We start from the raw sequence: 57,671 nt of genomic DNA on the forward strand, positions 1-57,671 counted from the left end.
GCTCTTTTCATGAAAAGCTGGACCAGGAACATATTCTAGTGAAGTTCTATTTTTAGAAATCCCTTGATCTTCTCTTGGACGTTCATCTTCCGTTAACATTGTAGCAATTTCTACTTCCTCAGGAAGTTCTAGAACCGGAATTTCATAATTCATCAATGCTTCGATACCCTTTTTAGCTTCTTGCTCTTTTTCGGTTGAAAATAACATTGTTTTTCCAGCTTTCTCAGCACGTCCAGTTCTACCAATTCTGTGCATATAATTTTCAGGGAAATCTGGCGTGTCAAAATTGATAACATGAGAAACTTTATCAAAGTCTAAACCACGCGCCATAACATCTGTAGCTAACAAAATTCGATTCTTTCCTTCATCGAATTGTCGTATCGAACGAATTCTGTAATTCTGAGTTTTATTCGAATGTATTACGCACATTTCGTCATTAAAAACTTCTTCTAAATGTTTAAATAACAAATCTGCAGTTCTTTTAAAACCAACAAAAATTAAAACTTTATTGAACGTTTCTTGGTCCCTTAAAAGGTGGTTTAACAAATTTACTTTCGTAAAAAAGTTAGGAATATTATAAGAAACTTGTTCAATATTGTCCAGTGGAGTTCCGCTAACTGCCACCGAAATTTTTTCCGGATTTTTAAAAAAATCATAAATTAATTTATCAACATCTTCAGTCATGGTTGCGGAAAACAAAACATTTTGTCTTCTTTCTGGAATGACATCAAAAATATTCATCAACTGAAATCGGAATCCTAAATCTAACATTACATCTACCTCATCTATTACCAATTTCTGAATAGACTTCATCTTTAAAGAATTGCTTAAAACCAAATCATACAAACGCCCTGGAGTTGCTACAATAATATCCTGACCCTGCAGAATAGCTTGTCTTTGGGTGTTGATATTTGTACCACCATAAACACCTAAAACACGTGTATTGATATATTTTGATAATTGCTCAATCTGTTCAACAACCTGTAAAACCAATTCACGAGTTGGCACCAAAACTAAAATACGAGGATGTTGTTGTTTAGAAAATTTTAAATCTCTAAGAATTGGTAACATATAGGCAAACGTTTTCCCTGTTCCAGTTTGTGCTATTCCAACTATATCTTTACCCGATCTAACTACAGAAAATGCTTGCTCTTGAATTGGAGTTGGATTCTCAAAACCCAAATCATCAATTGCGTATTGCAGCTGATTTGATAAATCTAATTCTTTAAAAGTCATGTCTTTTAATTTTTGGCAAAGGTACATTTTATAAAACGAGAAGCAATAACAGTTTACAGAAGGAATATTTAGTAATTTTGTGTTTGAAATTTTTACATCAAATGATTACAGATACACATACACACCTTTATTCCGAGCAGTTTAATGAAGATAGAGAAGCCATGATTCAAAGAGCAAAAGATGCTGGGGTTTCACGATTTTTTATACCTGCTATTGATTCTTCTTACACAAAAAGCATGTTAGACCTGGAAAAGGAAAACCCAAATGATGTATTTTTAATGATGGGTTTACACCCAACTTCTGTCAAAGAAAATTATTTAGAAGAATTAGCACATGTTAAAAACTGGATTGATAAAAGAAATTTTTACGCAATCGGTGAAATTGGTATTGACTTATTTTGGGATAAGAGTTTTTTAGCACAACAACAAGAGACTTTTAAAACTCAAATTCGCTGGGCCAAAGAAAAAAAATTACCAATTGTTATTCATTGCAGAAATGCTTTTGATGAAATTTTTGAAATATTAGAAACTGAAAAAAGTGATGATTTAAGAGGCGTTTTTCATTGTTTTACGGGTACTTTAGAACAAGCTAAACAAGCTATTTCTTACAATATGAAATTAGGAATTGGTGGTGTTGCAACTTTTAAAAATGGTAAGATTGATACTTTTTTAAATGAAATAGGTTTACAGCACATTGTTTTAGAAACAGATGCTCCCTACCTAGCTCCTGTACCTTACAGAGGAAAAAGAAATGAAAGTTCATATATTACGAATGTTATTGATAAATTAGTAGATATTTATGGCGTTTCGTTTGAAGAAATCGCAAAAATTACCACTCAAAACTCGAAAGATATTTTTAGAATATAATGTACTCAACCGAAACTACATATTACAAAACACCCATAGGAACTGCCAAAATTGTTGGAGATAAAAACGGAATACAAGCTGTTTCTATCTTGGATGATGATCTAGAAACATCCTCAAAAACTCCATATTGCCTGCAAGATTGTGTAGTACAATTAGAAGAATACTTTCAGGGAAAAAGGGAAAGCTTTAACCTAACTGTAAATCCAAAAGGAACACCATTTCAAATAAAAGTATGGAAAAAATTACTTAAAATTCCATATGGTAAAACAAGAACTTATTTAGAACAAAGCAAGGCTTTAGGCGATGTAAAAGCAATAAGAGCTGTTGCTTCAGCGAATGGGAAAAACCCACTTTGGATTATTATTCCTTGTCACAGAGTAATTGGTTCTGACGGCTCTTTAACGGGCTATGCAGGCGGAATATGGCGTAAAAAATGGTTATTGGCTCATGAAAACCCTTTAAAACAGCAATCTCTCTTCTAGTATTATAATAAAGTATATTAAAAAAACAATTTTAGCGTTCTTTACATATCGTACATATGCATAAAAATACCCTTTTTTTAATATTGCTTTTCGTTGGATATTCAATCCAATCTCAAATAATATCTAAAGATTTTAGGTCAAAAATTATTGAAGTAAAAAAAGATACCATTCAATTAGATTCTGTTGCTATTAATTCACAAGAATTTAAAATTTTTGATATTTCAAAAAAACGTATTTCTTCAACCGAATTTAAAGTAGACTTTAGCAAAGCAGTGCTAATAATCGATTCTAATAAATATAAAAATATTACCATTGAATATTTTAGATTTCCCGATTTTATAACCAAAATATATACCCCTTTTAATGAAAATCTCATTATAAATAACAACACAAACAATGGCGTTTTATACAGTTTAACCACCAACAAAAAAGCATCGGATGTCAAACTTTTTGAAGGGTTGCAAACACGCGGTTTTATTAGCAGAGGAATTACCACTGGAAACAATCAAAATGCAGTTACCAATTCTGCTTTGGATTTAGAAATTTCAGGAAAATTATCTAAAGATGTTACATTAAGAGCTAATATTTTTGATACCAATATTCCGATTCAAGAAAATGGATATTCTCAAAATATAACAGATTTTGATAGAATATTTATTGAAATGTTTAGTGATAATTGGCGTGTAAAAGCAGGCGATATTTCATTAAAAAACAACAAAAGCTACTTTTTAACTTTTACAAAACAAGTTGCTGGTTTAGAGGCAGCAGCAACTATAAATGACAATTTAAAAGTCGCTGCCTCTGGGGCTGTTGTTAGAGGTAAATTTAATACGTTTAATTTTACAGCCTCCGAAGGAAATCAAGGACCTTACAAAATTTATGGTGCTAATAATGAAGCCGCTATTTTAATGATTGAAGGCAGTGAGAGTGTTTACGTGAATGGAGTTCAAATTAACCGTGGAGAAAATGCAGATTATACCATTAACTATAATTTAAGTGAAATTTCATTTAATACTACTTTCCCGATTACAAATGATATGAGAATCTGGATTGAGTTTCAATATTCAGATAGAAATTACACACGATTTATATCGTATAACGAAGTATCTTATGACAGTGAAAAAATGAATATTGCTGCTTATTTCTATTCTGAAAACGATGCAAAAAACCAACCTCTACAACAAATTTTATCTACTGAACAAAAACAAATCCTTGCAAATGCAGGCAATAATTCTGCTGCCATGATTGCAGAAAGTGCTTTTTTAGATACATTTAATGAGAACAAAATACTCTATAAAAAAGTTACAAATGGGGCGGTAGAAACTTTTGAGTATTCTACCGCTAAAACAGATGAATTGTACAATGTAACATTTACAAATCGTGGTGCAAATAATGGCGATTATATTTTAGATAGAACCATTGCTATTGGAAATATATTTGTCTTTGTAGGCATTAATCAAGGAGATTATCAGCCCGTTATAAATTTAATTCCGCCTACAAAAAGTCAAATTTTTGTAGTTCAATCTGATTATAATCCTACCAAAAAAACAGAGATTAATTCAGAAATTGCTATTAGTAATAATGATGCAAATTTGTTTTCAAATTTAGATGATAATCAAAATAAAGCAGTAGCCGCAAAAGTTAGCTGGCAACAAATTTTAATTGATAAAAAATGGCAATTAAAAAGTAATATTAATCATGAGTTTGTGCAACAAAACTTTCAATCAGAGCAAGGTTGGGAACCTGTAGAGTTTAACCGAGATTGGAATTTATTAACCAATAACGCTACGAAAAACTTTTTTCAATCCGAATTAAGTTTACAAAATAAAACAGATGATTTTGTTTTGTACCGATTCAACAGCTTAAATTATACTGATATATTTAAAGGAATAAAACACGAACTTCAATCTAAATTGAATATTAAAAATACTTCATTTTTTATGAATGGAAGTTTGCTTGAAAACACATCAATCTTAGAAAATAATTCTTTTTTTAAGGCGAAAGTAAAAGCAGAACATAGTCTTAAAAAAGTTTGGCTTGGAGCCTTCATTAACTTTGAAACGAATAACCGAAAAGATATAAATACTAAACAATTCGTCAATACAAGTCATCGTTTTAAAGAATACGAAGGCTATGTTGGTATTGGAGATTCTACAAAAATATTTGCAAAAATCGGATTTAATTACAGAAATAATGACAGCATAAAATTAAATCAATTTACTGAAATTAATAACCGAAAAACACTTTATATTCAAAGTAAACTAGTAAAAAATAAAAACACGAATTTAAATGTGTTTGCCAATTACAGAATCACAACAAATAATTTTTATGAGGATGAAAAAGCACTAAATTCTAGAATTGTTTTCAATCAGAAAATATTTAACAATTTCATTAATTTAAGCACTATCTACGAAACTTCTTCCGGCAACGTTGCGCGACAAGATTATATTTATGTAAAAACAGAACCGGGCTTTGGGTTTTATACTTGGATTGATTACAATAATGATGGCGTTAAAGATTTTAACGAATTTGAAATTGCACAATTTAAAGACCAAGCAAACTATTTAAGAGTGCCAAAACCAAACTTAAGTTATCTTTCTACACAAAGAGCGAAGTGGCAGCAAAACCTGACTTTAAACCCAAGAAATTGGTCTTCTAAAACTGGTTATAAAAAACTAATTTCTCACTTTTACAATCAGAGTTTTTTATCTGTTGAAAACGAACAGGAAAGAACAGGAAATTCGTTTCAATTAAATCCTTTTGACCTTAATAAAAGCTCTTTAATTGGCTTAAATTTAAACTTTAGAAACAGTTTCTATTTCAATAAAGATTTACAAAAAAACAGCATCACTTTTACGTATGGAGATTCTAAAATTAAACAACAATATTTTATTGGAAATCAGGAAAATAAAATCAAAATTCATCAAATAGATTATGCTCATAAATTCAGAACTTTTTGGCTGATTGATTTAATGGGAAAAACATCCAACAATACCTTAGAAACAGACAATTTTATCAGTAGAAATTATAAAATTAATGCTGCAGAAGTTGAACCAAAAATTAGTTTTTTATATAATGATAACAATCGTTTTTCTGTTTTCTATCATTACAAAAACAAGAAAAATAGGTTAGAGAATTTTGAAACTTTACAGCAACAAAAAATAGGTGTTGACTATTATTATATCAGCAAAACTAAAAATCAGATTTCTGCAAATATAAATATGTTTATAAATGATTTTACTGGAGATACGAATACACCTGTTGCCTATCAAATGTTAGAAGGTTTGCAGGCAGGGAAAAATTTCACTTGGAGCTTGCTGTTTAACAAAAAGTTGAATTCTTATTTAAACCTAAACCTAAATTACTTAGGCAGAAAAAGCGAGAACTCAAAAACTATTCATACCGGGAATGTGCAATTAAAAGCTATTTTTTAATATTCTTGGTACACTTTTTAGTTATTTTTGTTGCATTAAAGAAGACTCCAATGAAAAAAATTATTTTCCTTATTCTATTATTTGTGTCGACAATATCTCTTTCTCAAGAGAATAAAGACAGATTTCCGCAAGACAATAATAAACACCATGAATTAAAGTTGAATGCATTTAGCTTAATTGCACTCTCCTCTTTTAATGTTAGTTATGAATACTTAATTAATAATGATTCTTCTTTTGGGGTAGACTTATTTTTAACTGTTAACATGAATGAAAATTCAGAGTTTCCTAAAAAATTTTCTTTAACACCTTATTATAGATGGTTTTTTTCTGAAAAGTTTGCCGCTAGAGGTTTTTTTGTGGAAGCTTTCGGTATGTTAAATACCAGAAAGAATCGAGATAATGATGGTTACTATGATTCAAACGGAACTTACGTTTACAACTCAAACAATACGAATGTAACTGATTTCGCTCTTGGTATTTCTGTTGGCGGCAAATTTATTACCAGAAAAAACTTTGTTGCAGAAGTGTATTTAGGAATTGGAAGAAACCTTCTTAATGAGAAAACTAACATTTTTGAAACAAATATTATTTCAAGGGGTGGAATCTCTTTAGGATATCGGTTTTAATCTATTTAAATTACACTAATAAAAAATAAAAATCCATGAAAAAATTAGTTTTACTTTTTACATTATTTATAGGTTCTTTAAGTTACGCTCAGCAAGAAATTAAATTAGACATTGCTGATGCGTTAGTAATTAGAAGCTTAGAGTTCTCTTATGAAAGTTATTTAACCGATGAATCTTCTTTTGGAATTTCTGCTCTATTTAATTTAGCAAAACAATCTACAAATTTTAGATACAATGAAAATATGATGATTACTCCTTTTTATCGTCATTATTTTACAACAGATAAACAATGGAATTTTTTTGGTGAAGGTTTTTTGGGTATCAATTCAGGAAAAAAGGAAACTGTTGAAGATTCTGGAAATTATGATGAAAAATATACAGATGGCGCTTTAGGTGTTGCCGTAGGCACAAAATATGTTGCAAGTGGTGGTTTAGTAATTGATTTATATGGTGGAGTCGGACGGAATTTATTTGGTTCTAATTCTCCTGTTTTAGTTCCTAGAGTTGGCTTCAATATTGGTTGGCGGTTTTAAAACTTAAAGCTTTTAACTTTTTAAAATACTTAAGAATGTCTTTCTATCAATTTCTCTAGCCCCTAAACTGGCTAAATGAGCATTATAAACTTGGCAATCTATAAGTTCGTAGTTATTACTTTTAACCAAATGAATAAAGGCTAATTTTGAGGCATTAGAGACTTTACTAAACATACTTTCTCCACAAAAAATATTATGAGCCTCTACTCCATATAAACCACCTACTAATTCATTATTCAACCAAATCTCTATAGATTTCGCTATTCCTCTTTTGTATAAATTAATGTACGCTTGTTCCATATCATCTGTAATCCAAGTTCCAAAACCATCACCCCTATCAATGTTTTTACAATTATAAATCACTTCCTTAAAAGCTTTGTTTTCCGTAATTACAAACTTATTTTTATGGATGATTTTTTGCATCGATTTTGACACTTTTATTTCATTGGGAAACAAAACCATTCTTTCATGAGGACAATACCAAACAATGGGATCTCCCTCTGAAAACCAAGGAAAAATGCCATTTTTGTATGCGTAAATTAATCTTTCTTCAGACAAATCGCCACCTAAAGCTATAATACCATCTTTAGTTGTAAATTTATAATCAGGAAAAACGATTATATCTGTGAGCCACATCATTATTAACTAATTCATTTTAGCGAATTTAGTCAATTCTTAAAAAAAATGTTAATATTAATTAAACTGAAATTTATAAAGATTTTGTCACTATTTTTGTAAGCCGTTTTAATTTTATTAAAACCCGAAAAATGCCAAAGCTAAAAAGAAAAAAAACTAAAAAAGAAACAGCCAAGTTAGTGCATCACTATTATGCAAGAACTGGATTTTATCTATTTGTTTGGAAAAATTTAAAGAAAGCAATCCTACCAATTACTGGTGTTATTTTAGCTATTTTTCTATTTAATAAATATCTATATAATATCAATGATGGTTTGCATCATTTTACAGAAACCTTTTCAAGATTTGCTATTTTAATCACTTTCTTTATTTCTGAAACCTTTTTAGGATTAATTCCTCCTGAAATTTTTATTGCCTGGTCTAAAAAAACAAATGAACCAATATTAAATTTAGCAATTTTAGCAACACTGTCTTACTGTGGTGGTTTGATATCTTATTTTCTAGGAAAAACAACTTTAAAAATAAAATCTTTAAAAGAGTATTTAGAAGTTAAAATGCGGGAAAATTTAAAAAACACGCGTAAATGGGGAGGTATTTTAATTTTAGTTGGAGCTTTATTGCCGTTGCCATTTTCTATTGCTTGCATCGCTGCAGGTATGATTAAATACCCTTTTAAAAATGTTGTATTTTTTGGATTATTTAGATTTGTAAGATTTGCAATTTATGCATGGGCAATTTTTAAAGTAGTAAATTAATTCACTTACCTTTGCATTATGGGATTATCGAATAACGACATTTTAAAAAAACTACGTGTAGCTCATAAACTGCGCGATACAGATATTGTAGAAATTTGCGCTTTAGTAGATTTTAAAGTAAGTAAAGGAGAACTAGGTGCTTTATTTAGAAATGAAGAACATCCAAAGTATGTAGAATGTGGAGATCAAATTTTACGTAATTTTTTAAATGGATTGGTAATTCATCTGCGAGGACCAATGCCTAAAAAAGAAGAAAAGAAAAAATAGGTTATCGGATTTGTTAATTATTTTAATCCAGATACAAAAAAAGAGTGCTAATTAAAATTAGCACTCTTTTTTTGTATCTCTAAAGATTTAAATTTCTAATAGTTTTAGAAAGGTAAATCATCTGGCTCTTCGTTAGAAACATTAGATGCAGGTTGAAACTGATCTACTGGAGGCAAATTACTTGGTGCAGCTTGAGATAAACTCTCTATTCTCCATCCTTGAATAGAGTTGAAATATTTAGCTTCTCCTTGCGGATTAATCCACTCTCTACCTCTTAAGTTAATAGATACCTTTACATCTTGCCCAACTTTATAGTTGTTTAACAAATCACATTTGTCCTGTACAAACTCGATCATTATCATTTGAGGATATTGATCATCCGTTGTAACTACTAATTCTCTTTTTTGAAATCCGTTAGCACCAAAAGTCTGAACGTCTCCAATGATTTTTACTTTACCAATAACTTCCATAATTTCTATTTTAATAAAAGTACTTTCCAAGCACTTTCCACATCGTTTTTACTTAAATACTCTTGAGCAAATGTATGTTTTTTTACCATTTCCAACCCAATAAGTTTGGAATGTTCTTTTCCAAAGTTATTAACAGTATCTTCTGTTGGGAGTTGCTCTACATTACCTAACATCCCTAAATTATTCCCTGTTAAAATTGGACTGTTTCTAATTTCTAATGGAATTGCGTCTACTCCAATTCCTAAAGTAGCAATTGGTTTCGGAATTTCGAAAAAACCATCTCTTGCTCTTGTATAATAACTACCTCCTGCTCTCGCTACCAAATCAATTTTATGTTGATCAATGCTTCCATCATCTGCTAAAACATCTTCTGAAATATGAATTTTTACAACTTCACACACTATTAAATTACCTGCACCTCCTTCGTTACCAGTAAAAATAACATCTTTTACCTTGCATTCAAATTGCACAGGAGATTCTGCTACTCTAAAAGGCTTAATTTCGTCAGAAGGCAACATAGTAAATCCTGCTTTTTCAAATTCATTTACACCTTCTGGATATTCTGTACTGCTTAAAGACATTTGCTGCACAATATCATAATTTACGATATTTATAACAACTTCTTTTGTGGCTAAAGAATTTTCTAAAGTATGTTTTGTTGTATTATCTCTAACTCTTCTTGCTGGTGAAAATATTAAAACAGGTGGATTAGAACCGAACACATTAAAAAAACTAAAAGGTGATAAATTAGGATTCCCATCAGCATCAATAGTACTTGCAAACGCAATTGGCCTTGGTGCAATTGCGCCTAATAAATAACCATGTAATTTGCCAGTAGAAATTTCTTTTGGGTTGATAGATAACATTTTCAAAAATTTAGTTACGTAAAGATACTATCAAATCTTGAAATGAGTTATATACAAGAAACCTTTATATTTGTTTTAATGAAAATTTTATCAAACACTTTCTTGTTTAAACGAATCACCATTCTTGTATCATTTGTAATAGTAACTTTAATTCTTTGGAATACCTTTACTATTTTTCAAAAATTTAAATACGAGGAAAGAATAAGGATGGAAATTCTTGGGGAAGCTCAAAAGGAATTATCGAATGCAAATTTAAACTCAAACATTGCATTACCAGATAAAATTATTACCACAAACAAAAGTATTCCTCTAATTCTTGTAGATGATAAAGGTCAAATAATTTATGCCAATAACTTAGATTCCATTAAATCTTTAAACCCAAGGTATTTGCAAAAACAGCTGGCTATAATGAAAGTACAAAACCAGCCAATAGAAATAATTTATAATGGAAAAAACAAACAATTTATCTATTACAAAAATTCTGATTTACTAAATAAATTAACCTATTACCCTTTAGCTTTAATTTTAATTTTAATCTTGTTTTTAGGCGTAATTTATTTGTTTTTCAGTTCAAATAAAGCTGCTGAAACCAATAAACTTTGGACAGGTATGGCTAAAGAAACGGCGCATCAAATTGGCACGCCTTTATCTTCTCTTTTAGGATGGATTGCTATTTTAAAAATGGAAAAAGTTGATGAAACTTATATTCATGAAATTGAAAAAGATGTTCATCGGTTAAACACCATTGCAAATCGTTTTTCTAAGATTGGTTCAACACCAGAATTGAAAAAAGAAAATATTGTAGAAATTACAAAACAAGCTTTTGATTATTTGGAATCTAGAAGTTCTAAACAAATTGCATTTTCTTTTTATAGTTCTGATAATAATATTTATACAAAAGTAAATGAAGAACTATTTGGTTGGGTCATTGAAAACTTAATTAAAAACGCCATTGATGCAATGTTAAGAAAAGGAGAATTAATTTTAACGATTGAAAATACTCCTAAAAAAGTAAAAATTACAGTTTCTGACACCGGAAAAGGCATCCCTAAAAAACTATTTAAACAAATATTCAAGCCAGGTTTTACAACAAAAAAACGAGGTTGGGGGTTAGGATTATCACTCTCAAAAAGAATTGTAGAAGATTATCATAATGGAAAGATATTCGTAAAAAAATCTGAACTTGGAAAAGGAACTTCTTTTCAAATTTTGTTAGATAAAATATAATTACTCAAATTTACCTGAAATACTTTCAGCTAAAGAAACGAATTCATCACTCGTCAACTTTACCTTTTCTGTAAATTGCATATCCACCATAGCATTTATTGGTATTAAATGCACATGCACATGCGGCACTTCTAAACCGATAACACTCATTCCAACTCTTTTACAAGGCACTGCTTCTTCAAGGGCTTTCGCAACTCTGTAAGAAAAATTCATTAAGTCGTTGTATTCCTCTTTTGATAAATCAAAAATTTTATTTTCTTCTATTTTAGGAACGACCAAAGTATGTCCCTTTGCATTCGGATTGATGTCTAAAAAAGCTATAAAATTTTCATCTTCAGCAACTTTGTAACTTGGTATTTCTCCTGTGATTATTTTTGTGAATATGCTCATTTTTTAGTGTTTAGTTCTTAATCCGTTTAAATATAAGAATTCGAATTTTAGCATCGCTAAAACCCGAATTTATGATAAAGTCCGATAAATGTTAGTGTCAAAAAAAATATTACCTCGTGATCTCTAAAATCTCAAATTTCATGATTCCGTTTGGAACTTTAATTTCTGCAACATCCCCTACTTCCTTTCCCAATAAACCTTTCCCTATTGGTGAGTTTACAGATAATTTTCCGTTTCTAACATCTGTTTCAGAATCTGCAACTAAGGTATACGAAAACTCCATTCCATTAGTCATATTTTTAATTTTTACTATTGAATGGATCAATATTTTGGAAGTATCTAGCTGAGATTCATCAATAATTCTAGCATTTGAAACTACATTTTTTAACTTTGCAATCTTAAATTCTAAATGAGATTGCTCTTCTTTAGCTGCATGATATTCTGCATTCTCACTCAAATCTCCTTTATCTCTTGCGTCTGCAATTTCTTGGGTTACTCTTGGACGTTCAAACTGCTCTAACTGCAGCAGTTCATCCTTCAATTTCTTTAATCCTTCTTCTGAATAATAAGATATGTCACTCATAGTATTTTAAATTTAAAAATCCCATTACCTAAACAGGTATGAGATTGGCCTACAAATGTACAAAATATTTGTAACTTGTCATCGTTTTAGTTTGAAACTCAAATGCCAAATGTTTAAAAAAATATTATTTTTATTGAGCTGTTATTTGTTTGTAAATTGTTCTGACACAACCAAGTTAGCAAATTGCATACGCATATTACCAATATCAAGTGTAGTTTCTGATTTAAACAATCCAGAGATGATAAACGCACAAACTCCTGGAGGAGTTGCAGAACTTTCTGGAGGCAGAAAAGGCATTCTATTATTTAATAAAAATGGAACTGATTTTGTAGCTTTCGATAAACTTTGCCCAAATAACGACTGTACATCTGCCATGACTTTTAAAAACAGGCTTTTACACTGTAGTTGTGATGAGAGTGAGTATAGTGTAGATTTTGGTGGCGCACCGCAAACGGAAGGTTTTGAATGTCCAGCAATTGAATATAGGGTTACCAAAATCGGAACTACAATTCGAATCAGCAATTTTTAGTAGTTTACTATCAAATAGATGTTTATTTTTGCTCAAACACAACACTATTAAACGTGAAAAATTATTTTTCTTCTACTTTTAGATTAGGCATTTTAGGGGGTGGGCAATTAGGAAGAATGCTTCTTGCCGAAACACAAAAATTTGATATTTACACTTCAATTTTAGATGCTAATAAAAACGCACCATGTGCAGAAATTTGCAACCATTTTGAGGTTGGAGATTTACTGGATTTTAATGCTGTATATAACTTTGGTAAAACTGTCGATCTTCTTACAATAGAAATTGAAAATGTAAATATTGATGCTTTAGACAAATTACAAGAAGAAGGGTTAACCATTTATCCAAAACCAAAAGATTTAAGAATTATTCAAAGTAAGGCGAGGCAAAAACATTTTTATTTTGATCATCAAATACCTACGGCACCATTTTCTCATTTTGCTTTTTTAGAGGAATTAGTGCATTGTTTAGAAAATGATATCATCAAATTCCCTTTTGTTTGGAAAGCTGCACGTTTTGGGTACGACGGAAATGGCGTTAAAATTGTAAGAAATTTTGCTGATTTAGAATCGTTACCTAGCGTTGAGTGTATTACAGAACAATTGATTCCGTTTAAAAATGAATTAGCGGTCATTGTTGCAAGAAATGCTGATGGTGAAACAAAAACATATCCTGTTGTTGAAATGGAATTTCATCCAGAAGCTAACCAAGTAGAATATGTGATTTGTCCCGCAAGAATTGAAGAATCTGTCGTGAAAAAAGCACAAGAAGTTGCTTTAAATGTTGTGAACAAACTAGATTTTATTGGCTTGTTAGCCGTAGAAATGTTTCAAACAGAAACAAATGAAATTTTGGTCAATGAAGTGGCTCCAAGACCACACAATTCTGGGCATTATTCAATTGAAGCAAGCTACACCAATCAATTTGAACAACATTTAAGATCTATATTAAATCTTCCTTTAGGGAATACCGACAGTAAAGTTGCCGGAATTATGGTAAATTTAGTTGGTGAAGAAGGCTTTTCTGGTGATGTAATTTATGAGAATATAGAAGAAATTTTAAAAATTAATGGCGTAACACCGCATATTTACGGTAAAAAAGAAACACGTCCTTTTCGTAAAATGGGTCATGTAACGATTGTAAATACGGATATTGATAAAGCTAGAGAAATAGCACAAAAAGTAAAAGAAACGATTAGAGTGATAAGCAAATAATTATGGTAGGAATAATAATGGGAAGTGATTCTGATCTTCCAATCATGCAAGAAGCAATAGATATTTTAGAGAGTTTTGATATACAAATAGAAGTAGATATTGTGTCTGCCCACAGAACTCCAGAAAAATTATTTGAGTATTCTAAAAATGCTCATCTAAGAGGCGTTAAAGTAATTATTGCGGGTGCAGGAGGCGCAGCTCATTTACCTGGAATGGTAGCAAGTATGAGCCCCTTGCCTGTAATTGGTGTTCCTGTAAAAAGCAGAAATTCTATTGATGGTTGGGATTCTATTTTATCAATTTTACAAATGCCTGGAGGTGTACCTGTAGCGACCGTAGCTTTGGATGGTGCTAAAAATGCAGGGATTTTAGCTGCACAAATTATTGGCGCTTCAGATACATGTGTTTTAGATAAAATTATTACTTATAAAGAAGGATTAAAATTAAAAGTTGAACAAGCTTCTAAGCGCGTTAAAAAATAGTTTTACACACAACGAGTATTATTTTAATCAACAAATTTTAAAATCAATTCATTGAAAATATGAATCCACTTTTACAAGACTTTACTACCGCTCCTTTTTCCAAAATTTCTAATAGCCATTTTCAACCGGCTATTAAAAAAGCAATAGAAATTGCAAAAGCAGAAATTGATGAAATTATAAATAATTCTGAAAAACCAAGTTTTGAAAATACAACAGTTACTTTAGATTTTACAGGTGAAAAATTAAATAGAATTACCAGTATTTTTTTTAACCTAAACTCTGCAGAAACAAATGATGAAATTCAGAAAATTGCACAAGAAGTATCTCCTCGGTTAACAGCGTTTGGAAATGACATTACTTTAAATGAAGATTTATTTAAAAGAGTAAAAGCTGTTTTTGATCAAAAAGAAACTTTAGGTTTAACTGCAGAACAAGCAATGCTTCTGGATAAGCAATATAAAAGTTTTGCAAGAAATGGTGCTAATTTAAATGAGTTTGACAAAAATAAACTTCGTAAAATTGATGCACAACTTTCTACTTTTTCTCTAAAATTTGGAGAAAATGTATTGGCAGAAACCAATACTTTTGAAATGCATTTAACAAACGAAAAAGATCTATCTGGCCTGCCCGAAAGCGCAAAAGAAGCAGCGAAAGAAATGGCTAAATCTAAAGAAAAAGAAGGTTGGATTTTTACGCTAGACTACCCAAGCTATATTCCTTTTTTAACCTATGCAGACAATAGAGAATTACGCAAAAAAATGGCAATCGCTGCAGGTAAAAAAGCTTTTCAAAAAAATGAATTTAATAATGAAGCAATAGTTTTAGAAATTGTAAACCTTCGATATCAAAGAGCAAATTTACTGGGCTATAAAACACATGCTCATTTTGTTTTGGAAGAAAGAATGGCCGAAACACCAGAAAAAGTAATTGAGTTTTCGAACAACTTACTAGAAAAAGCGAAACCTGCAGCCCTAAAAGAGTTTAAAAATTTAGAAAATTACGCTAAAAAATTAGACGGAATTGACCAACTCCAAAAATGGGATGGCGCTTATTATTCAGAAAAATTAAAGAAAGAGTTGTTTGATTTAGATCAAGAGTTACTAAAACCTTATTTTGAATTAGAAAATGTAATTGGTGGTGTTTTCACAATTGCAAGTAAGTTGTATGACCTAAAATTTGAAGAAGTTTTTAATATAGACACCTATCATAAAGATGTAAAAACGTATAATGTAACGGATACAAATGGAAACTTTGTTGCTGTCTTTTATGCAGATTTTCATCCAAGAAAAGGGAAAAGAAACGGTGCATGGATGACATCCTATAAATCACAACAAATTAAAAACGGAATCAACGAACGCCCACAAATTTCTATTGTTTGTAATTTCACAAAACCAACGGAAACAAAACCCTCTTTGTTAACTTTTAACGAAGTCACAACCTTGTTTCATGAGTTTGGCCATGCATTGCATGGTATGTTAGCAAACACAACATACAATAGCTTATCTGGAACATCTGTCTCTTGGGATTTTGTAGAATTACCAAGTCAAATTTTAGAAAATTGGTGTTTTGAAAAAGAAGCTTTAGCATTATTTGCAAAACATTTCGAGACCGGTGAAGTTATCCCTATGAAATATGTAGCAAAAATCAAAGAATCTGCAAGCTTTCATGAAGGAATGCAAACTTTACGTCAATTAAGTTTTGGACTTTTAGACATGCAGTGGCATGGTCAAAATCCATCAGAAATAACATCAGTAAAAGAGTTTGAAAATGAAGCTTTTACAGATACAAAATTATATCCGGATGTTATAGAAAACTGCATGAGTACAGCTTTTTCTCATATTTTTCAGGGAGGTTATTCTGCCGGATATTATTCTTATAAATGGGCAGAAGTTTTAGATGCAGATGCTTTTGAATATTTTTTAGAAAAAGGAATTTTCCACAAAGAAGTCGCAACAAAATTTAAAGACAACGTACTTTCTAAAGGCGGAACAGAAAAGCCAATGGAATTATATAAACGCTTTAGAGGTAAAGAACCTAAACCTAATGCACTTTTAAAAAGAGCTGGGTTGTTGTAGTATTCAGTTTTCAGTTGCAGTTTTCAGTTATTAGCTCACCGAAGACTGCAACTGCCAAGTGAAGACTGTATTACTGAGGACTGTTTTTAGCTTCAATCCATTTACCCATATATTTTGTAGCTTGTAAAGTTTGATGTTAAAAATAAAGATGAGTTATTGGAAAAAGTAAACCAATAATTTCAATTATTAATTATTTTTATAATTTGTTTGCTGGTTTTATTAGATAATTTAATAAAATAAACGCCTTTTTGAAATTTACTAAGATCAATTTTGAAATCGGTAGTAATATATTTGAATCTCTTTATTTCTCTTCCATTAATATCAAAAATGCCACAGAGAAAGGATTCAGAATAAGAATTTAAATGTTTTACTTCAATAATTCCTCTTGTTGGATTTGGGAAAATTGTAAAAAGATTTTTAGTTTGTAATTTTAAGTTTAAAGTTCCATTATCAAGAGTATTTGGATCACAATCATTATCTATCCCATCATTTAATACCTCTGTATTTCCTGGGTATGCCAAAGGTTCATTATCGTCACAATCAGTATCAGAAAAAGCACCATCATTATCTTTATCAACATTAATAATTTCAATAATCCATTCTTCAAAAATAGATTCATCTTCAGACAGAACATTCAGAGTTTTAATTGATGAATAATCAAGAGAATTATTACCTGAAACAATCTGATTTGTATCTTCAAATAATTTAGCACCATCACTTATAACAAAATTAGAATTTAAATTTCCAATATTATCAGCGACAAAAACATTACTTTCAATAGTAATTTTATTTGTGCTAAAATCTTTGTTGATATTAGTACCTTCAAAATTGTAATCTAATATTTTTGCTTCTTTACTTAGGACAGGACTTGCTAAACTATAGGCTTGAAACACATTTCCATAATGTTGATTTATGGCAAAATTTAAAGTTTTAGGTAAATCTATAATTTCGTCTGTATTAGAATTGTAAATTTTAAAATTAACAGTTTCATTAGTTGAATTGGAAAAAATAACTAAATATGCTAAATATCGATCTGTACTAGATACATAAATTAAATTTGTTGTTCCTCTCAATTCTCCATCTACAAAGGCAGCTACTTTATCTTCTGTACTCGATAAAGTAGTGCCATTTATATTTAGAAATGCTACTGTAGTCATTGTATATTGAAACTGATTTTCATTAACCTGCCAATTTGGAGATTGGCTAAATAAATTCAATTTCAAAAGGAATAGTACTACAATAAAAAACAATTTCCTTTTCATTAATCTTTAATTATTTTTTTAATAATTGTTTCGTTATTACTTATATAATGGAGGAGGTAAACTCCATTACTAATTTCAGGGTTTACTGTTAAGGAGTTATTCCCTTTGTTTATTTTGAATTCTTTTTCAAAAACTTGTTGACCGGTAATTGAGAATAAAATAATTCTAGAAGTTTCATCTTTGTCTGCATTTACTTTAATTGAAAGTTCATTCTTAAATGGGTTAGGTGAAACACTAAAATTAAATTTGTGCTCTCTTAAATCTATTGGCTCTTTAAATGTTCCTAAAAGCGTATTTCTATTAAAACTAAACTTTTTAGTTGAAGGTTTTAAAGTATTTTCATTTTTAAGGTAAAACTCTAAATCATCTATATTTTCTCCATAAATAGTAATAAAAGATAGTAGTTTACCACCATACAGTTTTGTTTTTGACTGTCCTCTTATTTCATTTTTGGAATTTAAAACTAATAACTCATCATATTCTTTTGGTAATAAAACTATAGCATTCATAGAATTAGAATACTTTGAAAATTCCTGTGAAATATTTTCTTGAGAATTACCTTTTAAAGATGTTTTTGCATAAGAAATTGGATAATTAAAATTTTGCTCAATAGCAGATTCTAACATATAACCTTTTCCATCTTCTAAATAATGTAAAGAACCAATCCAACCATTATTCTGATCATAAATTGCAAATAAATTTTGAGATTTAATTACATCATTTGTAGTTGCCTGATAGTTAGCCAATGCATCATTTAAAAGTACATTAGATGGTAAGGTAAATGGCAGCCAATTCCAATCTTTAACAATAGGGAATGACCAATTGTTAATGTTTACTATAGATCCTTTAATTTTTAAAGATTGTTCATTCGATAAATAAATCTTATACATGTTGTCTGCACTTATACCTCCAGAATTAGAGATCGTTCCATCCCATCCAAAATTTTCTGTATAGGTCTCTGATTTAACAGGAGCAGTAGAAACCATTCTATCATTAGTAGCTAATGCCATGTTTTTCGTTAACTCGTTTAAGTTAATGAAATTATCATCATTTACATTAAAAGATACCCAAGTCCAACCCTCATTAAAAGATATTTCTTGTTCTATAGAACTAGTATTTTCAAAAAGTTTAGGGTTTACTAAATTACCCATAACATCGTTAAGCTGATAAGGTATTGTTAGAATATTATCTATAGTAGATTCTAATACTTTTCCTTGCGAAGCATCCCAAATTTTAAATGTTAAATTTTCTGTTTCACTCCCATCAGTGTCATCAACTTTCCCTGCATTACTATAAATGGTTAGGTAAACATAATACTGCTTGTAAGAATCGTCATATTGTAAATTAGCTACACCACGTACTTCATCATTATAAAATACGCCAATTCTATCATATTGGTCAGCAGAGAAAATACCATCTACTTTAATTCTACCAATAATATTACTACTAGATGTAAAATTATTAGGATTTACTGCCCAATCAGGTTCTTGTTCTAAAACTCTTAAATTTAGTGGTAACGTTTGATTATGTCCAAAATCTGTTTCTAGATATAAGATTTCATTATAAACATTAGCTCCTAACTCTTTATCTATAGTTGCAGTTATAATCCTTTTGCTATCTGGAGATATTATACCAGAGCTAACATCTAAATGTAGCCAATTAGGACTGTTTAATATAGAAAACTGTTCTGTAGTTCCTCCATTATTTACTAATGTAATTTCGAAGGTTTTATCTTCGTCTTTATATTTAATAATATCTACTACATGAATATGATCTTCTACAAACCAATCTACTTCATTTTTTTGCACATAAGCAGTCCATGTTATGGGAGATTCTTGTCTGTTATAAGCGCTATCGAACATTCTGTGAACAGTAATGTCTAAAACTTGTCCTTCTAAAACAGCCCAATCTGAAACTGCTGGTTCTATTATTAATTCATCTCCATTTATTACATGGTTAACACCAAACTTTGTTAACTTTCTTGCTGGTTTTATGGCAGGAACATCATCACTATAATTTGCATCTCCAGTATTAAATATTGAATTATTTGGGATGTTATCATTTCCAGTAGAAGTATGCCAATATCTAGGGCCATTCCCTGTAGAAGGTTTAGGTTCATTAAATCTTAAGTATAACATTAAACCTAAACTTTGGTTATCTACTTCATTAAAACGATCTCTACTAATTTGTTCTATGGTTCTAGCTGAATTCCAAAGTCTAAATTCATCTATTTTACCAGAAAAAACTCTATCTATGGTTTCTAAACCAACTGCATCTTTATGACCTCTTGCTCCTAACCAAGCTTTAGTTTCAGAAAAACCATTAATCTCATTTACAGCATTACTTGATACTTGTTCAGCATCTATAAATGTATTTAAAGCACCTTTTCTGTTTAAAACTAATGCTATATGATGCCATTTATTATCTACAATACTTTCTGAAGTTATCGGATAAGATTGTTCTTCGCTTTCAAAACTTAACAAACCATTGTTATTTATATTAATAGCCCATTTTTCTGAAAAGCCATTAGTGTTTTTTGGGTCTGTATCATTACCTCTTCCATTAGAGAAAATAGTCGCATCTTGGGATGCACCAGTTTTTAACCAAAAAGAAATGGTTGCATCCATGTTTTCTGTAAGGATAACTTTAGAGAGTTGGTCTAATTCTAAATATTGTCTATTAGAAAATTCATAAGAAGTTCCTTTTGGTTTTATATCCCAATTAGTATTTACGATACCATGTTTAAAGAAAGCCAAATCGTTTGCTAACTCTCCTCTTCCTTCATTCATTGGGTAATAGCCTAATAAATCACTTTCATTACCTATGTATTTAGTAGATAAATTTGCTATGGCATCATCTATACTTATAAATTTACTCCAAATTCTTAAGTCATGAATATTTCCAATAAAATTACTTCCACCAATTTTAAGTGTTTTGTTATTTGTAAAAGAAGTATTTGCTTCTCCGTTAATTAATTTTAAAACAGTACTATCTTCATATAGATATAATGTACCAGTTTCACTTTCATAAGAAATTGTATAATGATGAAATGAATTGTCATTATTTATTACTTCTGATATAGTATTGCTCCCAATAGTTGCAGTTAGGTTACCATTTTGTATACTAATATTTAAGCCATCTTCTTGATTAAAGATTGTTGCAGAAGAGGCAGTAGTTTGATTTAGCATCCAAAATTCTAATGAAAAATCTCCATTTACAATTCTTGGTTTTTCTATAGTAACATTATTATTGATTCCATTAAAGTATAGAGAAACACTATTATCTATAGGTTCTTGGTTGGTTACTCCTAAAATTTCAATTTTACTTATACTTGGATTATAAGTTATATTTTCATTAAAACGCACTCTTAAATCTTCTCCAACACCAAGAATACCATCTATAGGCAATGGCGTTCCAAATTTTTCAGGTGCATTTAAATCTACAGTTCCTTTAATAATTTCTGAGATTGTTTGTGTTCCATCTGGTCCTCCACCTGTACAATAACTTATGGCTCTAATTTCGTATTCTCCATTTGATAGGTTTTTATCAGCGATATTAAAAGGAAATAATAAATCACTACTATTAATGAGAGAAATTTGTGATGCGATTAATCCATTAACTATAGCTTCATCATAAAGAGTTTGCGAAGCGTAATAGGTTTGCAAAAGGTTCCAGTTTGGTGAAGTTGCCAATCTATATTGTAACTCAATTTTTTGAAAGCTATTAAAAGATGCATTAAAGCTATTTAAATTAATATTTAATGGTTTTGTTGTGCCATCAGAATTAAAAGCAGTGCTTCTATTATAAACCCAATTATCTGCTGGTAAATCTACAACTACATCTGTACATGTAGGTACAAAAGAAGCATTAACAATAACATCCGCGCTTACATCTTCTCCATCACACAAAGATTCTAAAATTACCCTAATTCCTTGATAATCATATTTGTCTGATCTTAATTTGCCAATAGTTAATAAGAAATCTACTGTTTTACCATAAGGTACATTAACAATTGTGCCATTAGCTTCTATATTTGTTGTTATCTCATTGTTAGTGGTATTATTATCTACTTTTAAAACAAAAGTGGCATCACTGCCTGATGCACTATTATTTCCTAATCTTAAAGTGTACTCTCCATTTTTATCTTCAGGTATATTAACAACATCTGCATCTAAAACTTCTAATAATGGTACCTCAACTCTTTGTGTTCCAAACGAAAGTACTGCATTATCAGTTGACTCTAAATTATCTAATGACTCAAAATTCTCTACTAGGCTTTTGTAATTGTCTTTAATTACTTTCTGAAATATTTTTATTTCTTTATCAATTAAATCTAAATTTGCTTTATCAGTATTATATTCTTCCTGGTCTGAATAAAGAGTATGATTAATTTTATAATTTATTCTTTTGAATTCAGCTTTTTTATTTTCTAAACTTGATTGAGCAGGATGTATTACTGAAAAATAATTTTTAAATTTTTGTTTTGTTAATAGTTTAGATACTTCACCACCTTCATATGGACAAGATGTCCTCCCACCTTGAGTTATAAAAATGGGACCAAAATCTCCAAATACATTTATAATATCCAAACTTAATAAGTTGGCTTTATCATTATCTTTTATAGTATAACTAAAAATTGTTGTTTTTTGTTCTTCTTCAGATAATGTAGTATTAATATCTTGTTGAAAAAATCCAGAAGTATTAGTGTTTAAACCAAATTTATTAAAACTCTTACCTATTCTTGCAGCTACACTTTCATCAATAGTAATATTGTATTCTACGTTGTTATCGAGAATAGTTGTTGTTTCTATACTTCTAGTTATTTCACCTACACCAGCATCAAAAGAAACATTTTCTTCATAATATTGATCTAATAATTCAGCAATTTTTTTTGAATTATCTAATTTACTATTAAGATTTATTTCTCCTAAAGGATCGTCACTACTATCAATTATGTCTTTAAGATCTTTATTAAATGTATTTGTTATATATTTTAAAATCTCTTTCTTTTTAGCTTTTAAACTTGGAGTAACAGCAATGAATTTATCTAATTCGTTTTTTAAAATAATTTCACGCCAAAGTCTTATTTGTTGTTTATATTCATCTACTGTTAACCAGCCATCTTCACCTTCTGTTATTTCAGAGTCTACCGCATTTATTGCAGCTATAAAAGATATATATTGAGGTATTAAATCGTTTAAAATATACCTTTGAGAATATACAAAAAAGGTATCTGAAGGGTCAGGGGACATTGCAAAATCTGATTTTAGATTTAAATACACTTTTTCTCCAAAACTATTGGTAAGTTCAACGTTGTTAGCGACATCACCGACAATTGCTTTAGTAAGTGTTAATTTGTTAAAAGAACTATAAAATAAGTTCACTGAATTACCAATATATAAATCTGCATCTGCACCTACCCAGTCTGGGTCATCACTTGTAGATATGGTTTGATTAAAGGTATACGTTTTTGTAACACTATTTCCATTAGTAGATTTATAATTAAGACTCGTACTTAAATCAAGTCCATCTTCTACTTCTATTTTATCTATTGGACCTGGAGCAACTCCTTTAGAAATATTCATTTCTACTCCAAAATCAAACTCTAAGGTTTCTGAACCTCCTTCGCTATCTGCGAATGAGGCTGAAGTATTAAAACTTATACTTTGTCCCTTTTCAATAGACGCAAAACTATTTGATCCTGGTGGGTCTCTTAAAATAATGTCAGGAATATCTGGGGCATTAGTTGTAAAAGTTTTAGTGCCATCAGAAGCTCCTCCTATAATTATACCTTTATTTTTAAAATCTCCAACTGGGTTATAAAATTCACCATCCAACTTAAACTTAAGACTTATTGGTTTTAAAAATTCTGAATTTGCAGCAAATGATGGAACCCCAGCATTAAAAGAATATTTAGAAAAACTTGAGTTTTTATCAGAAGTAAGTCTCTCAGTTCCTTCAAGTGCTAATTCATTGTTAATAACCAATTCACCATCTATAACAGGAACAATATCATCTGTTGGTATTGTATTATCATAATTTGTATATTTTTCAAATGTCTGTAAATAAATACTATAACCCTCCTTATTTTTCTGATCGTATATTGGGTATGCAAATCCATCTGTGCTAAAACTTTCTCCATTTATAGTTACATTATTTTCAGATTCTTGATTAATTACATTTAGAACAGGAGTAGCTCTATAGTTAAAAGATTGTTTGTAATGATAAGGATTACCTTCTGTTTTTTCTATGTTTTCTGACTCATATGTAGGTGTTATTTTATCCGGTATTTTTGAGAAATCTAACTCTATTGCTGAAGTTGAACCTATAGGAAGTGATGGTTGAGTAATTATAGTTATATCTTCTTTTTTATACTTGTAAATTATTGGTAAAATTGCGATTCTAAACTCCCCTGTTTCTTTATTTGTTTTAAAAGTGAATTGGGTTTCTGGTTGAACTTTATCATGGTCTGGATAATTAAATACAACTTTAGCTTGGCCAATATTATTTATAGAACTAATGATTTCATCAACTTCTTTACCTTCTGTATCAATATAGGTTTTCTTAAAAACACCCCCTATTTCATTGTTATCTTCATCTAATGTAGCATCTAATCCAAAACCAATTTCTTTTTCAGCTTGCACTGCACCTCCAACAATTCGTCCAACAACAGTTACTCTAGTTTTGTCAACAAAGGTTACAATATCTTCTCTGTTTTCAAAAAACTCTTCAAAATTATCTTTTGGGTCACTTGAGGTTTTTGGATATCTACCATCAAATTCAAATTCATGACCATTTTTTTTAACAGTAATATAATGGTTACCTATGGGTACATTTATTGTAAACTTCCCTTCAGTATCAGTTATAACAGGAAAATTATTTGAGTCTAAAACTATTTCACCATCTATGTAAATATTTGCACCTTCAATAGTAATTTTTGCATACTCCTCTAAAGTATCATCTGTTTTACTATTTAAATCTTCACCAGGATTTAACCAATGTTGTCCTTTAGCATATGGTACTCCATTAAGATCTTGGTAGGCATTATAACCATCTTCAGTTATTCCAGCACCACTTGCTACAGGGTCAGCAAAAGGTTGGAATACACCCCTAGAATCATACAGCACCTGTCCTTTAAATTGAAAAGAAGATTTATCTATAAAATTAACATCATTTACTACTGTAGAGCCTTGTCCTAAATAAACCAATTTTTGGCCCGGTTCAAATTGATGCAAACCAATAGAGGGAGTAATCTTAAAAGATTCTCCAGTACCAGAATATGGAATAGCAGAAATTTCATAATTACCATTTTCATCAGTAACACCTAAAACTCCCAGTTGGTAGGGTCCACTAACATCATTATTAATTTTAGAAGTACTAGCAGTATTGTTTACGCCTTCTAACCAAGTAATTTCGTGTTTATTATAAATTCCTATGGTACGAAATTCTGCATGGTTTTTATTGTAGTTAAATCCATCTCTAGAATTATCATATATATGTATACCAAGGCCTTCATTAATTCCTAGATAGCTGATTAATCTTTTGTCATTTCCACTGATATATCTTTTAAAATCTGTTCTTATTTCGTTTTCAGATAATTCAGAATTCCAAATTCTTATTTCATCAAAAATAGCTTTAGTTGTTCCACCAATTTTTATATCATTCCAAGAACCTTCATGAGTAGTTGACAAATCTATAATTTTATTAAAAATTTGAAAGTTAATATCTTTATAAGGGTTTATTTTTTTATCATTTTCTGTAATTTCAAGTTCTTGTATTTTTTCTATATAAGTTTGATTAATTTCTCTTCCGTTTATAAATAATTTAGGTTTTTCATTATCATTTAATACCACTGAAAAATGAGTGAAAACATCGAAAAAAGAATCTATAGGTAGCATTATATCATCTCCTCTATTATTTGTATTCCCAGTTGGAAAAAAATTTCGTAGAATAAACTGTGAGTTACCTACTTCAAAGACCAAACCACCAAAATTTGGTTGATCTACTCTTACAGTAATATCAATGTTTTTATTTGTGTCATTTAAATTAAAAAGCCTAATTGGTGCTGGGTTATTTGGTCGTTCAAAAGGTTTTACCCAAGTTTGCAAAGTAGCAACTTTATCAATGGGTTTGTTTATTCTTTTAATATCTATAAATGAGTTATAATTAATTAATAAAGAGTTTCCAGAACTTTCGTTATTAGTATTTGTAGTTGCAGAAACAGTTACATCTGGTACACCACTACCCCCATCAAAACTAACATTACCTGTTACAATTGCTGTTGGGCTTCTAAACCCAATACCTGTAATGTATTTTTGTAAATAGTCATTACCATCTAATCCATCAGCTTCAACTTTGTATTCGTAAAGTACACCTCCATCAACATATAAATCTTCATAACTGTTTTCATCTTTAGAGACATTACTTTGAAAAATCCAATTTTCAGAATTATCAATGGTATATTTTCTTCTGTAAATTTTTAACAGTTTAATGTCATCATAATTATTTTTTAGCTCCCAAGAAATCAAAACTTTATCACCAAAAAAACCTTTCGAAATATCAAAGGAAGCATTTTCTTCACTAAAAGTATCATAAATGTATAGTATATCCCAAGGGAACCTAAAAATTGCATTATAAGTTGGGGTTGTATTATTTTGATCCACAATTCCTCGTTGAAATATTACACCTACTTGTAATTGAATAGTTGCTGAATTTCCATTAATTGTAAGAACTTTAATATCTTCAGGGTCAGGAGAACGCTGGGATGTAGTTACAATTTGTGCCCCATCACTTACTTGGGCTAATAAGTTTAATGCCATAAGGCAGAAACTTATGGTTATAATTATTTTTTTCATATTATAACCTGTTATAATTTAATAATATAATTTACACCAAAACTACTTGGTCTAACTTCAGAGTTGTCAGTGTTAGTAATTCCATTAACACTACCAGACATATTATGCTTATGATTAGTATTGTCGCCTAATACAGCTTCATTAGAATGTCTTCTTGGAAACCCTTCTGGATCACCATCAGTTTCACCATTGTAATTTACAACATCTCTCCATGATGAAGACACAGGAACTTGTTTGCTCCAGTTTGATAAAGCGTGATTCCAATCTACACTCAAATCATCGGAATGTTCATGGTTCTTTGTTCTAGTAGATTGGTTTTGATATCCTTTTACACCAATAGCATCTACATTTGATTCTGAAGATGTACCTGAACCTTTTAAAAATCTACCTTTTAAATTAGGTGTATTTGTATCCCCTAATAAAGCTCTTAATTTCTCAGTGGCAGTATTAGTAGGTATGCTAGCTCCATCACATAATAACCATCCTTCAGGTACAGAGTTTTCATCACCAATAAAAGGCATAATAGCACCAGTAGGCACTCCATTATTTGCAGAAATGGCATAAGGTACATGCATTAGTTGAGATTCTTGAATAATATTGGAATCTTCTTTATTTGTAATACGTAACCAAACTTTTTGGTTGGCAAAAACAGCATTATTCTCAAAAGTTGGGTCTATTATAGTAGAAAAAACTCCAAAATTATCTGTAACTACTTGTTTAGAAACTACAGAAAAAGTTGCATTTTCTGCTCCAGCATCAGTTTTACTAAAAAATTCAAAATCTAATGTAATATTTTGATTTTTATATGAAGAATTGTTTGCATCTCTTGCAATACCCTGCACAGCAATGCCAGTTGCTGTAAAAGAGGCTTGTGCAAAAAAGTTTAATGTAATAAAAAGTAATATTAAAGAAAGGAATGCTTTTTTCATGGTTGAGTGATTAGTTTCTAATTAAAATAATATGTCAAAGGTTAAAAATTATATTGAATTTCAAAGAATAATTAGGGGTGATTTTTCTAATCCTTTTTCATAGATACTGCATTTCTAGATGTTTATGAAAATAAAATTGTTATAAACCTAAGATTCCCAGTAATTTATGCTAATATTTTAGAAAAAAAACATGAAAAAGATTCAACTAAAAGCTAGTTGTCATAGTAATTTTACACTAAAACTGTTTTTTTTAAAACCTTTTAGAAAAAGATAACTTTTGCAACAACCTCTATGATATAAAAAGATTACGATCTTAAAGCAGTACTAATAAAAAGTGATGATTTTACACAAACGTTTTAGAGGCCATAAACCAAAACCAGATGCGTTATTAAAAAGAACAGGGTTAATATAGTTTGCATTCTTCAGTAGGCAGTTCTCAGTCAGCAAGACACTGTCCACTGAAAACTGCCTACTGCTTACTATTTTTAGCTTCAATCCATTTACTCATATATTTTGTAGCTTGAAGCGTGTGATGTTGCAACAAACTTCCCATGAAATTATGAGTTCTATGAGTTTCCAAATTATCTTGAATTTCTTCTATTTGGTTGATAAAAGGAGCACTTAACTTTTCTTTATCGTAAATTTGATTGATGATTTCAATTCCATTTTGCTGAGATTGCTTCCATATTTTTTCATCAGAAAATAACTGAATTGCTTTTTTCGAAAATTCATAATAATCATCATTTATAAATCCATTCCAAGATAAATTGTTACACATACCTTCTGCACCAATTGTTGTGGTTACACTTGGCGTTCCACAAATCATTGCTTCCGTAAGTTTTCCTTTTATTCCTGCTCCAAAACGTAACGGAGCTAAAACAACTTTTGCATTACCAACAACCTCTTTTGCATCTTCTGCAAAACCTTTTATAATAAACCCATCTTTTTTATTATGCAATTCTTGAATTTGTTGAGTTATATACGCACCATAAATATGAACTTGAGCTTCTGGGAGGCTCTCCTTAATTTCATTCCAAATTTCATTTTTGATAGTTAATACCGCATCAACATTTGGTTTATGGAAAAAATTACCAATAAAAATAAAATGCTCTCTTTCTTCAAAAGGTACCCAATTTTTAATTTGATGTGTATCAATCTTATCTAGTAAAAATGGTAAATAACAGAGAATTTTTTCATCAACCTTAAAAATAGATTTTAATAAATCCATTTCAAACATTGAAATGATTAAAGATACATCACATCTTAATATGGATGCAATCTCTCTTTTAGTATCCTCTGATTTCAACAACGCTTCCGTTGTAAATTCTTGTCCTTTTTTTAATTGTTGCTGTCTTGTTTTTCGCAAAAAATGCAAATCTTCAGTATCTAAAATTCGCAATGCATTTGGACAATTTTCTGCAACTCGCCAGCCAAATTGTTCTTCCATCATAAAACGATCGAATAATACAATAGTTGGTTGTAAATCTTTTATAAAATCATCAAAAGAAGTATTATTTAATTCAATAGAAACTTCATCAATTCCTAAAGAACCTAAACTTGCTGCCTTCTCACTCTTTTGGGCTGGAGAAGCAAAAGTTACTTTCCAGTTTTGTTTTAAAAACTGCTCAATAAGTTGCAGCATTCTACTTCCTGCAGCAGAAGAATTGGGTTCTACCCAAACATATCCAATAATTAAAACCTGCTGCAAAATCGATTACTTAGTATTCATTTGTCGCTTGTAATCTGCTTGTACTTTTTTACCCCAAGTAACTACTGCATCAACTTGCTCTTGTGACAAATTAGCTTCCGAATGCGTCCAAGTATAAGAATTTAAAGGCATTTCTCCTTCTGCAACCTCTTCATACAACTCATCCATTTTATGCTCTTTCTTTTTTAAAGAATATTCGTTCCATTTAGAAAAGTTCAAATGCTTTTTACCATCTTTAACATGGCTTGCTAGCCAATAATTTACAGGCGTAATATTATTGTACCAAGGATATGCTGTTTTACTTGAATGACAGTCGTAACAAGTAGTTTCAAAAATATTTTTTACATTTTCTGGCGGATTTGTTTCTGCAATAAAACTATCTACAGAAGCCAAATCTCCTTCATTTTTTTCAGGTCTAAAAAACTGAGCAATAATGAAAACGAATAACAAAAAGTAACCTAATTTTTTAAGTATTTTCATCGGATAAATTTTAAGATGTATAAGATAGTAAAACTACTAAATTCTCACTTTATTTTGTGAAAATATCCGTATTTTTGTCAACTATTATTGAAAACCAAACCGTAAGGTCAAAGATTACACAAAATAAACGCACTCATGAAATACGATATTATTGTAATTGGTTCTGGTCCTGGAGGATACATTTCTGCAGTTAGAGCATCTCAATTAGGTAAAAAAGTAGCAATTATTGAAAAATATTCAACTTTAGGTGGTACATGTTTAAATGTAGGTTGTATTCCTTCTAAAGCTTTACTAGATTCTTCACACCATTATTACGATGCTGTTCATCATTTTGAAGAGCATGGTATTTCTGTTCAAAATCCCTCTTTCGATTTTGGCAAAATGGTGGAAAGAAAAGCGAAAGTTGTAGAAACTACAACTGGTGGAATTAAGTATCTAATGGACAAAAATAAGATTGATGTTTATGAAGGTTTAGGTTCTTTCCAAGATGCTACGCATGTAAAGATTTCAAAAAATGATGGCACTTCAGTAATAATTGAAGGAACAAATATCATTATTGCAACAGGTTCAAAACCATCAACTTTACCTTTTATCTCTCTTGACAAAGAACGTATAATTACCTCTACTGAAGCGTTAAAACTGCCGGAAGTACCGAAGCATTTAATTGTTATTGGCGGAGGTGTTATTGGTTTAGAATTAGGTTCTGTATACAAACGTTTGGGAGCAGATGTTACCGTAATTGAATATATGGACAAAATTGTACCAGGAATGGATACAGATGTTTCTAAAGAATTGCAAAAAGTATTTAAAAAACAAGGGATTAAATTTGCGACCAGTCATAAAGTAACCTCTGTAAAAAGAAGCGGAAATACTGTTGTTGTAAAAGCTACTGATAAAAAAGATAGAGAAATTGAATTTTCTGGTGATTATTGTTTGGTTTCTGTAGGAAGAAAAGCATATACAGAAGGTTTAGGTTTAGAAAAAATTGGCGTTGAAGTAAATGAACGTGGTCAAGTTTCTGTAAACGACCATTTGCAAACTAATATTGATTCTATCTATGCAATTGGCGATGTTGTTAAAGGTGCTATGCTGGCGCACAAAGCAGAGGAAGAAGGTGTTGTTGTCGCAGAATATTTAGCGGGTGAGAAACCTCATATTAATTATAATTTAATTCCTGGTATTGTGTACACTTGGCCAGAAGCTGCTGCAGTTGGTAAGACTGAAGACGAATTAAAAGAAGCAAAAATTGATTATAAAGCGGGTAAATTTTCTATGAGAGCTTTAGGAAGGTCTCGTGCAAGTGGAGATATTGATGGTTTTGTTAAAGTTTTAGCTGATAAAAAAACAGATGAAATTTTAGGAGTTCACATGGTTGGCGCACGTGTTGCAGATTTAATTATGGAAGCTGCCGTTGCCATGGAGTTTAGAGCTTCTGCTGAAGATTTAGCAAGAATTTGTCATGGTCACCCAACCTATTCTGAAGCTGTAAAAGAAGCTGCAAAAGCTGCCTGGGATGGAAAACCTTTAAATGCATAAAATATAAATACCAATTAGAAACCTCACTACTTGTGAGGTTTTTTTGTTTCTAAAACTTTCGAGTATTTTTACCAAACATATGCAAAGAACGATTCGTACATTTTCTGCTGACAAACTAGCTAAATTTAAAACAAATTTACTTTCTTGGTCTCAACAATTTGAAACTGCAATTTGGTTAGATTCTAATAATTATAAACAACAGTACTCAAGTTTTGACTGTGTTTTAGCAGTCGAGGAGTTTACCGCGATTAAAACAGATTATCAAAATGCATTTGAGAAATTAAAAGAATATCAAACCCTAACTAAAGATTATATTTTTGGATACATTTCTTATGATGTAAAAAATGATGTTGAACTACTTTCTTCGAATAATTTTGATGGTTTAGATTTTGCGGACTTGTACTTTTTTCAACCACAAAAATTAATTTTCATTAAAGGAAATACTATAGAATTTCACTACCTAAAGATGGTAGATGATGAAATTGAAAATGATTTTGAAACTATAAAAAAGTACCACAAAAATGTAGATACCGACCAAGCTGCTGTTTCCCAAAGTCAAAACACTACCTCTGAAAATTTGGAAAATGACATCAAAATAAAACTCCGAATTCACAAAGATGAATATTACAATAAAGTAAACAAAATTTTAGACCATATTAAAAAAGGAAATATCTATGAAGCCAATTTTTGTCAAGAATTTTATGCGGAAAATAGCACTATAAATCCTTTAGAAGTTTTTAATGATTTAAACAAAATTTCAGAACCTCCATTTGCCGTTTTTTTTAAAATGGACCATCAATATTTATTATCAGCAACTCCAGAAAGATATCTTAGAAAAGAAGGAACAAAAATAATTTCTCAACCGATAAAAGGAACTGCAAAAAGATTAATTAGTGCGTTTGATGATGCACAAATTGCAGTCGATTTGCATAGAGATGAAAAAGAACGTTCAGAAAATGTAATGATTGTAGATTTGGTTAGAAATGATTTGTCTAAATCCGCAAAAAAAGGAACTGTAAAAGTTGAAGAGTTATGTAAAGTATATTCTTTTAAACAAGTGCATCAATTAATTTCTACCGTAGTTTCAGAAATTGAAGAGAAGACGCATCCCATAGACGTCATTAAAGACACGTTCCCTATGGGAAGTATGACAGGAGCTCCAAAAATTTCTGCAATGAAAATAATTGAAGATTTAGAAGAAACAAAACGTGGCTTGTACTCAGGAACGGTTGGTTACTTTACCCCTAATGGGAATTTCGATTTTAATGTTGTTATAAGAAGTATTCTGTACAATGAAGAACAGAAATACATTTCTTATTCTGTTGGTGGCGCAATTACCGCTAAATCTATTCCTGAAAAAGAATATGAAGAGTGCTTATTAAAAGCAAAAGCGATGAAATATGTATTGCTAAACTCCAAGTAAAATTATTAATTTTAAATTCAATTATTCCTTTTAATTCTACTGAACTTATTTCAAGAAAAATAGAAATCTTTTTTAACTATATTTACTCAATGATTATCAACCAAGAAGAAAAATTTCAACTGATTTTTGATAAACTCAAAGAAAAACAAACTGAACAAAGTATGTTTAACAAGTTTCTTGAAATGTATCCTGCAGAATGGAAACAACTTAAAGTAACTTTTTCGAAGTTTAATAGAAGTAAGCAATTTGGAAAAACAATTCCGCTACCAAAACCAGAACAATCTTTAAGAAAAGAAATTAGAGTTTGGTTAAAAAGACACTAATTATGATGCACAAAGAATTCAATTTTCATATTTATCAAACCAATTTTTACGGGCAATATTGGCAAGCAAAAAACACAAAAGCTGTTATCGTTTTGGTGCATGGAATGGGCGAACACTCTGGACGCTATAAACATGTGGCCAAAAAATTAAATGAAAATGATTTTTCTGTTGTCGCTTTCGATCATTTTGGACATGGAAAAACAACTGGAAAGCGTGGTCATAATCCGAGCTTTGAAGCTGTTTTAGAAAGCGTTTCTAAGACCATTGAAAAAGCAAAGGCATTATTTCCTGATGCACCAATTTTCTTATACGGCCACTCGATGGGTGGAAATACTGTTATCAATTATGCCCTCAAAAAAAAGCATGACTTAAAAGGAATTATTGCTACAAGTCCGTTTTTAAAATTGGCTTTTGAACCACCAAAGATTAAACTAGCTGTTGGCAAATTGTTGCAAAAAATTGCGCCATCTATAACCATGGGAAATGAGTTAGATGCTAATGATATTTCTAGAGAAAAAATAGAAGTTGACAAGTATATAAACGACCCTTTAGTGCATGCTAAAATTAGTCCTAACTTCTCTTTAACTTTTATTGACTCCGGAAAATGGGCCATTGAAAACGCAAGTAAACTGGAGACTCCAATATTTTTATTACATGGAACAGGTGATAAAATTATTGATTATAGAGGAACGCAGGAATTTGCGAATAATTCTGATAAAGCAACTCTAAAACTGTATGAAAATGGTTATCATGAATTACAAAACGATTTGTGTAAAGAAGAAATGCTAGAAGATGTTGTAAACTGGCTAAATTCTCAACTTTAATTTCCGTATTTTTGAAGCATAAATGCTGCAAAAATTCAAAGAACATATCCATATAAATTTTCCTTTTTTAAAGGACAAAAAACTATTAATTGCTATTTCTGGTGGTTTAGATTCTGTGGTTTTAGCTCATCTCTTATTTGAGTTAAATTTCACTACTTCTTTAGCACATTGTAATTTTCAACTTCGAGCAAAAGAAAGTGATTTAGACGAGGAATTCGTCAAATTATTTTCACAAAAAACGTCTAATCAGATTTTTACAAAAAAATTTACTACTGAAGAGTTTGCAAAAGAAAAGAAACTTTCGACTCAAATTGCTGCCCGAGAATTACGTTATCATTGGTTTCAAGAATTGATTGCACAACATAATTTTGACTTTGTTTTAACGGCTCATCACGCAGACGATAATTTAGAAACATTTCTCATTAATTTGACAAGAGGATCAGGTCTTGATGGATTTACAGGAATTCCAAAAATTAACGGAAATATTGTTCGTCCGCTTTTAGCTTTTTCTAGAGAAGAAATATTAGCCTACGCAAAAGCCAACAATATTAAATGGAGAGAAGATGCAAGTAACGCTTCAACAAAATATATTAGAAATAAAATTAGACATCAAATTGTTCCTGTTTTAAAAGAAATAAATCCAAATGTACTAGAAACGTTTTCAAAAACATCAGAACATTTACAACAAAGCAAACAAATTATTGAAGATAGAATTGCTAATATTTCAGCAAAAATTATCACATCTGAAAACTCAATTTTAAAAATTGACATTGATAAAATACGTCAACTGTCGAACTCCAAAGCATATTTGTATCAACTGTTAAAAGAGTACAATTTTACGGAGTGGAATGATGTTTACAGCCTACTTTCTGCGCAATCAGGAAAACAGGTTTACTCTAAAACGCATCGACTATTAAAAGACAGAGCGTTTTTAATGTTGAGTAAAATAGATGATGATGAAAATCACAAAGAGATTACAAATCCTATCTCTTTAAGCTTTAATATTGTTCAGCAAATAGCAATAGAAGACAAACAGCACATTTACGTGGATAAAGATTTATTAAAATATCCATTAATAGTAAGAAAATGGCAAAATGGCGACTATTTTTATCCCAGTGGAATGCAAGGGAAAAAGAAGTTGAGTAAATATTTTAAAGACGAGAAGTTTTCTCTTCTTCAAAAAGAAAATACTTGGTTACTTTGCAATGCGAACAATGAAATTATTTGGATCATTAACCATAGACAAGACAGACGCTTATCGGTTAAAAAATCCTCTAAAAACATCTTAAAAATAACCTCAAAATAATGAAGAAATTCATCACCGTTTTTATCCTTTTATCCTCTTTATTTTTAAAAGCACAAACTGCAAACGAGCCAATAAAAATAGAAACGTCTATTCAAAAAATATCAGAAACCGAGTATAACCTTATTTTTACCGCAACACTTTTTAAAGGTTGGTATTTATATTCACAATACAATCCTGATGAAGCTTCTTTACCTTTAGAAATTACAATCCTTGAAGGTGAATCTGGTTATAAACTAGTTGGTAAAGCCGATGAACAAGACACTTTTAAAAAATATTCTGAAACATGGGAAAAAGAAGAAATTGTTTTTAAAGACAAGGCAATTATTACCCAAAGAATTCAACTTACCAATAAAAATATTTCAGAAATAAGACTAAATTTCTTTGGTCAAGTTTGTGAAACTGCTTGTATCAATGTCGATGAAAACTTTACCTTTTCCTTAACCGGAAACATTTCAAAAGAAGAAATTTCAATTGACGAAAAAAGCACAAATCTTACAAAAAAATTAAAGCTTAATTTAAAGAACACATCACTTTTAAAGAATTCTACAGATTCAGGTACAGAAAGTTCAAATGGTTTATTTAGTATCTTTTTATTAGGTTTTGTTGGCGGTTTATTAGCATTGTTAACTCCTTGTGTTTTCCCCATGATTCCTTTAACAGTATCGTTTTTCACTAAACAATCAATAAACAATAAGAAGGGTGTTTTTAATGCGATATTGTACGGGATTTTTATTGTATTTATTTATATTTTATTAAGCCTTCCATTTCATTTTTTAGACAATTTAGATCCAGAAATACTTAACACAATTTCTACCAATGTTTGGTTAAATATTTTCTTTTTTGTGGTGTTAGTATTTTTTGCTTTTTCTTTCTTCGGGTTTTACGAAATTACACTACCAAGTTCTTGGGGAAATAAAATGGATTCTGCTTCTTCTATTGGCGGAATTATTGGAATTTTCTTTATGGCGTTAACTTTGGCAATTGTTTCCTTTTCTTGTACCGGCCCTATTTTAGGTTCTTTATTGGCGAGCTCTTTAACTTCTGATGGAGGAGCAACACAGTTAACGGCTGGTATGACAGGATTTGGATTGGCATTAGCCTTACCTTTTGCTTTATTCGCACTATTCCCAAGTTGGTTAAATTCTTTACCAAAATCTGGTGGATGGTTGAATACCACAAAAGTGGTCTTAGGATTTTTAGAATTGGCTTTGGCATTTAAATTCTTATCCAATGCCGATTTAGTAGCACATTGGGATCTACTGAAGCGAGAAGTTTTTATAGCAATTTGGATTGTGATTTTTGTTGGATTAGCGCTCTATTTATTTGCTAAAATTAAATTTCCTCATGATTCCCCTATCAAAAAATTATCCTTCTCAAGAATATCTTTTGGCATTTTAATAATTTCGTTTATTATTTATATTTCTCCTGGTGTTTTAAAAAATCCTACTTGGAATTTAAGTTTGTTAAGCGGCTTTCCACCTCCACAATTTTATAGTATTTACGAACAAGAGAGCGATTGCCCTTTAGGTTTAAACTGTTATAAAGATTTTGATGAAGGTATAGTTGCTGCTAAAGAAAGTAATAAACCAATTTTGTTAGACTTCACTGGTTGGGCCTGCGTAAACTGTAGAAAAATGGAAGAGAATGTATGGAGTGAACCAGATATTTATGAAATCTTAAAAGATGAATATATATTGATTTCGTTATATGTAGATGATAATGAAAAACAGTTGCCTAAAGAACAGCAATTCGATTATTTGAAGAAAAATGGAAAAGTTAAGAAGATAAAAACTGTTGGTGATAAATGGTCTACTTTTCAGGTAATTAATTTTAAGAATGCATCCCAACCTTATTATGTTCTATTAAGTCCTGATTTAGAAATATTAAATAACACTCAACAATATACGGATAGAGATACATATTATAATTGGCTAAAAGAAGGACTAACAACCTTTTATGAAAAATAATTTTATATTTACCTAAAATAATGATCTAAGAGTTATGCAGACAAAATACTTCTATTTACTTATAATTTTGCTATTTAGCATCACTATGAGTGCGCAACAAAAGACCGAAATGAATGTAAATACATCTCAAAGCATTTATACTCTCAATTTTGATAACAAGGATTTAAATACTTATGATGCATTAAAAAAGAGATTAGGTTTTTCAGCTTTCAAATTTTTCGTAACAATACTTCCCTCGGCAGAATTCCCAATGTCCCAGAGTTTTTCTGTTCCAAGCGTGCACCGTATTTTTGAATTTAAAGGCATGAAAAAGAAACCAACAATCTATAAATTAGATGATCTTAAAAGATATCAAAACAATAGACTAGCAAGAGAAATTAATTACAAGAATGACCCTTCGCAATGGAATTTGCATCGTATTGAAAATAGAATTCAACCTTATTTCTTAAAAAAACAAAAAAATAAACAATTGAAAAAAATCTAATCAAATTTCCATCGTTTTCGTAATTTTTAATGACATTATTAGCAAAAACCTAGGTTCTTTATTTTTGGTTTTTTGTAATTTCACAACTTAAACTTTTGAAAAAAATGGCTAGATTACCAAAACTAACTAGATTTAATGATAATGTGTTGTCTAAATATCAAATTTACAACAGCATTTTTATGACACTTCCATTTGACACGATAAGCAATACCGGTGTCTTATTACCTCTTTTTCATGAAATATGTAAAAACGGTTTTGATAATGGAAATAATCCTACAGAAATTGTAGACCTGTTCTTTCAGAAATATCAAGAAAATCCTTCAGACCAAAATAAAAAAGATTTACTTTTTCTCTTTATACAATACATTGAACGTCAAGTTGTTTTATTTGATGCTATTGAAGACGCTGCTTTTCCTATTGTGAATAATATGGACGGTATTGGTACGCTTCGTAATTCTAAAGAAATTGCAATTTTAAGTGAAAAAAAAGAAGAATTAAAAAAGCATTTAGAAGATTTTAAAGTACGTATCGTTTTAACAGCGCATCCAACTCAATTTTATCCAGGTTCTGTATTAGGTATTATTACAGATTTAGATAAAGCCATACAGAATGATGATTTATTACTCATCAAAAAATTATTAGCTCAGTTAGGAAAGACGCCTTTTTATAAGAAGGCAAAACCGACTCCTTATGACGAAGCGATAAGTTTAATTTGGTATCTAGAAAATGTATTTTATCATTCTATAAGTAAAATATACAACTATGTTCAACAACATATTTATGATGGAGAACCTTTAGAAAATGAAATTATTGACCTTGGCTTTTGGCCAGGTGGAGATAGAGATGGAAATCCGTTTGTAACAACAAATATCACTTTAGATGTTGCAGAAAGATTGCGCCAATCAATTTTGAGAAGTTACTATGGAGATGTTAAGCGTTTAAAAAGACGTTTTACTTTTGATGGTGTTCAAGAAATTTTAGCAAAAGTGGAAAAACGCTTGTACAAACACGTTGTTAGAAGTTACAAGAAAGTTAATTTTTCGCAAAAAATATTGTTATCAGAATTAGAAGCAGCAAGAGAAATTGTAAAAACAAAGCATAATTCTTTATTTATCGAAGAATTAAATGATTTTATTAATAAAGTAAGAATTTTTGGGTTCCATTTTGCAACCTTAGATATCCGACAAGATAGTAGAGTGCATCACAAGGCATTTACACAAATTGTAGATGATTTAGCTGCTGATGGAGACACAACCTTCCCTAAAAACTATCATCATTTATCTGAAGATGAACAGATTTTAATTTTATCATTGGTGAAAGGAAATATCGATCCTAAAATTTTATCTGATGAAATGTCTGTAAAAACTATTGAGTCTATTTATGCGCTAAAAACCATACAAGCAAGAAATGGTGAACGTGGTGCAAATAGGTACATTATTAGCAACAACCAATCAGCATTAAATGTCATGCAAACTTTTGCGATGTTAAATTTATGTGGCTTTGAAAACGAATTACCTGTAGATGTAATTCCGCTTTTTGAAACTGTAGATGATTTAGAAAACTCTAGTGATGTTATGCGTACCTTATATTCTAACCAAGCTTATAGATATCATTTGACGAAAAGAAAAAACAAACAAACTATAATGTTAGGTTTTTCTGACGGAACCAAAGATGGGGGGTATTTAATGGCAAATTGGGGGATTTTTAAGGCAAAAGAAGCACTTACTAAAATCTCTAGAGAATTTGATATTGAAGTAATTTTCTTTGACGGACGTGGAGGACCACCTGCAAGAGGTGGAGGAAAAACACATCAATTTTATGCTTCTTTAGGACCTACTATCGAAGACAAAGAAATTCAATTAACCATTCAAGGTCAAACAATTAGTTCTAATTTTGGAACCTTAAACTCATCTCAATTTAACTTAGAACAATTAATAAGTTCTGGTATAAAAAACGAAGTATTTACGAAAGATCAATTAAATGATAAACACCGAGAAATCATAGAAGATTTAGCGGATACTAGTTATAAAACGTATGTAAACTTTAAAAATCATCCACAATTTTTACCGTATTTAGAAAAAATGAGTACGTTAAAATATTATGCAAAAACTAATATTGGCAGCAGGCCCAGTAAACGTTCAAATTCTGACACTTTAGATTTCTCAGCATTAAGAGCGATTCCTTTTGTTGGAAGTTGGAGTCAATTAAAACAAAATGTACCTGGATTTTTTGGGGTTGGAACAGCATTAAAAAAATATGAAGAAGCAGATCGATTTGATGAAATTATTGAATTCTATAATGCTTCAGATTTCTTTAAAACACTGTTAGAAAACAGTATGATGAGTTTAACAAAATCATTCTTTGGCTTAACTGCTTATATGGCCGATGATTCAGTTTTTGGTGAATTCTGGAAATTAATTTTTAAAGAATATGAGACTACCAAAAGGTTATTTTTAAAACTTACTGGAGATCAAGAATTAATGGAAAATTTTCCAATAGGTAAAGCGTCTATAGAAATGAGAGAAAACATTGTATTACCATTATTAACAATACAACAATATGCCTTAAAGCAAATTCAAGATTTACAAAAAACGGATGGAAACATCAAAGAAATAGAAGTTTATGAAAAAATGGTGATGCGTTCTTTATTTGGTAATATTAATGCAAGTAGAAACTCTGCTTAAAATTAAATTTTAATAGCATTCTTTTTTTCTCTATTTTTAAAGAAAAAAAAGAATGCTAGTTAAAGTCTATGGCTCTGCCGTATTTGGTATTGAAGCCACCACAATTACGGTTGAAGTAAATATCGACAAAGGAATAGGATATCATTTAGTTGGTCTGCCAGACAATGCTGTCCGTGAGAGTTCTTATAGAATTTCTGCTGCTCTAAGTAATAATGACTACAAACTTCCTGGTAAGAAAATTATTATAAATATGGCGCCTGCCGATATCAGAAAAGAAGGTGCTTCTTATGATTTAACACTTGCTATTGGAATTCTTGCTGCCTCAAATCAAATAAAATTTAACAATATTAACGACTACATTATTATGGGCGAACTTTCTTTAGACGGAAGTTTACAGCCTATAAGAGGTGCTTTACCAATCGCTATTAAAGCCCGAGAAGAAGGATTTAAATATTTAATTCTTCCTAAAGAAAATGCCAAAGAAGCGGCAATCGTAGATAATCTAATAATTTTAGGCGTAGAAAATATCTTAGAAGTAATCAACCATTTTAACGGTGATAAAAAAATTGAACCTACTATTGTAGATACGAGAGCAGAATTCTATAAAAATATTGATTTTCCTGAATTTGATTTTTCTGACGTAAAAGGACAAGAATCTATAAAACGATGTATGGAAATCGCTGCAGCTGGCGGGCATAATATTATTTTAATTGGGCCTCCAGGATCAGGAAAAACAATGTTAGCAAAAAGATTACCATCCATTTTACCGCCAATGACTTTGCATGAAGCACTAGAAACCACAAAAATTCATTCTGTAGTTGGTAAAACAAAGAATAATGGCTTAATGTTTCAAAGACCGTTTAGAAGCCCACACCACACTATATCAAATGTTGCCCTTGTTGGTGGTGGTCAATACCCAAAACCAGGAGAAATTTCACTTTCACACAACGGTGTATTATTTTTGGATGAATTACCAGAATTTAAAAGAGATGTTTTAGAAGTAATGCGTCAACCTTTAGAGGACAGGGATGTGACTATTTCTAGAGCAAAATTTACAGTAACCTATCCATGTAGCTTTATGCTGGTAGCAAGCATGAATCCCAGTCCATCAGGCTATTTTAACGATCCAAATTCGCCAATGACTTCTTCCCCACAAGAAATGCAGCGATATTTAAGTAAAATCTCTGGACCTTTATTAGACAGAATCGATATTCATATTGAAGTTACTCCTGTTCCTTTTGCTAAATTATCAGAAGAAAGAAAAGGAGAATCTAGTGTAGCCATCAGAAAACGAGTAACTGCCTCAAGAGAACTTCAATCTGAACGTTTTAAAGATTTTGAAAATGTACATTATAATGCGCAAATGAGTGTAAAACAAATTCGTGAGTATTGTAAATTATCGTCAGAAAGTTTAACCCTTTTGAAAACGGCGATGGAAAAATTAAATCTTTCTGCAAGAGCCTATGACCGAATTTTAAAAGTTTCTAGAACTATTGCAGATTTGGCAAATGAAAAAGATATTTCTCCAAATCATATTGCAGAAGCTATACAATACAGAAGTTTAGACAGGGAAGGTTGGTTGGGGTAGATATTTGCTTTCTATATTATTTATACAAATAGTAAAGGTCCACCCAACTATGATTAAAATTATCTCGTACACGCATTCTAGCTGTATTTTTTCCTTTTTCTATTTAATTTTAAGAAGTGTATTACTAATTATTTCTTTACATAGTGCATCATTTTTTTAAAAAACCTTGTCTTTCTTTAATTTTTTAAGAATCCTCTATAACTTGAATAAAAGTTTGTATCGAAATATGCCCATTCTTAAATGGATTTTTTTCACAAAAAAAGAGGAACTTTTCAGTTCCTCTTTTTTTTATTTACAACTATTATTAACCTATTCAAATAAAATCTTTTTAGTTCCAAAGTTGGTGTTATCTGTATACACCTTTAAAAACAAAATACCTGTTTGCACATTTACATGTAAGTTCATTGTATTGTTCCCTGCAGAAAGTAATTGTTTCTTGTTATACACCACTTTACCAGTAACATCAAATAATAGTACAGAAGCTTGTTCTGCCTTTTCACTATAAACTAATACTTTAAAAGCACCTTTTGACGGATTAGGATATACTTGAAGGTCTTTGATTACTGCGTCAGTAGTTACAATCCCTGAAGACTTTGAAGAAGTAACATTAATGGTTACTTGTGCTATTGATTCGTCTCCACTTGCATCTACAATCTTATAATAAAAACTATCTTCTCCTATAAAAGCTGCTACCGGTGTGTACTCAATCTTACCTGAATTAACTACAAGATTGTTAAATGCACTGCTTCCCTGAGCTTCTCTTTCTATTTGTTTAACACTTTTACCTTCTGTTGTTCCATTAAAAAGCCTTAATGGGTTTGTTGTATTTTCTCCATCTGAACCAAAATTATCTACTCCTGATCCATTATCAGCTAATACAGCTAATGAACTCATTATTATTCCTTGAACTACTGAAAATGTATCCCCTTTTGCTTCTGGTACGCCATTTACTGCATCTGCTGCTTGAATCGTTACCGTTACGGTAGCTGTTGATTCATTAGTAGTACCGGCCTCCTTAATAGTGTAGTTAAAAGTATCTGTTGTTCCTGTAAAAGTTGCTCCTGGTGCAACTGTATATGTATATTCTAAAGTATTATCAGAATTTACCGTGATGGTTACTTCATTAGATTCATTACTAATCACTACCGCTTCTAAAGTTCCTGTTTCGAAAACATCATTTGCTAATACATTTATAGTTCTTGTAACACCTTCTACAGCTGCTACTTCATCAGCTACTGCTGTAAGACCATTTGCTACTGAACCAGTTACCGTAATTGTTACAGTAGCTCTGTCAGAAACTCCATTTTCGTCTGTAATCAAATAATCAAAAGTATCTTCTCCAAAATAACCTGTTCTTGGTGTATATTTTACAGTTGTTCCGTCTAATTCTAACGACCCTCCCTCTTCTGAATAAAATGCTACAAGTGATATTGGATGGCTTGGATGTGCAGCGCCTGATCCGTAATTATCTGCTCCAGATCCATTATCATCTAAAATATTGATAATATTCTCTGAACTATCTTGTGCAAATATAACTGCGTCATCCTGTGCTTTTGGCGCGTCACTTGCAATTACCGTAGTGAATGTTACTGTTACTGTTGCGTCTGATGTCTCACCATCAGCATCTTTAATACGATATGTAAAAGTATCAGTTCCTGTTTGAGTTCCTGTAGGTGTATATTCTATTGAAGTTCCATTTACTACTACTGCTGTCGTAGTAGTAGGAATTATTTCAAGTGAATTTGATAAAGCTGCTCCATTCGATCCAAAACTGTCATTATCTAATACATCAATAGTTACTGCTGCAACACTACCTTCTAATATCTCTATAGCATCATCTGCCGCTGTTGGTGCATCTATTTCTGTTACCGTGATTGCTACTTGTGCTATAGAAGAAGCTCCTGTTGTATCTGTAATCATATAATAAAAATGATCTACTCCTACAAAACCTGTATTTGGTGTGTAAACAATTACATCATCTAATGGAGTGGTTGTGCCTTTAGTGTCTACAATTATTGTTCCTTGTTCACTTAGGCCGGTTAGCGTTCCATCTAAAAATGTTAAGCCATTATCTATTGCTCCATCTAATCCAAAGCTATCTATGTCAAATCCGTTGTCTAATAAAACAGCTATTTCATTATCTGTACTATTTTGTGCTACGCTTACTTCATCACGTTTTGCTGACAATACATTAGGTTCGTCAACTACAGCTGTTCCGGTTATCGTTATTGTTACATCTGCTGTTGTTGTATCACCACTTCCATCTGTAATTATATACGTAAATATGTCTATTCCAATATAGTTACTTGCGGGAGTGTAGTCTATTTTACCAGCATTTACACCGATGGTTGCTCCATTTATATTAGTAGCTACATTAATTGTTAATGCATCATTTGTTGCCTGACCATCTAACCCAAAACTATCATTGGATAAAACGTCTATTGGTATTGTTACACCTTGTGCTACGGTTGCAGCATCATCCTGTGCTGTTGGTGTATTTATTTCTGTTACCGTAATTGTTACAGTAGCTCTGTCAGAAACTCCATTTTCGTCTGTAATCAAATAATCAAAAGTATCTTCTCCAACATAACCTGTTCTTGGTGTATATTTTACAGTTGTTTCGTCTAATTCTAACGACCCTCCCTCTTCTGAATAAAATGCTACAAGTGATATTGGATGGCTTGGATGTGCAGCGCCTGATCCGTAATTATCTGCTCCAGATCCATTATCATCTAAAATATTGATAATATTCTCTGAACTATCTTGTGCAAATATAACTGCGTCATCCTGTGCTTTTGGCGCGTCACTTGCAATTACCGTAGTGAATGTTACTGTTACTGTTGCGTCTGATGTCTCACCATCAGCATCTTTAATACGATATGTAAAAGTATCAGTTCCTGTTTGAGTTCCTGTAGGTGTATATTCTATTGAAGTTCCATTTACTACTACTGCTGTCGTAGTAGTAGGAATTATTTCAAGTGAATTTGATAAAGCTGCTCCATTCGATCCAAAACTGTCATTATCTAATACATCAATAGTTACTGCTGCAACACTACCTTCTAATATCTCTATAGCATCATCTGCCGCTGTTGGTGCATCTATTTCTGTTACCGTGATTGCTACTTGTGCTATAGAAGAAGCTCCTGTTGTATCTGTAATCATATAATAAAAATGATCTACTCCTACAAAACCTGTATTTGGTGTGTAAACAATTACATCATCTAATGGAGTGGTTGTGCCTTTAGTGTCTACAATTATTGTTCCTTGTTCACTTAGGCCGGTTAGCGTTCCATCTAAAAATGTTAAGCCATTATCTATTGCTCCATCTAATCCAAAGCTATCTATGTCAAATCCGTTGTCTAATAAAACAGCTATTTCATTATCTGTACTATTTTGTGCTACGCTTACTTCATCACGTTTTGCTGACAATACATTAGGTTCGTCAACTACAGCTGTTCCGGTTACCGTTATTGTTACATCTGCTGTTGTTGTATCACCACTTCCATCTGTAATTATATACGTAAATATGTCTATTCCAATATAGTTACTTGCCGGAGTATAGTCTATTTTACCAGCATTTACACCGATGGTTGCTCCATTTATATTAGTAGCTACATTAATTGTTAATGCATCATTTGTTGCCTGACCATCTAACCCAAAACTATCATTGGATAAAACGTCTATTGGTATTGTTACACCTCTTGCTACGGTTGCAGCATCATCCTGTGCTGTTGGTGTATTTATTTCTGTTACCGTAATTGTTACTTGAGCGATTGCAGTATCTCCGCTTGCATCCGTAATACTGTAATAAAAGTGATCTACTCCTATAAAACCATTATTAGGTGTGTAAATAATTCTATCATCTAATGGACTGTCTGTGCTTTTAGTATCTACGGTAATAGTTCCTTGCTCGCTAACTCCTGATAGTGTTCCATCAAATAAGGTTAATCCATTATCAAACGCACCATCTGTTCCAAAGTAATCCGCTTCAGATCCATTATCTGCTAATACGTCTAAAATAGTGGTAGTATTTTGAGCAACTGTTATTGCATCTGCTTTTGCATATGGTACTCCATTTACTGATTCTACCGGTTCAATTGTTACTGTTACAGTTGCTGTAGATGTAACTCCATTTTCATCCTCAATTGTGTACATAAAACTATCTGTTCCTACAAATCCTCCTGATGGAATATAAGTTAATATTGAAGCTGTTTGGGAAATTGGAAATCCTTCTGAACTTAATGCATCATAAGAATTTATCGTCGCACTTGCTACATCATTAGCTAACACATCAAAATCTGATTCTGTATCTTCATTCACTGTAAAAGAATCATTTTGTGCTACTGTTGCAGGTTCTAAAGGCTCTATTTTTAGATAATCAACCTCCAAGGTATGTGTGCCAATCCAATTAAAATCACCTGCCCAAGGTAGATCTCTAAAACCAATAATAACTTCTGCTACTCCTGTAGCAACATCTGTATTAATTGATTCTTGTAAAATATCATCTATAAAAAAATCTATTCTATCTGATCTCCAATCTATTGCATAAGTATGAAATTTCCCATCAATAAGAGATATTTTTTCGTTTTGTTGATTTACAACAGCCTTTTTAGTTCCTGTAAAAGGAACACTTGTATTTTCATCAGCATTTCTCCATGTATTAAACCTTGCCTCTGTCCACCCTCCATCTGAAGGTAAGGTATTATGCGAAGCTGTAGCAGCATCATCTGCGACTAATTCAAGATCTACTTCATTAAATATTGAACCTTCTTGTTTGTAGGTAAAAAGGAATGAAACTAAACCACCATCAACAACCGCCCCTTTCATTCTTACTTCGAGACGATGATTTTCACCAACCCCTCCAAATTCCAGAGTTTGAAATGGATAAATACCATTTGGATCATTATCATTGGACGTATTTGCATCCACAGTTATATATGCAAATCCGTCACCTGGAATAAAGTCCTCCCAAGAAGTTTGGGTGGGATCAATTTCATTATGAAACGTCCAATATCCATTAGCAGGTAAATCTGTTGGAATACCTATTGAATCAAAATCTTCAAAATAAGTAACAGTATTTGTTTGAGTAAAAGACTTAAGCGAAAGTAAGGTTACAAAAAGGACGCTTAATAGGTGTTTATTTAATAAATCATCAAGAAAAACGAAGTTAATTTTTTTATTCATAATTAGGGGTTTAATTGGTCTAACAAACGTTAAACATTACATTAATGCAATATCTAAGAAAAAAAATAAAAACAACTACTCATTAATGAGGTTAAATAACCTCATTAATGAGTACAATAAAATCAAAAAACGTACTACTTACAACTTTAAGTGAATAAAAACTGGAGAAACTACAAAGGCAATTAAAACGTTTTGGTTAAAATTAGGAGAAATTATTGATATAAAATACCGTTCTTTTGTATAGTGTAACAATTGTTTTTTGAAACGCCACTGTCCTTTTTACTTTGGGAATAATCTAAAACACCAAAAAGCCATTACAAGGGAGTGGATGCCTGAACGATAAAAAATGCTACTAATGAGTACTTCGTTTACTTAGCATCTTCTGAAATTGCGCTTAATTGGTTTTTAAATCCCTTAGAAACTTTCATTAAAAAAACAAGGGAATCACAAACTGATAATACAAAATCAACAGACCAACAGCTATGGCATTTAATACAATACCTGCTTTGACCATTTCATTCACTTTTACATAACCACTTGCAAACACAATAGCATTTGGTGGCGTTGCCATTGGCAACATAAAAGCACAACTACTTGCCATTGTAACCGGAATTAATAAATTTAATATAGGAATATTTAACCCAATTGCAATTCCTGCAACCACAGGCGCCAAAACAGCGACTAACGCAACATTACTCATTAACTCGGTCATAAATAACATGAGTACAATTAGCAATGCAACAGTTGCTAAAACATTAAGATTTCCTGCAGCAATTGTATCTGTAATCAATGCAACTAAACCGCTGGAAGCCATTCCTTTTGCGAGTGCCAAACCTCCTCCGAATAGAATTAAAATTCCCCAAGCCAATTTTTCGGTGTCTTTCCACTGAAGGATAAAGTTTCCCTTTTTTAAATTCATAGGGATCGCAAATAAAGAAACTGCACCAATTAAACTAATAACAGTATCCGATAATTTTAACCCTGGAAAAAGTGTATTCACAATTGTTCTCGTTATCCATAAAAAAACAGTGATTGCAAAAATGATCAAAACACGTTTTTCTTCTTTTGATACTTTTCCAAGTTTTTTAACTTCCTCAGAAATTAAATTTGCGGATGCCGTAAACAAAATATCTTTACAAGGAAACATCCATTTTACCAAAACAAAATAAACCGCAACCACCATTATGATAGAAAAAGGTAAGCCAAAACTCATCCAAGTTAAAAAAGAAATTTGGATGTTATATTGATTTTCTAACAAACCTATTAAAACCGAATTTGGTGGTGTGCCTATAACCGTTGCAATTCCGCCAGCATTTGCCGCAAAAGCGATTCCTAGCATTATACTTAGCGCAAAATTTTTATCGCCTTTTGTAAAGCCGTCGCTGTCATCTATTAATAGTTTGATGACTGATATTGCAATTGGCAACATTACTACTGTTGATGCTGTATTACTAATCCACATGCTCATAAAAGCAGTAGCAATCATAAAACCCAGCACAACTTTATTAGGCGTTGTTCCTGTAAATTTTATAATATTTAAGGCAATTCTTTTATGCAGCTTTACCTTCTCTAAAGCTAATGCTAATACAAAACCACCAAAGAATAAAAAGATAATTGGACTTCCGTAATTTGCCCCAACGTCTGCAATTTCCATCACTTTTAAAAGCGGAAATAAAATAAGTGGCAACAAAGCTGTAACTGCAATGTTTACGGTTTCTGTAATCCACCAAATAACCATCCAAATGGCTACCGCAATTACTGCATCTGCTTTTTCTGAAACAACCGTTATGGGTAAAAACTGAATAAGAAAAAATATAATTGGCCCTAAAAATAGTCCTATTTTTTTTGTGGGTTGCATTGTAGTTTGATTAAGCGTCTGCAAAATACTAAAAAGAAACCTTTGAAAAACATCTACATTCGTTTTTGATTAAAAAATAAATTTTACTAGCTGTCGCAGAAACTTCATTAATCATCTAAAAGTATTGCGTTAAGGATAGCAATGGCATCCTTTTTTGAGGAACGAAAAAAAGATATAGTGGATAGCCTGTTAAAACGCCCAAAAAAGAAAAACCCTTACAATTTGCTGCAAGGGTTTTGTACTTCTATGAATATTGTTTGCGCTTTCGATCAAATAAGCACTAGTATCTATAATGTTTTGGTTTATAAGGTCCTTGTTGTGTAACACCAATATATTCTGCTTGGTCTTTGCGCAATTCTGTTAACTCTACTCCTATTTTCGCCAAGTGTAAATACGCTACTTTTTCATCTAAATGTTTTGGTAACATATACACTTCGTTTTCATAAGCATCTCTATTTGTCCACAATTCTATTTGAGCCAAAGTCTGATTTGTAAATGAGTTAGACATTACAAAACTTGGATGCCCAGTTGCACAACCTAAGTTTACCAAACGTCCTTCCGCTAAAATGATAATATCTTTACCAGCGATGTTATATTTGTCAACCTGTGGTTTGATGGTATCTTTAGTATTTCCATGGTTTTTGTTTAACCAAGCCATGTCAATTTCGTTATCAAAATGGCCAATATTACAAACAATCACTTTATCTTTCATTGCTTCAAAATGACGCCCTTGTATAATGTCTTTATTTCCGGTAGTGGTAATAATGATATCAGAATTTGCAATAACAGTTTCTAAACGCTTTACTTCAAAACCGTCCATTGCAGCTTGCAAAGCACAAATAGGATCGATTTCTGTAACCGTTACAATAGAACCTGCTCCTTTAAAAGAAGCTGCTGTTCCTTTACCTACATCACCATAACCACAAACCGTTACACGTTTCCCGGCTAACATAATGTCTGTTGCTCTTCTAATTGCATCTACTGCAGACTCTTTACATCCATATTTATTATCAAATTTAGACTTCGTAACAGAATCATTTACGTTAATTGCTGGCATTGGCAACGTTCCTGCTTTTACCCTGTCATACAATCTATGAACGCCTGTTGTCGTTTCTTCTGATAAACCATTGATTCCCGCAGCCAATTCTGGATAACGATCCAAAACCATATTTGTTAAATCTCCACCATCATCTAAAATTAAGTTTAATGGTTTTTTGTCTTCTCCAAAAAATAAGGTTTGCTCTATACACCAGTCAAACTCTTCTTCTGTCATATCTTTCCAAGCATACACAGCTGTTCCGGCAGCAGCAATTGCAGCAGCAGCTTGATCTTGTGTAGAAAAAATATTACAAGAACTCCAAGTAACTTCCGCCCCTAAAGCTTGTAAAGTTTCAATTAAAACCGCAGTTTGAATTGTCATATGCAAACACCCTGCAATTCTCGCACCTTTTAATGGTTGACTATTTTTGTATTCTTCTCTCAAAGACATTAAGCCTGGCATTTCAGCTTCTGCTAATTCAATTTCTTTTCTACCCCAAGCAGCCAAAGAAATATCTTTAACTTTATTTGGCACGTAAGCGGTTTTTGTACTCATATTATGTATATTTATATTCTAATTTTTTTCGAGCTGCAAAGTTACGACATCCATTTTAAAAAATATGGCTCTTTACAAAACATTAACGGTTAGCCCTACTACTAAAGTCCTCATTTGGAAGATTGAAGAATCTACAGAAGAATTGAAGAATGGAATCTCTTTAACAGAAAAGAATACGGCAAGATTAGATGGGATGAAATCTGATATACATCAAAAAGGGTTTTTAAGTATTCGCCATTTATTAAAAGAAGTAGGTTTAACAGATGCTGATTTAGACTACGATGCTTATGGAAAACCACATTTAGACGCTGGAAGATATATTTCTATTTCTCATTCTTTTACATTTACTGCTATTATTTTTTCAGACAACCTTCCTGTAGGTATTGATGTTGAAAAACAGCGAGAAAAAATTTTAAAAATCGCTCATAAGTTCACACCATTTGAAGAATATAAAACCATTGCCAATGTTGATGCTTTAATAAGCAAACTAACCATTGTTTGGGGAGCTAAAGAGAGTTTATATAAAATTTACGGAAAGAAAAAATTACTATTTTTACATCATATATTTGTTGATGATTTTAAGTTTGAAGACAAAAAAACCAAAGGAGAAATCCGTTTTAATGGTGAAGAGGCTTCTTATAAAATCGAGTTTTTAGAGTTTGAGGGATTTACTTGCGTGTTTGCATATTAAAAAAAATTGCAACATTTTAACATATCGCCATTTCAAAAAATCTAAAATTAACTTTGAAAGAAATTTTCTTAAATATCAAAAAATATCATAAAATCTTACAAGAACTTATTACTTTTGATTTCTGCTTTCAAACCATTATAACGCTGCATGACAGAAATTTTTGATTTACTTTTTAGCCAATACAAAACCTACTCAACAACAGAAACCACTCTAGAAATTATAGCGGTTATCTTTGGTTTTTTATCTGTTTGGTTTTCGAAAAAAAATAAAATATGGGTGTTTCCGACAGGGATGATTAGCACATCAATATTCGTTTACTTGCTCTTAAAATGGGAGCTTTTAGGTGATATGATGATTAACGGATATTATTTTATGATGAGCGTTTATGGTTGGTATATTTGGACACGTAAAGTTGATGATACACATGTTACACCAATTTCAAGAACCACACAAATAGAGAAAAAAACATCCATTTATATCTTTTTTTTCACCTTAGTTTTTGTATTTATTGTATACAAAGTCTTTGACAAATGGACTTCTTGGGTTGCGTATGCAGACACCATTACAACTGCAATTTTCTTTGTAGGCATGTGGTTAATGGCAAAACGTAAAATAGAAAATTGGTTATTTTGGATTGCAGGAAACATCATTTCTGTACCTTTGTATTTTTATAAAGGTTTTACCTTTACGAGTTTTCAATACTTAGGATTTACTTTTATAGCAATATTTGGTTATTTAGCATGGAAAAAAAACTTAGACAAAAACCCATTAATCTTGTAAAAGTTGTTTTATTTGGCCCTGAATCTTCGGGAAAAACAACACTTTCTCGTCAATTAGCTCGTTATTATAATACTGTCTGGGCGCCAGAATTTGCACGTGAGTACCTTCAAGAAAAATGGAATAATGAACGAAAAACTTGTGAGGCAGAGGATTTAATTCCGATTGCAATTGGGCAAATGAAACTAGAAAATAAGCTAGCTAAAAAAGCAGATAAAGTGCTTATTTGTGACACAGATCTATTAGAAACTAAGGTCTATTCAGAGGAGTTTTATGGGGGGTTTGTAGATAGTGACTTAGATAAATCAGCTAATGAAAATCAGTATGATTTATACCTACTGACCTATATTGATACACCTTGGGAAGAAGATGATCTACGAGACAGGCCTGAGCAGCGTTTAGAAATGTTCAAGGCTTTTGAGAATGCTTTGAGAAAACATAACCGACCTTATGTTCTTTTAAAAGGAGACAAAGAAACTCGTTTAAAAAAAGCAACCGAAGCTATTGATAAAATTATTGAAAATAAAGAAGAACTGTATTCTTTCTCTGATTCCTTAATCGATATTGACATGCACTTTTTGCATCAAAATACAGATTTTGGAACATCTATAGATTACTAAATGAATGCGGTAAAAATTATAAAAGAACTCCATTTTAAAGCCATTAGAAGTTCTGGTGCTGGCGGACAGCATGTAAATAAAACATCTTCTCAAATTGAACTAACTTTTGATCTAGAAAACTCTAATTCTTTGTCTGATAAAGAAAAAGAACTTTTAAAAGTCAAGCTTGCATCCAGATTAACAAAAGAAAATTTATTAATTTTATCTTGTCAAGAAACGCGCTCTCAGCATAGAAATAAGAACATTGCTATTCAACGTTTTTTAGAATTATTAAAGACCAATTTAATTCGCCCTAAAAAGAGAAAAGCAACAAAACCTAGCAAAGCATCAATTAAAAGAAAAGCAGAGAATAAAAAAAGAATTTCTGTAAAAAAGGTTTTGAGAAAAAAGCCAAAATTAGATTAAGAATTCATTTTTGCTAAGTATGCACCCATCTCTTGGTGCACTATATTAAGAGCTTTTAACGGTCGGATCATTACTTTAATTTCTTTTAACTTCCCTTCTTTAGTAAATTTAATCATGTCGATTCCTTCCACCGTAATACCATTAATCTCTGTAATAAATTCTAGCATGGCATTTTCATCATCACAAACTTCTCTAACATATTTAAAATTAGTATTTGCAATAATTTCTGCTGCTGCTTTTAAATACATCTCAACCATAAAACTACCTTCTATGGGTTTAAAAACTACTGGAGAATACAACACAGCTTTCCTATCTATAAAATCACCTAAATTTTCATGCTTTTTCTGTAGCACAAAATCGTGCCAAGTATCTAATCCTTTTAAAGCCATCTTGTCTATTTAATTGAAACCAAAGCTACAAAAAAATACATTTATTATTTTTTATTCCAACTTTCCATTTTACATTTACACCGTTCTCATAAAGGGGTGCTAATTTTAGTTGGTAATTTTTAGTCATCAGTTTTTAGTCTTCATAGACTTTACAGCTTTTAACTTTCTTACTTTTCAACTTTTAAAGGCTGAGATCATACCCATTGAACCTAGAACAGGTAATGCTGTTTAGGAAGCAAGCGTTCAAACAGATTTATAAATCTTTTTGAACGAGTGCAAAAAAGTGAAGCAGTACTTCACACAAGAATTATTCAATATTAATTACAAGAATAATTACCTCTTTTTATTCGTTTTAAATTTTTTTAAAATGAAAAAAATTACCTTTTTTTTATTCTTGTTTGCAGGCATGCTTGCAAACGCCCAGACATTTACACTTAAAGGAAAAGTTGTAGATGAAAACAATGAATCTTTATCAGGAGCAACTATCTTGGTAAAAGAGCCCAAGAAAGGAACTTCCACAGATTTTGACGGAAAGTTCAGTGTAAATCTTCCTAAAGGAAATTATACCATTCAAGTTTCATTTATTGGTTACAAAACGGTTTTTAAAGAAATCTTCCTGACTAAAAGTGATGAAATTAATTTTAATTTATTGCCAAATTCTACTGTACTTGAAGAAGTATTGGTTTCTGCAGTTCGCGCAAGTGCAGATGTTCCGGTTACATTTTCTAACCTCTCAAAACGGGAAATTGCAAAACGTAATTTAGGACAGGATATTCCTATTTTACTAAATTACATGCCTTCTGTCGTTTCTTCTTCTGATGCTGGTGCAGGAATTGGTTACACCTACATGAGTGTGCGTGGTTCTAATGGAGAAAAAATTAATGTTACTATAAACGGAATTCCATACAATGACCCAGAGAGCCATGGAACTTTTTGGGTGAACTTAAGCGATTTTGCTTCTTCAACAGAGAATTTACAATTACAACGTGGAGTAGGAACCTCGACAAACGGTTCTGGTGCTTTTGGTGCAAGTTTAAATATTTTAACGGATGCTCTTTCTAAAGAGGCTTTTGGAGAAATTTCTAATTCTTTTGGCTCTTTCGGAACACGAAAACATACCGTAAAATTTAGCACTGGTAAGCTTAATGACCACATAGAAATTGCTGGACGCTTATCTAATATTTACTCTGATGGCTACATCGACAGGGCTTTTGCAGATTTAAAATCCTACTATTTACAAGGAAGCTATACGGATGAAAATACGTTAATAAAAGCGGTTACTTTTGGTGGAAAAGAAATAACATACCAAGCATGGGCTGGCTTAGATGCGACTCAACTAGAAACAGACAGAAAACAAAACCCATACACCTATGAAAATGAAGTTGATGACTATCAACAAAATCATTATCAATTGCATTGGAATGAAAAATTGAATAAAAGTTGGTCTACAAATTTAGCCTTGAACTACACAAAAGGTTCCGGATTTTTTGAGCAATTTAAAGAAGAGGAAGCTGCTAGTGATTTTAATAATTTAATCGTTGATGGCACAGATGTTATTGTAAGACGTTGGTTAGACAACGATTTTTATGTGGTAAATTTCAACACAAATTATAAAACGGATAAACTGAATTTCATTTCCGGAATATCCTATTCTCGTTATACTGGAGATCATTTTGGTGAAGTTATTTGGGGAGAACGTTTAGCTGAAAACACTAATATTAGAGATCGTTACTACTTTTCTGACGCTAAAAAAACAGACTTCTCAATTTTTGCAAAAGCAACGTTTAAAATTAATACGAGACTTTCTGGTTATGCAGATGTGCAAGGAAGATTTGTAAACTATCAAACAGAAGGAATTACTTCTGACTTGGCAAATATTAATGTTGATGCTAGCTTTAACTTTTTTAACCCTAAGTTTGGATTGACTTATAAAATTAACGATTACAATAATTTATATACCTCTTTTGCAGTTGCCAATAGAGAGCCCAAAAGAAATGATTTTGAAAGTGGAGTTACAACTCCTGAAACGTTAAATGATTTAGAATTTGGGTGGCGTTTGAAAAAAGAAAACATCAAATTAAACACCAATATCTATTACATGGATTATAAAAATCAGTTGGTATTAACTGGCGCTATCGATGATGTTGGTGCACCCATAAGAACAACTTCTGGTAATAGTTACAGACTTGGTTTAGAGATTGATGCTGATCTTACATTATCTGATAAATTCTCTATGAAACCAAATGTCGCTTTTAGCTCAAATAAAAACAAAAATCTTATTGCTCAAATAGATGGGAAACTAGAAAATTTAGGAAATACAAATTTGTCTTTTTCTCCTGATATCGTTGTTGGAAATATATTTTTGTACAATCCTTTAGAAAACTTACAAATTTCATTCTTATCTAAATTTGTTGGCAAACAGTTTATGAGTAATTTTAGAAGTACCGTTTCTAGTAACGATGTTTTAGATAGCTTTTTTACTTCTGATTTAAATGTTGTTTATGAAATTAAACCTGCTAAAATATTTAAATCCGTAGTGTTTTCTGCTTTGATAAATAACCTTTTTAATACAGAATATGTAGATAGGGGTTACTATTACACTTACGATGATACTTGGTCTGCCGCAAATCAAACTACTACTTTAGATGGTGCTGGTTATTATCCGCAAGCAACTAGAAACTTCTTAGTTGGAGTTACTTTTAAGTTTTAGAAAGTAACTTTTCTATAAAACAAATAAAATCCCAAGTTTACACTTGGGATTTTATCATTACCAATGCTTTTTGTAATTGACTTTTCATTAGAAAGGTATTAGTGAATTACTTATAAACAGGTTAAAATCATTCGTTTTTATCGATCTATTCTACCTACCGCACAACTCACAAAAGACTTTGCCTTATGTAAAACTGTATTTTTATCACCAACTTCTGGATACCCTAATTTAGCTAATTTTTCTTTGATAGTTTCAAAATCGTCATTTTCTGAAATTATTGAAACTATTGAATTCTCAACATCCACTGTTACCTCTTTTACAGCGTTCAAACTTAATAATCCTTTTTTAATAGTTGTTGCACAACCACCACATTTTAAATTTTCTATTTGAATTGCTGCTGTCATCATTCTTAATTTTCTTGTTTCCATTGATTGTATCCACCTAAAATATTATAAACCTCATAACCTTCCTTTTTGAGTATTTTTGCTGATTTTCCGCTTCTATTGCCACTTCTGCAATACAAATAAACTGGTTTACTTTTATCTAACTGTTTAACCGCTTTTGTGTAAAAATTAGCATCAAAAAAATTAGCAAATTTTGCGGTCTTTATAAATCCTTGTTCTATTTCTTTTGGTGCTCTAACATCCAATAACTGAGTGTTTCCTTTTTTGAGTAAGACTTTTAATTCTATCGTAGAAATTGATTTTATTTCTTCTTGTGCACTACAATTGATAAAAAAGAAACTCATCAAAAAAAAGATTAAAAAATTTTTCATTTTATTTATTTTAAAGTTGACGGACAAACGGCTGCTGTTCTTTCTATAGTTGTATTTCTGACAGCTGCATAACCCCCTGCAACATCAATGACATTATGAAAACCGCGAGCTTTTAAAATTGAAGCTGCAATTACAGATCGATAACCACCCGCACAATGCACATAAAATTCTTCCTTTTTTGGGAATTCCGAAATATGCTTATTTAGAAAATCTAACGGGGTACTTTCTGCTATCTTAATATGTTCACTTGCAAATTCTCCTGGTTTTCTTACATCAAAAACGAGTGCGTTTTCATTTATTTTTTGCTCTAAAACTTCAACTGAAACAGATGATAAAGTGTCAATTTCTTTCTCCGATTTTTGCCAAGAAGCAAAACTTCCGTCTAAATACCCTAATACATTATCAAAACCAACTCTGGACAAACGTATAATTGTATCTGCTTCTTTTCCTTGAGGTGTTACCAATAAAATTGGTTGCTGTATGTCTTTTATTAAAGCACCCACCCAAGGCGCAAAACCACCATCAATTCCTATAAAAATTGATTGAGGAATAAATCCCTTTATAAATTCTGATTGATGCCTAACATCTAAAATTATAGCATCCGTTTCGTTTGCAATCAGTTCAAAATCTT

General features: G+C 31.1%; 44 protein-coding genes (2 of these 44 cut by a window edge). 26 read left to right on the top strand and 18 right to left on the bottom strand.

Annotated features, from left to right (window positions below):
- Positions 1–1,236: the 5' portion of a DEAD/DEAH box helicase gene (locus ATE90_RS11440; RefSeq protein WP_036788575.1), read on the bottom strand. The gene continues 117 nt to the left of window position 1, outside the view; only the first 1,236 of its 1,353 coding nucleotides appear in the window; it begins with the start codon at positions 1,234–1,236; its stop codon lies off the left edge, out of view.
- A 101-nt stretch (positions 1,237–1,337) separates the two neighbouring features.
- Here ATE90_RS11440 and ATE90_RS11445 point away from each other — a divergent pair, with 101 nt between their 5' ends.
- Genes ATE90_RS11445 through ATE90_RS11465 form a run of 5 tightly spaced genes read left to right on the top strand, consistent with a single transcriptional unit; the run spans position 1,338 to position 7,177 of the window.
- Positions 1,338–2,102 carry a TatD family hydrolase gene (locus tag ATE90_RS11445; RefSeq protein ID WP_101451433.1) on the top strand — a complete coding sequence of 255 codons (765 nt, stop codon included), beginning with the start codon at positions 1,338–1,340 and terminating at the stop codon, positions 2,100–2,102.
- Entirely contained in the window at positions 2,102–2,584 is a 483-nt protein-coding gene (locus ATE90_RS11450) for a methylated-DNA--[protein]-cysteine S-methyltransferase (protein WP_036788568.1), read from the top strand. The genes ATE90_RS11445 and ATE90_RS11450 overlap by 1 nt, the downstream gene beginning before the upstream one ends.
- Positions 2,585–2,640: 56 nt before the next feature.
- Positions 2,641–6,018 carry a hypothetical protein gene (locus tag ATE90_RS11455; protein ID WP_101451434.1) on the top strand — a complete coding sequence of 1,126 codons (3,378 nt, stop codon included), beginning with the start codon at positions 2,641–2,643 and terminating at the stop codon, positions 6,016–6,018.
- Between the two features lie 50 nt (positions 6,019–6,068).
- Positions 6,069–6,644 (top strand): DUF3575 domain-containing protein, encoded by a 576-nt coding sequence (locus tag ATE90_RS11460; RefSeq protein WP_036788555.1) that lies wholly within the window; start codon positions 6,069–6,071, stop codon positions 6,642–6,644.
- A 35-nt stretch (positions 6,645–6,679) separates the two neighbouring features.
- Positions 6,680–7,177, top strand: a complete 498-nt coding sequence (locus tag ATE90_RS11465; RefSeq protein ID WP_101451435.1) for a DUF3575 domain-containing protein — start codon at positions 6,680–6,682, stop codon at positions 7,175–7,177.
- Between the two features lie 12 nt (positions 7,178–7,189).
- On the opposite strand, the gene aat is transcribed toward ATE90_RS11465, so the two are convergent.
- Positions 7,190–7,816 carry a leucyl/phenylalanyl-tRNA--protein transferase gene (aat, locus tag ATE90_RS11470; RefSeq protein ID WP_036788549.1) on the bottom strand — a complete coding sequence of 209 codons (627 nt, stop codon included), beginning with the start codon at positions 7,814–7,816 and terminating at the stop codon, positions 7,190–7,192.
- Positions 7,817–7,944: 128 nt separating this feature from the next.
- Between aat and ATE90_RS11475 the strand changes: the two genes are divergently transcribed.
- Both ATE90_RS11475 and ATE90_RS11480 read left to right on the top strand, forming a co-directional pair.
- Positions 7,945–8,568, top strand: a complete 624-nt coding sequence (locus ATE90_RS11475; protein ID WP_091952651.1) for a YqaA family protein — start codon at positions 7,945–7,947, stop codon at positions 8,566–8,568.
- A gap of 18 nt (positions 8,569–8,586) precedes the next feature.
- Positions 8,587–8,835, top strand: coding sequence for a DUF1456 family protein (locus ATE90_RS11480; RefSeq protein WP_036788542.1), 249 nt, complete (start codon positions 8,587–8,589; stop codon positions 8,833–8,835).
- A gap of 104 nt (positions 8,836–8,939) precedes the next feature.
- On the opposite strand, the gene ATE90_RS11485 is transcribed toward ATE90_RS11480, so the two are convergent.
- Positions 8,940–9,305, bottom strand: a complete 366-nt coding sequence (locus ATE90_RS11485) for a DUF3127 domain-containing protein (RefSeq protein WP_036788709.1) — start codon at positions 9,303–9,305, stop codon at positions 8,940–8,942.
- Positions 9,306–9,310: 5 nt separating this feature from the next.
- The gene (locus ATE90_RS11490; protein ID WP_036788539.1) at positions 9,311–10,171 is read right to left on the bottom strand and encodes a flavin reductase family protein; all 861 of its coding nucleotides are present in this window, start codon (positions 10,169–10,171) and stop codon (positions 9,311–9,313) included.
- Between the two features lie 78 nt (positions 10,172–10,249).
- Between ATE90_RS11490 and ATE90_RS11495 the strand changes: the two genes are divergently transcribed.
- Positions 10,250–11,398, top strand: a complete 1,149-nt coding sequence (locus ATE90_RS11495) for a sensor histidine kinase (RefSeq protein WP_036788536.1) — start codon at positions 10,250–10,252, stop codon at positions 11,396–11,398.
- Here ATE90_RS11495 and ATE90_RS11500 read toward each other — a convergent pair whose 3' ends face one another.
- Positions 11,399–11,788 (bottom strand): HIT family protein, encoded by a 390-nt coding sequence (locus tag ATE90_RS11500; protein WP_036788533.1) that lies wholly within the window; start codon positions 11,786–11,788, stop codon positions 11,399–11,401.
- Positions 11,789–11,897: 109 nt separating this feature from the next.
- Entirely contained in the window at positions 11,898–12,371 is a 474-nt protein-coding gene (gene greA, locus ATE90_RS11505; protein ID WP_036788530.1) for a transcription elongation factor GreA, read from the bottom strand.
- Positions 12,372–12,609: 238 nt separating this feature from the next.
- Here greA and ATE90_RS11510 point away from each other — a divergent pair, with 238 nt between their 5' ends.
- From ATE90_RS11510 to ATE90_RS11525, 4 genes are read left to right on the top strand one after another with little or no spacing between them, the layout of a single operon-like run.
- A complete protein-coding gene (locus ATE90_RS11510) occupies positions 12,610–12,900 on the top strand; it encodes a hypothetical protein (RefSeq protein ID WP_254712321.1) in 291 nt (96 codons plus the stop codon).
- 53 nt (positions 12,901–12,953) lie between these two features.
- Positions 12,954–14,111 carry a 5-(carboxyamino)imidazole ribonucleotide synthase gene (locus tag ATE90_RS11515; RefSeq protein ID WP_036788525.1) on the top strand — a complete coding sequence of 386 codons (1,158 nt, stop codon included), beginning with the start codon at positions 12,954–12,956 and terminating at the stop codon, positions 14,109–14,111.
- A 2-nt stretch (positions 14,112–14,113) separates the two neighbouring features.
- Complete coding sequence (gene purE / locus ATE90_RS11520) at positions 14,114–14,593, top strand: 5-(carboxyamino)imidazole ribonucleotide mutase (protein ID WP_036788522.1); 480 nt, start codon at positions 14,114–14,116, stop codon at positions 14,591–14,593.
- Positions 14,594–14,652: 59 nt separating this feature from the next.
- On the top strand, positions 14,653–16,668 hold the full coding sequence (locus tag ATE90_RS11525; protein ID WP_101451437.1) for a M3 family metallopeptidase: 2,016 nt from the start codon (positions 14,653–14,655) through the stop codon (positions 16,666–16,668).
- Positions 16,669–16,847: 179 nt separating this feature from the next.
- On the opposite strand, the gene ATE90_RS11530 is transcribed toward ATE90_RS11525, so the two are convergent.
- The 5 genes from ATE90_RS11530 to ATE90_RS11550 all read right to left on the bottom strand — a co-directional run bounded on the left by ATE90_RS11530 (position 16,848) and on the right by ATE90_RS11550 (position 29,902).
- Complete coding sequence (locus ATE90_RS11530; RefSeq protein WP_052107614.1) at positions 16,848–17,885, bottom strand: T9SS type A sorting domain-containing protein; 1,038 nt, start codon at positions 17,883–17,885, stop codon at positions 16,848–16,850.
- 44 nt (positions 17,886–17,929) lie between these two features.
- Positions 17,930–26,749 carry a LamG-like jellyroll fold domain-containing protein gene (locus tag ATE90_RS11535; RefSeq protein ID WP_180335208.1) on the bottom strand — a complete coding sequence of 2,940 codons (8,820 nt, stop codon included), beginning with the start codon at positions 26,747–26,749 and terminating at the stop codon, positions 17,930–17,932.
- A gap of 47 nt (positions 26,750–26,796) precedes the next feature.
- On the bottom strand, positions 26,797–27,714 hold the full coding sequence (locus ATE90_RS11540; protein ID WP_036788512.1) for a tail fiber protein: 918 nt from the start codon (positions 27,712–27,714) through the stop codon (positions 26,797–26,799).
- Positions 27,715–28,183: 469 nt separating this feature from the next.
- Complete coding sequence (locus ATE90_RS11545; protein ID WP_441339158.1) at positions 28,184–29,425, bottom strand: glycosyltransferase; 1,242 nt, start codon at positions 29,423–29,425, stop codon at positions 28,184–28,186.
- A 3-nt stretch (positions 29,426–29,428) separates the two neighbouring features.
- Positions 29,429–29,902 carry a heme-binding domain-containing protein gene (locus tag ATE90_RS11550; RefSeq protein WP_036788505.1) on the bottom strand — a complete coding sequence of 158 codons (474 nt, stop codon included), beginning with the start codon at positions 29,900–29,902 and terminating at the stop codon, positions 29,429–29,431.
- Positions 29,903–30,037: 135 nt separating this feature from the next.
- Here ATE90_RS11550 and lpdA point away from each other — a divergent pair, with 135 nt between their 5' ends.
- The 9 genes from lpdA (at position 30,038) to ATE90_RS11595 (ending at position 42,037) form a co-directional block, all read left to right on the top strand.
- On the top strand, positions 30,038–31,438 hold the full coding sequence (gene lpdA / locus ATE90_RS11555; protein WP_036788503.1) for a dihydrolipoyl dehydrogenase: 1,401 nt from the start codon (positions 30,038–30,040) through the stop codon (positions 31,436–31,438).
- A gap of 79 nt (positions 31,439–31,517) precedes the next feature.
- Positions 31,518–32,861, top strand: a complete 1,344-nt coding sequence (locus tag ATE90_RS11560) for an anthranilate synthase component I family protein (protein ID WP_036788500.1) — start codon at positions 31,518–31,520, stop codon at positions 32,859–32,861.
- Between the two features lie 89 nt (positions 32,862–32,950).
- Positions 32,951–33,184, top strand: a complete 234-nt coding sequence (locus ATE90_RS11565; RefSeq protein WP_036788497.1) for a hypothetical protein — start codon at positions 32,951–32,953, stop codon at positions 33,182–33,184.
- Positions 33,185–33,186: 2 nt separating this feature from the next.
- A complete protein-coding gene (locus ATE90_RS11570) occupies positions 33,187–34,008 on the top strand; it encodes an alpha/beta hydrolase (RefSeq protein ID WP_052107612.1) in 822 nt (273 codons plus the stop codon).
- Positions 34,009–34,030: 22 nt separating this feature from the next.
- Positions 34,031–35,314, top strand: coding sequence for a tRNA lysidine(34) synthetase TilS (tilS, locus tag ATE90_RS11575; protein WP_036788493.1), 1,284 nt, complete (start codon positions 34,031–34,033; stop codon positions 35,312–35,314).
- Positions 35,314–37,281 (top strand): protein-disulfide reductase DsbD family protein, encoded by a 1,968-nt coding sequence (locus tag ATE90_RS11580; protein WP_101451439.1) that lies wholly within the window; start codon positions 35,314–35,316, stop codon positions 37,279–37,281. The genes tilS and ATE90_RS11580 overlap by 1 nt, the downstream gene beginning before the upstream one ends.
- A gap of 109 nt (positions 37,282–37,390) precedes the next feature.
- Positions 37,391–37,765, top strand: a complete 375-nt coding sequence (locus ATE90_RS11585; protein ID WP_143741121.1) for a hypothetical protein — start codon at positions 37,391–37,393, stop codon at positions 37,763–37,765.
- Between the two features lie 104 nt (positions 37,766–37,869).
- On the top strand, positions 37,870–40,449 hold the full coding sequence (locus tag ATE90_RS11590) for a phosphoenolpyruvate carboxylase (RefSeq protein ID WP_036788483.1): 2,580 nt from the start codon (positions 37,870–37,872) through the stop codon (positions 40,447–40,449).
- Between the two features lie 52 nt (positions 40,450–40,501).
- Entirely contained in the window at positions 40,502–42,037 is a 1,536-nt protein-coding gene (locus tag ATE90_RS11595; protein ID WP_036788480.1) for a YifB family Mg chelatase-like AAA ATPase, read from the top strand.
- 309 nt (positions 42,038–42,346) lie between these two features.
- Here ATE90_RS11595 and ATE90_RS11600 read toward each other — a convergent pair whose 3' ends face one another.
- The 3 genes from ATE90_RS11600 to ahcY all read right to left on the bottom strand — a co-directional run bounded on the left by ATE90_RS11600 (position 42,347) and on the right by ahcY (position 50,673).
- Complete coding sequence (locus tag ATE90_RS11600; RefSeq protein ID WP_101451441.1) at positions 42,347–47,221, bottom strand: Ig-like domain-containing protein; 4,875 nt, start codon at positions 47,219–47,221, stop codon at positions 42,347–42,349.
- Between the two features lie 427 nt (positions 47,222–47,648).
- Positions 47,649–49,079: an SLC13 family permease gene (locus ATE90_RS11605; RefSeq protein ID WP_101451442.1), complete on the bottom strand. Its 1,431-nt coding sequence runs from the start codon at positions 49,077–49,079 to the stop codon at positions 47,649–47,651.
- A gap of 280 nt (positions 49,080–49,359) precedes the next feature.
- The gene (gene ahcY / locus ATE90_RS11610) at positions 49,360–50,673 is read right to left on the bottom strand and encodes an adenosylhomocysteinase (RefSeq protein ID WP_036784074.1); all 1,314 of its coding nucleotides are present in this window, start codon (positions 50,671–50,673) and stop codon (positions 49,360–49,362) included.
- 64 nt (positions 50,674–50,737) lie between these two features.
- Here ahcY and ATE90_RS11615 point away from each other — a divergent pair, with 64 nt between their 5' ends.
- The 4 genes from ATE90_RS11615 (at position 50,738) to arfB (ending at position 53,166) form a co-directional block, all read left to right on the top strand.
- Entirely contained in the window at positions 50,738–51,364 is a 627-nt protein-coding gene (locus ATE90_RS11615) for a 4'-phosphopantetheinyl transferase family protein (RefSeq protein ID WP_036784076.1), read from the top strand.
- A gap of 147 nt (positions 51,365–51,511) precedes the next feature.
- Positions 51,512–52,144 (top strand): nicotinamide riboside transporter PnuC, encoded by a 633-nt coding sequence (gene pnuC, locus ATE90_RS11620; protein WP_101451443.1) that lies wholly within the window; start codon positions 51,512–51,514, stop codon positions 52,142–52,144.
- Complete coding sequence (locus tag ATE90_RS11625; protein ID WP_036784079.1) at positions 52,105–52,761, top strand: AAA family ATPase; 657 nt, start codon at positions 52,105–52,107, stop codon at positions 52,759–52,761. Before pnuC ends, ATE90_RS11625 begins: the two co-directional genes overlap by 40 nt.
- A complete protein-coding gene (arfB, locus tag ATE90_RS11630) occupies positions 52,762–53,166 on the top strand; it encodes an alternative ribosome rescue aminoacyl-tRNA hydrolase ArfB (protein WP_036784082.1) in 405 nt (134 codons plus the stop codon).
- Here arfB and ATE90_RS11635 read toward each other — a convergent pair.
- The gene (locus ATE90_RS11635; RefSeq protein WP_036784084.1) at positions 53,163–53,555 is read right to left on the bottom strand and encodes a hypothetical protein; all 393 of its coding nucleotides are present in this window, start codon (positions 53,553–53,555) and stop codon (positions 53,163–53,165) included. The two genes, arfB and ATE90_RS11635, sit on opposite strands and share 4 nt — an antisense overlap.
- A 367-nt stretch (positions 53,556–53,922) precedes the next feature.
- On the opposite strand from ATE90_RS11635, the gene ATE90_RS11640 reads away from it, so the two are divergent.
- On the top strand, positions 53,923–56,265 hold the full coding sequence (locus ATE90_RS11640; protein WP_036784086.1) for a TonB-dependent receptor: 2,343 nt from the start codon (positions 53,923–53,925) through the stop codon (positions 56,263–56,265).
- Between the two features lie 137 nt (positions 56,266–56,402).
- Here the strand turns inward: ATE90_RS11640 and ATE90_RS11645 are convergent, their stop codons facing one another.
- The 3 genes in view from ATE90_RS11645 to ATE90_RS11655 are tightly spaced (at most 5 nt apart) and all read right to left on the bottom strand, a layout consistent with a single transcriptional unit that may run on beyond the window.
- Positions 56,403–56,693: a heavy-metal-associated domain-containing protein gene (locus ATE90_RS11645; RefSeq protein WP_235317689.1), complete on the bottom strand. Its 291-nt coding sequence runs from the start codon at positions 56,691–56,693 to the stop codon at positions 56,403–56,405.
- Positions 56,675–57,040: a rhodanese-like domain-containing protein gene (locus tag ATE90_RS11650; RefSeq protein ID WP_036784089.1), complete on the bottom strand. Its 366-nt coding sequence runs from the start codon at positions 57,038–57,040 to the stop codon at positions 56,675–56,677. Before ATE90_RS11650 ends, ATE90_RS11645 begins: the two co-directional genes overlap by 19 nt.
- 5 nt (positions 57,041–57,045) lie before the next feature.
- Positions 57,046–57,671, bottom strand: partial view of an MBL fold metallo-hydrolase gene (locus ATE90_RS11655; RefSeq protein WP_036784091.1) — the end only. 781 nt of this gene lie beyond the right edge of the window; only the last 626 of its 1,407 coding nucleotides appear in the window; the start codon falls outside the window, past its right edge — the gene reads right to left on this strand; it ends in the stop codon at positions 57,046–57,048.

This window comes from Polaribacter sp. Hel1_33_96, assembly GCF_002846595.1.
GTDB lineage: Bacteria > Bacteroidota > Bacteroidia > Flavobacteriales > Flavobacteriaceae > Polaribacter.

What these genes read in the sequence shown, in the direction of transcription:
- ATE90_RS11445 (WP_101451433.1), top strand. Translation starts at nt 1,338, where the DNA reads ATGATTACAGATACACATACACACCTTTATTCCGAGCAGTTTAATGAA.
- ATE90_RS11450 (WP_036788568.1), top strand. Translation starts at nt 2,102, where the DNA reads ATGTACTCAACCGAAACTACATATTACAAAACACCCATAGGAACTGCC.
- ATE90_RS11455 (WP_101451434.1), top strand. Translation starts at nt 2,641, where the DNA reads ATGCATAAAAATACCCTTTTTTTAATATTGCTTTTCGTTGGATATTCA.
- ATE90_RS11460 (WP_036788555.1), top strand. Translation starts at nt 6,069, where the DNA reads ATGAAAAAAATTATTTTCCTTATTCTATTATTTGTGTCGACAATATCT.
- ATE90_RS11465 (WP_101451435.1), top strand. Translation starts at nt 6,680, where the DNA reads ATGAAAAAATTAGTTTTACTTTTTACATTATTTATAGGTTCTTTAAGT.
- aat (WP_036788549.1), bottom strand. Translation starts at nt 7,816, where the DNA reads ATGATGTGGCTCACAGATATAATCGTTTTTCCTGATTATAAATTTACA.
- ATE90_RS11475 (WP_091952651.1), top strand. Translation starts at nt 7,945, where the DNA reads ATGCCAAAGCTAAAAAGAAAAAAAACTAAAAAAGAAACAGCCAAGTTA.
- ATE90_RS11480 (WP_036788542.1), top strand. Translation starts at nt 8,587, where the DNA reads ATGGGATTATCGAATAACGACATTTTAAAAAAACTACGTGTAGCTCAT.
- ATE90_RS11485 (WP_036788709.1), bottom strand. Translation starts at nt 9,305, where the DNA reads ATGGAAGTTATTGGTAAAGTAAAAATCATTGGAGACGTTCAGACTTTT.
- ATE90_RS11490 (WP_036788539.1), bottom strand. Translation starts at nt 10,171, where the DNA reads ATGTTATCTATCAACCCAAAAGAAATTTCTACTGGCAAATTACATGGT.
- ATE90_RS11495 (WP_036788536.1), top strand. Translation starts at nt 10,250, where the DNA reads ATGAAAATTTTATCAAACACTTTCTTGTTTAAACGAATCACCATTCTT.
- ATE90_RS11500 (WP_036788533.1), bottom strand. Translation starts at nt 11,788, where the DNA reads ATGAGCATATTCACAAAAATAATCACAGGAGAAATACCAAGTTACAAA.
- greA (WP_036788530.1), bottom strand. Translation starts at nt 12,371, where the DNA reads ATGAGTGACATATCTTATTATTCAGAAGAAGGATTAAAGAAATTGAAG.
- ATE90_RS11510 (WP_254712321.1), top strand. Translation starts at nt 12,610, where the DNA reads ATGATAAACGCACAAACTCCTGGAGGAGTTGCAGAACTTTCTGGAGGC.
- purE (WP_036788522.1), top strand. Translation starts at nt 14,114, where the DNA reads ATGGTAGGAATAATAATGGGAAGTGATTCTGATCTTCCAATCATGCAA.
- ATE90_RS11525 (WP_101451437.1), top strand. Translation starts at nt 14,653, where the DNA reads ATGAATCCACTTTTACAAGACTTTACTACCGCTCCTTTTTCCAAAATT.
- ATE90_RS11535 (WP_180335208.1), bottom strand. Translation starts at nt 26,749, where the DNA reads ATGGCATTAAACTTATTAGCCCAAGTAAGTGATGGGGCACAAATTGTA.
- ATE90_RS11540 (WP_036788512.1), bottom strand. Translation starts at nt 27,714, where the DNA reads ATGAAAAAAGCATTCCTTTCTTTAATATTACTTTTTATTACATTAAAC.
- ATE90_RS11550 (WP_036788505.1), bottom strand. Translation starts at nt 29,902, where the DNA reads ATGAAAATACTTAAAAAATTAGGTTACTTTTTGTTATTCGTTTTCATT.
- lpdA (WP_036788503.1), top strand. Translation starts at nt 30,038, where the DNA reads ATGAAATACGATATTATTGTAATTGGTTCTGGTCCTGGAGGATACATT.
- ATE90_RS11560 (WP_036788500.1), top strand. Translation starts at nt 31,518, where the DNA reads ATGCAAAGAACGATTCGTACATTTTCTGCTGACAAACTAGCTAAATTT.
- ATE90_RS11565 (WP_036788497.1), top strand. Translation starts at nt 32,951, where the DNA reads ATGATTATCAACCAAGAAGAAAAATTTCAACTGATTTTTGATAAACTC.
- ATE90_RS11570 (WP_052107612.1), top strand. Translation starts at nt 33,187, where the DNA reads ATGATGCACAAAGAATTCAATTTTCATATTTATCAAACCAATTTTTAC.
- tilS (WP_036788493.1), top strand. Translation starts at nt 34,031, where the DNA reads ATGCTGCAAAAATTCAAAGAACATATCCATATAAATTTTCCTTTTTTA.
- ATE90_RS11580 (WP_101451439.1), top strand. Translation starts at nt 35,314, where the DNA reads ATGAAGAAATTCATCACCGTTTTTATCCTTTTATCCTCTTTATTTTTA.
- ATE90_RS11585 (WP_143741121.1), top strand. Translation starts at nt 37,391, where the DNA reads ATGAATGTAAATACATCTCAAAGCATTTATACTCTCAATTTTGATAAC.
- ATE90_RS11590 (WP_036788483.1), top strand. Translation starts at nt 37,870, where the DNA reads ATGGCTAGATTACCAAAACTAACTAGATTTAATGATAATGTGTTGTCT.
- ATE90_RS11595 (WP_036788480.1), top strand. Translation starts at nt 40,502, where the DNA reads ATGCTAGTTAAAGTCTATGGCTCTGCCGTATTTGGTATTGAAGCCACC.
- ATE90_RS11600 (WP_101451441.1), bottom strand. Translation starts at nt 47,221, where the DNA reads ATGAATAAAAAAATTAACTTCGTTTTTCTTGATGATTTATTAAATAAA.
- ATE90_RS11605 (WP_101451442.1), bottom strand. Translation starts at nt 49,079, where the DNA reads ATGCAACCCACAAAAAAAATAGGACTATTTTTAGGGCCAATTATATTT.
- ahcY (WP_036784074.1), bottom strand. Translation starts at nt 50,673, where the DNA reads ATGAGTACAAAAACCGCTTACGTGCCAAATAAAGTTAAAGATATTTCT.
- ATE90_RS11615 (WP_036784076.1), top strand. Translation starts at nt 50,738, where the DNA reads ATGGCTCTTTACAAAACATTAACGGTTAGCCCTACTACTAAAGTCCTC.
- pnuC (WP_101451443.1), top strand. Translation starts at nt 51,512, where the DNA reads ATGACAGAAATTTTTGATTTACTTTTTAGCCAATACAAAACCTACTCA.
- ATE90_RS11625 (WP_036784079.1), top strand. Translation starts at nt 52,105, where the DNA reads ATGGAAAAAAAACTTAGACAAAAACCCATTAATCTTGTAAAAGTTGTT.
- arfB (WP_036784082.1), top strand. Translation starts at nt 52,762, where the DNA reads ATGAATGCGGTAAAAATTATAAAAGAACTCCATTTTAAAGCCATTAGA.
- ATE90_RS11635 (WP_036784084.1), bottom strand. Translation starts at nt 53,555, where the DNA reads ATGGCTTTAAAAGGATTAGATACTTGGCACGATTTTGTGCTACAGAAA.
- ATE90_RS11640 (WP_036784086.1), top strand. Translation starts at nt 53,923, where the DNA reads ATGAAAAAAATTACCTTTTTTTTATTCTTGTTTGCAGGCATGCTTGCA.
- ATE90_RS11645 (WP_235317689.1), bottom strand. Translation starts at nt 56,693, where the DNA reads ATGGAAACAAGAAAATTAAGAATGATGACAGCAGCAATTCAAATAGAA.
- ATE90_RS11650 (WP_036784089.1), bottom strand. Translation starts at nt 57,040, where the DNA reads ATGAAAAATTTTTTAATCTTTTTTTTGATGAGTTTCTTTTTTATCAAT.